Below are 56,737 nucleotides of genomic sequence, written 5' to 3'. Positions count from 1 at the left end.
TCTTCTTTTCCGCTGTGGCGGACACCGGTACCACCCCCAGCCCGGTCAGAGTTGAGCGTCACACCACTTGGATGACGTCGTTGAGGGTGACCAGTTGGAGGTTGCGGTCGCGGACTATGTCCAGGAGCTGGTCGAGGATGTTGTTGACGGTGGTGCGGTTGGCGTGGCCGATGACGATGGATTGCGCCTTGAACCATTGGCGGGCGCTGTCGAGGAGCAGGCCCTCGGTGATGACGGGGGCGGTGTCGTTCAGGGTTCCGTACCACATGGTTGGGACGGTGTAGCCGGTGTCGGCGGCGACCTGGTCGACCTGGCCGTTGTGGCGGCCGAAGGGCGGGCGGTAGTAGGGGGTGCCGTCGACGCCGAAGTTGTTCCACAGGAAGGACTTCGCGCGATCCAGTTGGTCGGCTACGGCACCGGCGGAGATCTTGGTGAGGTCGGGGTGGTCCCAGGTGTGGTTGCCGAGTTGGATCTGACCCGAATCGACCAAGGGGCGCAGGGTATCCCGGTGGATCATCCAGGAGTCGTAGTAGGCGGTGACGAAGAAGGTCAGGCGAATTCCGGTGCGGCGGGCCAGATCTATGAACGCGCCTACCGCCGCGGGGTTGGCGCCGTCGTCGATGGTGAGCGCCATGTTGTTGCCTTCACCGGGCAGCGCTTGGATGGTGCCGGGGCCGATCTGTATCCGGGGTACGGCGGGCGCGGTTCCGTTCCCGCCGGTCGAACCTGTCTCCCAAGGGAATTCGCCCCGCGCGTCGCCCACCCCGGCGAGCATCGCGGCGGCGCCCGCCGCCAAGATCGTCAGCAGCCGCCGTCTATCCATGTCGAACCTCGATCAACTAACTCCACGGGTCAGCGCGGAGGCAACAAAACATCGTTGAGCGTCACCATGGACAGGTTGCGCTCGCGGATGATCTCGACCAACTGGTCGTAGCAGTGCGTCACGGCCGGTGCGTTGGCGTGGCCGATGACGATGGTCTGGGGATTGAAATACTTGTGCGCGCACTCGATCAGGTACTGCTCGGTGATCACGCCGGAGTCCGACAGCGAACCGAACCACATGGTCGGCACCGTGTATCCGAGATCGGCGGCCACCCGGTCCACCGTACCGTTGTGCCGACCGAACGGGGGCCGGTAATAGGGAGCGCCGTCCACGCCGAAGTTGTTGCGCAGGAAGGTCTTCGCCCGGTCCAGCTGCGAGGAGATCGCGCTCGCGGAGAGCGTGGTCAGGTCGGGGTGATCCCAGGTGTGATTGGCCAGCTGGATCTGCCCGGAATCCACCAGCGGGCGCAGCGCGTCGCGATGGATGGTCCAGGAGTCGTAGTAGGCGGTCACGAAGAAGGTGAAGCGCGCACCGGTGTCCTTGGCGAACTTGATGTACGCGCCGACCACCTCGGGGCTCGCGCCGTCGTCGACGGTGAGCGCCATGCTGCTGCCCTGACCGGGCAGCGCGGTGATCGTCCCACCTTGCAGCTGCGTCTTCGGCCCGCCGGGCGGGGCGGGCAGGGTACGCGGCGCGGTCGGGATGTTCGGCAGGGTGAAGGTCCCGTTCCCCGCCGATCCGGTATCGACCACGTCGTCGCCCTGGGCCTGGTTACAGGCGGCCAGGGCGCCCACGGTCCCCGCGGCGAGCAGCGTCAGCAGCCGTCGTCTATCCACCGTGCCGTTATATCCGGCATCGATGAACAGGTCACGAAATCCACGCGAAACGAATGAAATTCGGATGAAACGTAATGCATCGTCAGCGTGGGATGGGCCGCAGCACGATTTCGGTGGGGTGCGCGTCCCGCGGGGTCTCGACGGCCTGCCGCACGGCGCGCGCCACCGTCTCGGCCTTCAGGAAGTCGTCCGCCCGGTACTGCTTGCCCTCGTCGGCGACGATCGCCTGCTGCATATCGGTGTCGATGCGCCCCGGATGCACCGAGGTCACCCGCAGCTCGGGCTCCTCCAGCCGCAGCGCGTCCCCGAAGGCGCGCAGCCCGAACTTGCTCGCCGCGTACACCCCCCACCCGGCATTGGCGCGCAGCCCGGCGCCGGAATTGATCAACACCACGTGCCCGCGCGCCGCGCGCAACGCCGGGAGCGTCAGGCGTGTCAGCTCCGACACCGCTATCAGGTTGGCTTCCAACGTGTTCCGCCATTGCTCGACGGACGAATCGGCTAAAGTTCCCAGGTCGGCGATCCCGGCATTGTGCACAAGTACATCAAGCCGGTCGAAGGGCTCCACTGCCGCAGCCACCGCCGGATAGTCCGTCAGCTCCACCGGGAAACCCGTGGCATCGGGCAGTTCATCCAGGATCGGGCCGAGGGCCTCCGGCGTGCGCGCACCCAGCAGCAGCCGATGCGTCGGCGCGAGCTCGCGCGCGATCGCCGCGCCGAGCCCGCGGCTGGCCCCGGTGATCAGCGCCACGGGACGAGGGTCGCCGCTCTTTACGGAATTCGCCATGCGATCACCGTAACCGGGCGTGGATGTGCGGCGATGCTCCGGGCGAGGCTCATGGAAAGTAGGCGAACAGAGTGCAATCTGGCGATCAAGAGTCGTCCGTCGGTACCGCCGTCATTCATGCCCCGCGCGCATACCTGCGGGTACCGGCGCAGAATAGGGCGATGACGAACCCGGGGTTCACGCCCACCCAGCTCGCGGCCCGCGCCGCTTACTTGCTGCGCGGCAATGACCTGGGCACCATGACCAGCGCCGCGCCCAGACTGTATCCGCACATGTGGAGCTGGGACGCGGCATTCGTAGCGGTCGGTCTAGCTCCGCTGAGTGTGGAGCGCGCCGCCCTCGAACTGGACACGCTCTTATCCGCGCAATGGCGCAACGGCATGATCCCGCACATCGTGTTCGCCAACGGTGTGGACGGCTACTTCCCGGGGCCCTCGCGCTGGGAATGCCGGCGGCTGGCGGCCGACGCGCCGGACGGGCCGGACACCTCCGGCATCACCCAGCCGCCCGTGCATGCCATTGCGGTGCAACGGATTCTGGATCACTCCCGGCGGCACGGACGTTCCACCCGCGCGGTGGCGGAGGAGTTCCTGCAACGCCGCTGGCCGGATCTGATGCGCTGGCATCGCTGGATGGCGTATGCGCGAGATCCCAAGCAGCACGGGCGAATCACGCTCTATCACGGCTGGGAATCCGGGATGGACAATTCGCCGCGCTGGGATCGCGCCTACGAGAACGTGATTCCGGGCCCGGACCTGCCGCCGTATCAGCGCGAGGATCTGCACGTGGTCGGGGATCCGACGCAGCGGCCCTCGGATCGCGAATACGACCGGTACATGTGGCTGGTCGAGCAGATGCGCCGCTGCGGCTACGACGACTACCAGCTGGCCTCCACCATGAGCTTCGCGGTGGAGGACGTGTTCGTCACCGCCATCTTCGCGCTGGCCTGCGATGTGCTGGCCAATATCGGCGAGGACTACAAGCAGCCGCACGCCGATGTGCGGGAACTGCACGAATGGGCCGATTACTTCCGGGCGGGCGTGGTCGCGACGACCGATGCCCGCACCGGGGTGGCCCGCGATTTCGATGTGCGCGCGGACCGCTGGATCGAGACCGAGACGCTGTCCTGTTTCGCGCCGCTGCTGTGCGGCGGGCTGACCCGCGATGCCGAGCGGCGGCTGCTGCGCCTGTTCGAGGGCCCGCGCTGGTGCGGGCATCCGGATCTGCGCTATGCGCTGCCGCCGTCGACCTCGCCGGTGTCCAAGGACTTCCGGTCGCGCGAATACTGGCGCGGCCCGGTCTGGCCGGTGATGAGCTGGTTGTTCTCCTGGGTTTTCGCTCGCCGCGGCTGGGCCGAGCGCTCCTTCATGCTGCGTGCGGAAGGTCTGCGCCAGGCCAGCGACGGGAGTTTCGCGGAGTACTACGAGCCCTTCACCGGCGAACCGCTCGGGAGCATGCAGCAATCCTGGACGGCCGCATCGGTTTTGGACTGGCTGGGCTGAGGATCAGAACAGATCCCAGTGCAGCACACGGGAAGTGAGCAGCACCAGGCCGAGCGAGACGCTCGCCACCACGACCAGGCCCGCGATGGCGACCAGCAGTGGCCGCCAGCCCGCGCGGGCCAGTTCGCGCAGATCGGTGTTGAGGCCGACGCCGGCGAAGGTGAGCAGGAACGCCCAGCGGGAGACGTTCGCCAGATTCGTCAACTGCGCCTTGCTGATCCAGTGCAGGGTCGCCAGCGCCGACACCGCGAGGAAACCGAGCACGAACTTGGGGAACTTGGCCCAGACGAAGGCCGCCTTGGCGCGCACGCCGGTGGCGATCCGATCGGCCTCGCCGCGCGACGCCCAGTACGCGGCGAAACCGAGCACCACGAAACCGATGAGCGCATTGCGGGTGGACTTGACCAGCACCGCGACCTTGCCCGCGGCATCGGAGTAGGCGTAACCGGTGGCGGTGGTCTCGGCGGTATTGTCCACCGCCAGACCCGCCCACAGCCCGAACTCGTTGTCGGTCAGGCCGATCGCGTGACCGATGGCGGGCAGCGCGAACAGCGACACCGCGCCCAGCGCCAGAATCGCGGCGATGGCGTAGCTGACCTCGGAGTTCTTGGCCCGGATGGAACCGCGCGTCGCCACGATGGCGGAGACGCCGCAGATCGAAGTGCCCACGGCCAGTAGCGATCCCAGCTTGCCGGAGAGCCCGAGCAGCCGCGCCACCAGCAGGATGATCGCGCCCGCCGCCGTCATATCGATGAGGATCAGGATGAAGCTGCTCCCGCCCAGCTTCGCCACGTCGCCGAGGACGAACCGCGACCCCAGCGCGACGATGCCGACCTTGAGCCAGAATTCGTAGCTGCCGACGCCGGGTTTGAAAATCCGGTGCACACCAATGGTATTGGCGATGATGAGCCCGAAAATAATGGCCCACAGGACGTATTCGATATCCGGGAACCGCCAGCCCTCGTGATGGGCCAGCTTGTTCACATAGATCTGGGTGTACTTGGCCGCCACGCCGACCGCGGCGAGCAGCAGGATGCCGGGCAGCAGTTCGAGCAGCTTGCGCGGTCCGCTCGTCACCGCCGTAACGCCGGCAGGTCGGTCCTTCGAGATATCCACAGTGCTCACAGGGTCACCACGGAATCTTGGGGAGAACACCGGCCACGGCGGCCAGCACGATGGCTCCGGCGAACAACACCGATCCCCAATCGGCATCGATGCGGGTGAGCCAACTCGACGGCTCGGATTGCGATTCAGAACTCATGGGCAGCATGGTCTGCGGCGGGGGCGGACCGCGGAAGCAATGGACTCAGCCTGATTCGAGTCCGCAGAATGGCAAATTTATAGCGAATGTCACAGGCGTGGCTCCCGTCGAATCAAAGGCATTCGACCTAGCGTTTTTGTGCATGACGCGACATAGCCTGATGAAAGCAGTCGTTTTCGCGGCTACCGGCATCTTCTCGGCAACGTCAATGGGTGTGGCTTCGGCCGACGTCACCGGGCCGGATGTGGCGTCCTGGCAGCATCCGGGCGGGCAGCCCATCAACTGGTTCGCGGTGCGGAACGCGGGCCACACCTTCGCGATGGTGAAGGCCACCGAGGGATTGAACTACGTCAATCCGCACTTCATCCCGGACAGCCTGGCCATGCGGGCGGCCGGAGTCGCCCGGGGCACTTATCATTTCGCGCGGCCGGCGCTGCCGCCCGAACCGCAGGCGGCGCTGTACGCCGCGATCGTGCTGGGACAGAACGGTCTGCTCGACCTGCCACCGGTGCTCGATATGGAGGACTCCGGCGGGCTGCCCCCGGACGCGCTCATCGACTGGACGCATCGGTACCTGAATACCGTGCAGGCGCTGACCGGCCGCGTGCCGATCATCTACACCTATCCGCGCTTCTGGCAGACGGCGATGGCCGACAGCAATCAATTCACCCGGTACCCGCTGTGGATCGCGGATTACCGCGGCAATGACGAACCGGAGGTGCCCGGAGGCTGGCCTGCCTGGACCTTCTGGCAGACCAGCGACTCCGGTCAGATCCCGGGCATCGCGGCAGGCGTCGACCTCAACGTCTACAGCGGCGCCCAAGGCGATTTCGGCGCCTACGCCAACATGCCGTTCAGCGGCAGCGGACGCGGCAGCAGCTAGCCCCCTCGGGTCAGACCCCGATCTGGCCGTTGCCCGACTTCCAGACGACGACCACGGCCGGGCGCGGCTGCGAGGTGCCGCCGTCCGGCCAGTGCGAACCCGGCTTGTCGGCGCTCGCGCCCTCCAGCTCACCCGGATGCTGCACGCAGACCATGACCCGATCCTTGGTGACGATCGGCCCACAGGTCTCCGCACCGATCGGCACGGTGAGGAACTGCTTGGTCTCGCCGCGCTTCTCACCCTCGAGGGTCACCGAGAACAGGCCGTCGTTCGACTTGAGCGCGTTGCCGTCGGTGGAGATCCACAGGTTGCCGTGCGGATCGAAGGCCAGATTGTCCGGGCAGGAGATGGCGCTGACCTTGTTCTTGTCGAAGCCCGCGAAATAGGTGTCGGCGGTCTTCGGATCACCACAGACCAGCAGCAGCGACCAGGTGAAGTCGGTGCCCGCGTGGTTGTCCACCAGCTCCAGGATCTGCCCGTTCTTGTTGGTGTTGCGCGGGTTCGCCTCGTCCACGCCGGGCTTGCCCTCGGCGCCGCGGTTGCTGTTGTTGGTCAGCGCCACGTACACCTTTCCGGTGAGCGGGTTGGGCTCGAAGTCCTCGGGGCGGTCCATCTTGGTGGCCCCGACCTTGTCGCCGGCGAGCCGGGTGAAGACCGCGACCTCTTCGGCGGTCATGCCCTCGACCAGCGACTTGCCCTTGCCGTCGGCGCCGGTCTGGAGCAGCGGAATCCACTGGCCCTTACCGGTGAAGCCCTTGTCGGACGGGACCTTTCCGCTGCCGTCGATCTGGCCCGCGTGATCGCCGGTCAGCTTGGCGACATACAGCGTGCCCTCGTCCAGGATGGTCATGTTCGCCTTGCGCGAGGCGGCGGTATTGCCCGACTGGATCTTCTTGGCGGACACGAACTTGTACATGTACTCGAACCGCTCGTCATCGCCCGAGTAGGCGACGACGGTGCCGTCCTTGGTGACGTAGATGTTCGCCGACTCGTGCTTGAACCGGCCCATGGCCGAATGCTTGACCGGGGTGGCGGTGGGATCCCACGGATCCACCTCGATCACGTAGCCGAAGCGGTTGGCCTCGTTGGGCTCCTGCGCGGTATCGAAGCGCTTGTCGAAAGTCTCCCAGCGGCGCGGCATTTCACCCTGGCCCGCACCCGGGTGGCCGAGACCGTAGCGCTTGCCGCGGGCCTGGCCGGTCGGGTCGGCGATGACGCCGCCGAAGTACTGGTTGAAGTTCTCCTCGCCGGAAAGTACGGTGCCCCACGGGGTCACACCGCCGGAGCAGTTGTTGAAGGTGCCCAGCACCTTGGTGCCGGTCGGATCGACCGAGGTCTTGAGGAAGTCGCTGCCCGCGGCCGGACCGGTCACCTTGAACTCGGTGGTGCCGGTGATGCGGCGGTTGTACTGGCCCATGACCGGGGTGAGCTTGCCGCTGCCGGATTCGCCCTTGACCTCGACCACCGAAAGCCCGTGCGCGGCAATGGCGATCTCGAACTGCTCGCGGGTCGGCGCGTCCGGGTTGTAGCCCAGGAACATGGCCGGTTCGGTGGTGTACTCGTGGTTCACGACCAGCAGGAACGAATTGTCCTTGCCCTCGATGGGCAGCAGCGCCGCGTAGTCGTTGTTGAAGCCGAACTGCTTGGCCTGCGCGGCGGCGGTCTGCTTGGCGAAGTCGAACTTGGGCGCGTCGGCGACCACCGGGTCGCCCCAGCGGATGACCACGCTCTGCTCGTAGCCCTTGGCGGTGACCAGGGCGTCTTCCTTGTTGGGCGCGACGGCTTCGAAGTCGGTGCCGATACCCGTGCCCGGGTTGGCCTCGGCGGCGTCGGCCTTGTCGTCACCGCAGGCGGCGAGCAGGCTGCCGGTGCCGGCGGCCAGCACCAGCGCGGCACCGCCCTGGAAGACGCGGCGGCGCGAGATCGCGGCGACGATATCTCCGAAGTAATCACCGGCGGAGGTGTTGGGGACCTCGTGGAAGCACGCGTTGCCGCACTTGTACTGGCAGGTCACGCTGGAACGCGACGAGGCGCCGTCGTGCTTCACGAAGAGACTGAGGGGTTTGAGGCTCACTGCATGCTCCCGGTTCGGTCGGTCGGGCGCACCGTAACCAGGCCAGGAGAGACGCAGGGGACGAGAAGGTGAACAACCGACCAATTAGGTAGCCCTAAGTTAGCCGGTCGTGCGCTCGTCTACAGCACTTGCGAAAGGAACTGGCGCAGGCGCGGGGTCTCGGCATTGTCGAAAAGCTGATCCGGCGTGCCGGTTTCGACCACCTGACCATGATCCATGAACACCACCCGGTCGGAAACCGAACGGGCGAAACCCATCTCGTGGGTGACCACGATCATCGACATACCGCCGCCGGCCAGCTCCGACATCAGCGCCAGCACGCCCTTCACCAACTCCGGGTCCAGCGCCGAGGTGGCCTCGTCGAAGAACATCACGTCCGGTTTCATGGCGAGGGCGCGGGCGATCGCCACCCGCTGCTGCTGGCCGCCCGACAGATTCGCCGGGCGCGCATCGGCTTTGCCCGCGAGCCCGACCGTCTCCAGTTGCTGCACGGCTAACATGCGGGCCTGCTCCTTGGACAACCCGTGCAGTTTGCGCGGGCCGATCGCGATATTGTCGGCCACCGTCATATGCGGGAACAGATTGAAATGCTGGAACACCATGCCGATGCGCTGACGCAGGCGATCCGGGTTGTCCTTCAGCACCGATTCGCCATCGAGCAAAATGTCGCCCCTGTCGGGCTCGTGCAGGCGGTTGAGCACCCGCAGCAGCGTCGACTTGCCCGAACCCGACGGCCCGATGACCGTGGTGGTCTTGCCCGCGTCGACCTGGATGTCCACGCCGCGCAGAATCTGATTGCCGCCCAGCGTCAGGTGCAGATCGGTAGCGGTGAGGGAGGCACTCATGCTCCACGCCCTTCCGTGACGACCGCCTGCTCGATGGGTTCGGCGGGATTCTCGGGACGGCCGGTGCGCAGCCGCTTGTCGATGTAATTGACCAGGTGCGTCAGCGGCACGGTCAGCAGCAGGTACACCAGACCGGCCGCCACCAGCGGAGACAGATTTCCGGTCTGCGCGTTCAGGTCCCGGCCCACCGCGAACAGTTCGCGCTGCGAGGCCAGCAGACCCAGGAAGTAGATGAGCGAGGAATCCTTGATGAGCGCGATGAACTGGTTCATCAGCGCGGGCAGCACCCGGCGCACACCCTGCGGGATGATCACCAAGGTCATGGCCTGGCGGTAGCCGAAGCCGATGGCGCGGGCCGCCTCCATCTGACCGGCCTCCACGGACTGGATGCCGGAGCGGAAGATCTCACCGATATAGGCCGAGGCCAGCAGGGCCAGGGCGACCGCGCCCAGCCAGTACGGGTTGTTGCCGGTGACGCCCTTGACCACCGGGCCGATGCCCAGGCCGATCAAGAGGATGATCACCACGGCGGGCAGGCCGCGGAAGATATCGGTGTAAATCCGTGCGGGCCAGCGCAACCAGCGGGTGCGGGAGATGCCCGCCACCGCGAGCAGCATGCCCAGCACCGTGCCCAGCGCACCCGAAACCAACGCCAGGATCAGGGTATTCGGCAGGCCGGTCTTGATCAGGTCGGGAAAAGCCTTGCGGTACAACGACCAGTCGAAGAACGTGTCCTTCAGCTGCTGGAGCGTGGACTTCGGCTGGACGGCGGCGCTGTCCGGCTTGTCGCCCGCGTGCTCGGCGGCGATCTTCGCGAAGTCCGGGAGCTGTGGGGCGGCAACCGCTTTCGAGCCCGGTTTCCAGCCCGGCGGCAGTTCGCGCGGGACCCAGTCCTCGTACAGCTTGGCGTAGGTGCCGTCGGCGATCACCGCGTCCAGGCCGGAGTTCAGCGCGTCGATCAGCGGCTGATTGTCCTTGCGCACCGCGTAACCGACGAAATTGTTGACGCTGAAGGTGTTCTCGATGATCGAGGTCGGATCGCCCGGCTTGATCGCGCCGATGGCCTGCTGCGACGGGGCGACCCAGGCATCGATCTGACCGGACTTCAGGTTCGCGTAGGCGGTGTTGTAGTCGGGGAACTTCACCGGATCCAGGTGCAGTTCATTGACCACGTACTCGTCCTGCACGGTGCCCTGCACCACGCCGATCCGGCTGCCCGGCTTCAGATCCGCGAAGCCCTTGATGGCCGAGCCGTTCGGCACCACCAGCGAGAAGTAGCCGAAGTCGTAGCCGTTGGTGAAGCCGACCAGCTTGCGGCGGGCATCGGTGGTGGTGATGCTCGACGAGCCCGCGTCGAACCGGTTGTTGGCGACCTGGGCCAGCAGACCCGCGAACTCGGTGCCGGTGAACTCCACCTGCAAACCCAGCTTCGCGCCGATGGCCTTCAGCAGTTCGTTGTCGAAACCGGTGAACGCGCCCTTGGAATTGACGCAGATGCTCGGCGGGGCATCGGAGAGGGTGCCGACGCTGAGCTTGCCCGGGGTCAGCAAGCCCAGCTTGCTCACGTCGATCTGGTTCAGCGGCACCGTGGACGCGGTCGTGAACCGATCCGCGCCCGCGGCTTGCTGACCCGTAGCCAGATTGGTGGGCGCGGCACTGGCGGCGGCCACGCCCGGAGGTGAGCAAAGATCACCACTGGTGGGCGCGGCGCTGCTCACCCCCGCGCCCAGCGTCATCGTGCCGAGCAAGGTGGTCAGCAGCACTCCCGCGACCGCCAGGATGCGGGGCTGCCGCCGGGATCGCCGGGGCGCTGCCGAGCGCAAGGAAACCATGACAAATCACCCTAGTGGGGGTGAGCTGCGATTCCAGTGTTGCGGTCAGCGGGATTCGGTGAGAATCACATTCGATTCAGAGCGAGTCGCGCCAGTGCACGGCTTCGGCGACCTTGGTCAGGTCGTAGTCCGGGCCGCCGGTCCCCACCGTGAACAGGGTCGCACCCGCAGCCACGAAATCGGGCGCGTCCGCCACGCCCGGCCAGGCCACCGACTTCTCGATGGCGGCGACATCGGTGCCGACCTCGTCGCAGTGTGCCGACAGGATGCTCGACTTGGCCTTCAACGCGTCCAGGTCGGCGAAGCTGTGCCAGATCGAGGCGTACTGGGCGACCAGGCGCAGCGTCTTCTTCTCGCCACCGCCACCGATCAGGATGGGGATATCGCGCACGGGCTGCGGGTTCAGTTTGGCCAGCCGGTCGGTGAGCCGGGCCATCGAGTCCTTGAGCAGCGCGAGACGGCTTCCCGCCGTACCGAATTCGTAGCCGTACTGGTCGTAGTCCTTCTTGAACCAGCCCGCGCCGATGCCGAGGATCAGGCGGCCGTCGCTGATGTGGTCGACGGTGCGGGCCATATCGGCCAGCAGATCCGGATTGCGGTAGCCACCGCCGGTGACCAGCGCACCCAGCTGCACCCGCTCGGTCTGCTCGGCGATCGCGCCCAGCATGGTCCAGCACTCGAAGTGCGCGCCCTCCGGATCGCCGTACAGCGGATAGAAGTGATCCCAGTTGAAGACGATGTCCACGCCCAGATCCTCGGCGCGACGCACCGCATCGCGAATCAATCCGTAATTGGGGGCGTGCTGGGGCTGCAACTGCACACCGATGCGGATCGGATGGCTCATGCGCACTCCTTTATCGACTGAAAGCAACGGGCGATCGACACCCCGCCCATTCTGCCCCTCGGCTAGTCTCTTCGCCGACCCTCGAACTCGGATCGTCCGGCACGTTCCTGCCGGTGAAGGGATGTGATCCACCGTGGCTACGGTGACATTCGACCAGGCCACCCGGCTGTACCCGGGCTCCGACAAACCCGCCGTCGACGCATTGAACCTGGAGATCGCCGATGGTGAATTCCTGGTACTCGTCGGGCCTTCCGGCTGCGGCAAGTCCACCTCGCTGCGCATGCTCGCGGGCTTGGAGGAGGTGAGCGGCGGGCGGATCCTGATCGGGACCAACGACGTCACGCACGCCGAACCCAAGGAACGCGATATCGCCATGGTGTTCCAGAACTACGCGCTGTACCCGCACATGAGCGTGGCCGAGAACATGGGCTTCGCCCTGAAGATGGCGAAGGTGTCCAAAGCCGAACGGCAGGAACGGGTCCTGGAGGCGGCGAAGCTGCTGGACCTCGAGCAGTACCTGGACCGCAAGCCCAAGGCGCTCTCCGGCGGTCAGCGCCAGCGCGTCGCCATGGGGCGCGCCATCGTGCGGCAGCCGCAGGTGTTCCTGATGGACGAACCGCTCTCCAACCTCGACGCCAAACTGCGCGTGCAGACCCGCACCCAGATCGCGCAGTTGCAGCGCCGGCTCGGCACCACCACCGTGTACGTCACCCACGACCAGGTCGAGGCCATGACCATGGGTGATCGCGTCGCGGTGCTGAAGGACGGGCTGTTGCAGCAGTGCGCCTCGCCGCGCGACCTGTACCGGAATCCGGCCAATCTGTTCGTGGCCGGGTTCATGGGATCGCCCGCCATGAACCTGTTCACGCTGCCGGTCAGCAACGGGACCGTGACGCTGGGCGGGTGCCCATTGCAGCTGCCGCGTTCGGTGGCGGCGGCGACCGGGCCCGAGGTCGTGGTCGGCGTGCGGCCCGAGCATCTGGAGATCACCGGGCAGGGCACCGGGATCGCCATGGAGGTGGACGTGGTGGAGGAGCTCGGCTCCGACGCCTACGTGTACGGGCGCACGCTCGGTGACGGGGAAACGATTGTGGCGCGGGCGGATTGGCGGAACCCGCCGGCCAAGGGCGCGCAGCTCACCCTGGTCGCCGATGGGGAGCACGTGTACTTCTTCGCGCCCGAGGACGGGCGCCGGCTGAACTGAGTGACGCCGGGGGCGTGGCCATCGGACTACTTCCGGTGGGCGCGCCCCCGCTTCCGCCACCAGCTCGGGTTCACCCGCACGCGCAGGTTCTCCAGGGCGACTTCGTTTCCCGAGGCGCTGCGCAGTTCGACCTGGACCGGTTCGCCGGTCGCATCCTCCAGGCGTTGCAGGGGCGGTTCACCGTCCTGGAGGTATTTGTCGCCCCATTGCCAGAGGGCGACCACGGCGGGCAATAGATCCGCACCCATCGGGGTGAGCACGTATTCGTGCCGGGTGCGCTTGCCCTCCTCCTGGTAGGGGCGCTTCTCGAAAAGCCCCGCCTGCACCAGCTTCTTCAACGCGTTCGACGCCGCCGCATCGGTGATGCCGATCCGTGCCGCGAACCCGTCGAACCTGGTCGTGCCGTAGTACGCCTCGCGCAGCAGCAGAATCGCCGAGCGCGTCCCGACCAGGTCCATCGCCTTCGCGATCGAGCAGTCCTCGGGCTTCCACGCGCTCAGATCACCGAGCTTTCCTTCCAATACGGCAGGCATGAGGCACATCATACCCAAGCTGACTTGCCTCGACTATTGCCAGCTCCTACCCTGGCTTTAGAGCGACAAAGTCAGCCGCCAGCAGGCGGCTTCCGGAAGGAATCGCAATGAGAGACGCAGTCATCGTCGAAGCGGTCCGCACACCGATCGGCAAGGGCAAGGCGAACGGTGCGTTGCACGGCGTGCATCCCGCCGATCTGTTCGCGCACAGCCTGCGAGAAGTGGTGCGGCGCAGCGAGATCGACCCCGCATTGATCGACGATGTGATCGGCGGCGTGGTGACCGCGGTCGGTGAGCAGGGCTCCAACCTCACCCGGCGGGCGGTCCTCGCCGCCGGATATCCGGAATCGGTGCCCGCGACCACCGTCGACCGGCAGTGCGGCAGCAGCCAGCAGGCGATTCACTTCGCGGCACAGGGCGTGATCGCCGGGGCCTACGACATCGTGGTGGCCGGTGGCGTGGAGTCGATGAGCCGGGTTCCCATGGGCGCCAACCTGATCGGCGCGGACGACATCGCGGGCGTCGGCTTCGCCGAACGCTACCCCGAGGGCCTGGTCCCCCAGGGCATCAGCGCCGAACTGATCGCCGCCAAGTGGGGCCTCACCCGCACCCAGCTCGACGAATTCGCACTGAGCAGCCACGAAAAAGCCGCCGCCGCAACCAAGAACGGCCTCTTCGACGCCGAACTCGCCCCCTTGAACGGGCTGACCGCCGACGAAGGTATTCGCACCGGCAGCACCCTCGACAGCCTCGCCGCCCTCCGTCCCGCCTTCTACAGCGAGGACATGGCCGCCCGATTCCCCCAGATCGGCTGGAACATCACCGCCGCCAACGCATCCCAGATCAACGACGGCAGCTCGGCCACCCTCATCATGACCAGCGAACGCGCCGCCCAACTCGGCCTGCGCCCCCTCGCCCGCCTGCACAGCTTCGCGGTAGCCGGCGACGACCCGCTGTTGATGCTGACGGCCGTCATCCCCGCCACCCGCAAAGTCCTGCAACGAGCCGGCCTCGACCTCTCCGACATCGACCTGTTCGAAGTCAACGAGGCGTTCTCCTCCGTGGTCCTGGCCTGGGCGCAAGACACCGGCGCCGACCTGTCCAAGGTGAACGTGAACGGCGGCGCCATCGCCCTCGGCCACCCCCTGGGCGCATCAGGCTCCCGCCTCGCCACCACCCTCGTTCACGCCATGCAGGACCGAGGCGCCCGCTTCGCCCTCCAAACGATGTGCGAGGCAGGCGGCCTGGCCAACGCCACCATCTACGAACGGCTCTGAAGTCGAGTGGCACACCAGTGCGAAGATTCGTCCGAATCCGCCGCGCTGGTGTGCCACTCAACCGGGTTTCCCTGCGGCGAGGAGCGCTACGAGGAGGCCCAGCACCCACGAGAGGGCTACCAGGGGGAAGACGAGTAGCGCTGTGGGCCACGAGCGCTGGCGGAATTGGACTTCGCGCAGGATCCACAGGGGGACGACCATCAGGGTGATGGCGATGCCCGCCCAGCCGATGGCGTAGGCGAGCGGCAGGTGACGGGAATCGGCCGGCGCGTGCAGCAGTACCGCGTACTGCGGTACGAGAAGCGCTGCGAACCAGCCGAATCCAGCACCCAGTAGGTAGATCAGCACGGCAACGGTCAGGTCGATCGGCCGGATCGGCGGCCGTCCATACTCCGCCATACCTCCGGGATGCCCAGCGCGAGGCGATTCAGTCCGCGATCGCGCTGGTCACCAGCACATGGCCCGCCGCGCCCGCGACGAGGATCACCGGTACCGCGATCGCCAGCGCCAGCCAGGGCCGCTTACGACCGGTCAGCGCCGCCACCGAGGTGATCACCAGGCCGGTGATCAACGCCAAAGACATGCCGCCACCGGCGATCACCAGACCCCATAAGGCCGAGCTCGGCGGCCGCACCAGAACACACTGCACCGAGAAGTCCTTCTTCGCGGTGCACCGGTTGTGCACCAGGTCGAAAATCTTCCCGAACAGGTCGTATCCGAATCCGAACATGGCGACCACCGCCACGAGGAACACCCCACCGCCGATCCCCAGATCGACCATGCTCAGTCCCCGCTTCGACGCGGCGGCCCCACTCGCCGCGCCCCCGTCGTACTCGCTCATGCTCCCCTTGCTCCCCGAACCGGTAGCACTCGCAACCGATCCCGCGTCCCCGTCGAGCCCACGTCCGGTCCCGGCCGCCGCCCACTCGCCGGTATTCGGCCCGGCCGGATGCGACCGATTCCCAACCGCGCCTGCCGGATTCGACCGATTCCCAGCCAAACCCCCTGGATTCGACCGATCACCGGTCACACCCGGCTGCTTCGGCCACTCGCCCGTCGACGGACCCGCCTGCTTCGGCCAATCACCGGTCGGCGGACCGGCCGGCGATGGCCATTCCCCGCTCGGCGGCCCGGACGGTGGCGGCCATGCGCCGCTGTTCGGCCCGGAGGGCGACTGCGCGCGCCCCGAATCGCGTGGCCCCTGCCCATACGGGCCCGACACCGAGCCCGGATTGTCACCAAACCTATTGGTCGGTCCCTCGTTTCCGAGTCCCGTCCCCGCCCGCCGCCCGCTCTGATCAATCGGCGTCTGCCAGCTACCACCCGGCGCGGAGCCGGCCATCGGCTCGCCGCCGAGCTTGTTCGTCGGCCGACTATCCGGTGAACGATCCACTCCCCCACCGGTATTGCCATCCGGTCCCGAACCTCCAGCAACCCCACCCTGGTTCCGGGCGGGTGCGACATCGGTCGGATCATTACGCCCGATCTCCCCGCGCGGTCGTGATACCGGCTGCCGCGGCCCCCCGCCACCTTGCGCGCCACCGGTCTGCCCCGGCCCAACGGCATGTCCCGGGCCACCGGCATGACCGGATCCACCCGCACCTCCGGGCGCGGGCCGCCAACCCGGTTGATTCGCACCGGGCTGTCCCGGCGCACCGAACGGTTGCCCACCGCCGGGTTGTGCGGAGCCGCCCGGATACTGCGCACCTCCGGGCTGCTGCGACCCGCTGGTCTGACCGGACCCACCCGGTTGTCCCACCCCACCGGGCTGATTGGAACCACCAGCTTGTCCGGGACCACCGGTCCGTAGGGGCCCACCGCCTAGTCCGGAACCTCCCGCCTGCCCAAGGCCCCCGGGTTGGCCTGGGCCTCCCGCCTGCCCAGCGCCCCCGAGCTGACCTGGGCCCCCAAGCTGACCTGGGCCTCCCGGCTGTCCGGGGCCGGCGGGCTGTCCGGGGCCGCCAGGCTGACCTGGGCCGCCAGGCTGACCTGGGCCGCCAGGCTGACCTGGGCCGCCAGGCTGACCTGGGCCGCCAGGCTGACCTGGGCCGCCGGGAAATTGCGGTGCATTCGGTTGGCCGAAGGGCTGGGGTTGCAGACCAGGTTCGGGGCGCGGTCCACGCTGGGGACCGACCGGCGGGTTGTTTTCCGGCCTTGACGGACGGGACAGGTGCGGGCCGAAATCGGCTGCCGCACCACGAGACTGCGGGCCCGGACCAGTGGCGGTCGGGGGATAGGGACGGGCGGGTGGTGGTGTGCCGGGCGGGCCGGGCGGGGTGTGCTGCGGGCCGCCAATGGAATTCGGTCCTTCGTCGGGTCCCCAGGCCGGTGGTGCCGGCGGTTCGGGGGTGCGGGCTTCCGATGATCGATTCGATCGGAGGGTCTCCACGTCTTCCTGACGAGATTCCTCTGGCGGCTTCATGATGTGCGGGCTCCCCCCGGGTCGTTCGACACTCTGACCGCATTTTGAACGGCTCACCGCGCCACCGCCACCCCATAACCAGGCACGCTACGGCGATCGATCCCGCGCACCGCTGGTTCACCAGGCGTGACGGGCGATATCCGACTACTTCGAGTAGCCGGTGCCGTGGTTCACCGCGCGGACCCCGGCCGCCGCACTCGTAGTGCTCAGCGCGGCTGGGTTCGAGATCTTGCCTGCGGCAGCAGATCGCGGCAGAGAGCGCACCGGATGAACGGTGCGCCCGGATCATTGGCGCGATTCCGTCCGTTCGATACGGCACTCGAGCGGACGCCATCTGTCGCGAAACCGATCGCCGGGGGCGGTGAGCTGGGCGAGTAGGGTTCGGGCAGTGAGCGAGAACGGTGGTGGGGCGGAGTTCGGGGCGGCCGTGGTTTACGCGATCCCGTTGCGGACGCGGTTTCGGGGGATCACGGTGCGGGAGGGGATGTTGATTCCCGGGCCGGTCGGGTGGGGCGAGTTCTGTGCGTTTCCCGAGTACGACGATCGGGAGGCGGCGGCCTGGCTGGCTACCGCGGTCGAGCAGGCGACGGTGGGGTGGCCGGAGCCGGTGCGTGATCGGGTGCCGGTGAATTGCATTGTGCCCGCCGTGGGGGCGGAGCGGGCGCGGGAGATCGTGCGCGAATCCGGGTGCCGGACAGCGAAAGTCAAGGTCGCGGATCATCCGGAGTCGCTGGGCGAGGATTTGGAGCGGGTCGCGGCGGTGCGGGAGGCGCTCGGGCCGGGCGGGGCGGTCCGGGTCGATGCCAATGCGGTGTGGGATGTGGATACCGCTGTGGAACGGATCAAGTTGATCGATCAGGCCGCGGGCGGGCTGGAATATGTGGAGCAGCCGTGCCGGACCGTCGAGGAGTTGGCGGCGGTGCGGCGGCGGGTGGATGTGCGGATCGCGGCCGATGAATCGATTCGGCGGGCCGAGGATCCGCTGCGGGTCGCCGTCGCCGGGGCCGCGGATGTGGCGGTGCTGAAGTGCACGCCGTTGGGCGGGGTGCGGCGAGCGCTGGCGGTGGCCGAGGCGGCGGGGCTGCCTTGCCTCGTGTCCTCGGCGCTGGAGACCAGCGTGGGGCTGGCGGCGCAGATCAGGCTGGCGGCCACGCTGCCGGCGCTCGAATTCGCCTGCGGGCTCGATACTTTGTCGCTGTTCACCGGCGATCTGGTCGCCACGCCGCTGCGTCCGGTCGATGGATTCCTGTCCGTGCCGGAGACCGCGCCCGAGCCGGATTTAGAACTGCTGGAGCGGTACCGGCATCCGGATCCGGAACGCGAGCGGTGGTGGCGGGAGCGGCTGGATCGCGTTCGGCAGCTGCTGCCCTGATCACGTCATCCCGGTACATCAGGCGATGCGAACTCCGCAGGAATACAGCGTAGTTCGCAGAAGCAGTGCGGCCTCGGGGCCGATGACGCCGTCGACCAATTCCAGGTAGCGGGCACAGAATTCCGGACCGTGCGGCGCGGTTTCACCGGGGCCGGGATCCACGTGATGGGCCAATTCGTGCAGGATCACCAATTCCCGTAGCGCCCAGGCTGTTCCACCGGCATGCAGCGGAACCGCGAGCACCGAACCGTCGGCTTCGTAATGCGCGGCTTTGGTCCCGGCGCGGGAGCGGACGGTCACCGCCACACCGGCACGATCCCATTGCGCCCGCACCCAATTCAACGCCAGCACCTTGTCCACATAACTCTGCACCGATTCCACCGAAGCGAACCGCCGCTCCACCGGCAGCGTCAACTGCGAACCATGCATTTCCACCGTGCGCGCCCCGAATTCGTCGGCGCGGTCGAACATCCCCCGGACCAGCATCTCCGCGTCGTAGACCCGGCTGCGCTGGGAATCGCGGAGCGTCACCTCTCGCCGCTCGGCAATTGTCCACGCGGCCCGCCCAATTCGCCCGAATCGCCGAGCCGGGCATTACGTCCGGCACGATCCCCGGCCCGCCGCGCCGCCGCCGAATAACCCGCCGAAGCCTGCGGCCCGCGCCAGGTCCCGCGCGCCTCCGAGGTGCGCCCGTAGAAGTCGGTCAGCTCCAATTCCTTGTTGCGCAACGCCAAAGCAGTACCGGCCGCCACGGATTCGGTGATTTCGGCCCGCACCGCCTCGGCCTCCACATCCGCTTTCACCTCGGCCAGCCGTTTGCCGATCCGCGCCGCGAAAGCCATCTGGAAATTCAGCCGCGCGGTCACGCCCGCCACCGGCGTCTGCACCTTGCGCTGCACCTTTCGACCCCAGCGATTCTCGATCACCACCTTCTCGGTGGTCGCCGATTTATAGGACCCCGACTTGATGTACTGATCCGAGGCCCGCACCATCTGGATCAGCAGGCTCGTGTACAGCGCCTCACAGGTATCGATATCGGTGTCGAATCCGTAGGCGTACACGGTGGTCGAAGTCCGGGCCACATCGCAGCGCACATCATTGGCCGCCGCGATCGCCACGAACAGCTGCACGTAGGTACGCAATCCGCGCTTGCCGGGCTCGCCGATCGGAATCACCCGCTGCACGGGCGTGGGCCGCCGCTCCCGGGTCGCGATATGCGCCCGCGCCACCGCCAGATCGATCGACGATCGGGTGGCCAGTTTCTGCGCCGCCGCCAGAAAGGCTTCCGCCTCATGGTCGTTGTCGGTCGATTCCGCTTGCCGCAGCAAACCGCCGATCCGCGTGAGCATCTTGTCCTGAGCCGACATCGCCATCAGCCTAGCGACCTGCGCTACCTGCGCGAACGTGAGGTAGTCCGGGCGTCTCGAACCGCCACCATGTATCTTCCCTTGTGCACCCGGCCCAGTGTGCTGCCGCTCACGTCTCGACCCTGGAGTATCCGCGATGGCTTTGAAGCAGGTCCTACGAACGTCACTGGTCCCACGCGCCGCCGTGGTCATGACCGGAGCCGCGCTGCTGACGGCGACCTTCGTCAGCGCCTGCTCCAGTGACAGTGGGAGCAGCCCCACCTCGCAGAACCTGACGGGCCGCGGGCCGATCACCTACGTCGAGGGCAAGGACACCACCGAAACCGGTGCGGTCAAGCAGCTCGTCGAGCGCTGGAACGCCGCGCACCCGGACGAGAAGGTGACGTTCAAGGAGCAGTCCAACGACGCCAGCCAGCAGTACGACGACCTCAAGCAGCATCTGAACGCCAAGAGCTCCGACTACGACGTGGTCGCGCTCGACGTGCCGTGGACCGCCGAGTTCGCCGCCAAGGGCTGGATCCAGCCGTTGAAGGACCAGTTCGGCATCGACACCTCGACGCTGCTGTCGCCGCCGGTCGCCTCGGCCACCTACAACGGCACCCTGTACGCCGCGCCGCGCAACACCAACGGCGGCCTGCTGTACTACCGCAAGGACCTGGTGCAGGAAGCCCCCAAGACCTGGACCGAGCTGCTGAACAGCTGCCCGAAGGCGCGCGAGGCCGGAATCGGTTGCTACGCGGGCCAGTTCGCCCCCTACGAGGGTCTGACCGTGAACACCGCCGAGGTAATCAACGCCTTCGGCGGCAGCTTCGTCGGCGCGGACGGCAAGACCCCGACGGTGAACTCGCCGCAGGCGCGCGCCGGACTGTCGGTCCTGGTCGAGGCGTACAAGAACGGTGACATCCCGCCGCAGGCGCTCTCGTTCAAGGAGCCGGAGTCGCAGAACGCCTTCGTCACCGGCAAGCTCATGTACATGCGCGGCTGGCCGTCCAGCTTCGGTGACGCCGGCTCCGACGCCTCCGCGGTGAAGGACAAGTTCGGGGTCGCCCCGCTGCCCGGCAAGGACGGCATCGGCGCGTCCACCCTCGGTGGCTACAACGCCGCCATCAGCGCCTTCTCCAAGAACAAGGCCACCGCGCTGGACTTCCTGCGCTACCTGATCAGCGAGGACGCGCAGCACATCGTCGCCCAGGGCGCGCTGCCGTCGGTGCGCGCTTCGGTCTACGACGACCCGGCCCTGATCGCCAAGATGCCGTACCTGCCCGCGCTCAAGGACTCCATCGCCTCCGCGGTGCCGCGTCCGGTGACCCCGTACTACTCGGCGGTGTCGAAGGCCGTGCAGGAGAACGCCTACAAGGCGATCGAGGGCAAGCAATCGGTCGACGACGCGATTATCGGTATGCAGAAGGGCATCGAGACCGCCGGGTCGTAGGATTCTCCCGTCTTGACGAGTCCGTCCCGCAGGAGAAGAGAACCGGTGTCACGTCCTTCGGGAGCGACCGAGGTCGCGCCGCCCGATCTGCCCGACATGTCCACGAAACCCACTGCGTCCCAGCCGAAGCGCCGTACCGGCATGTCCGGTACGGCGAAAGCCTGGCTGTTCGTGACGCCGGTGCTGCTCGCGCTGGCGGTGGTGATCGGCTATCCGGTGGTCCGGGCGCTGATCATGTCGTTCCAGAAGGATTCCGGGCTCGATCCCGCCACCGGCATGTTCGTCGAAGGCGGCAACGCGGGCTTCGACAACTACACGCACTGGCTGATGCAGCAGTGCACCAACAGCTTCGGTGAGACGGTCAGCTGCCCCACCGGCAATCTGGGCTCGCAGTTCTGGCTGGCCATCGGGGTCACGCTGTTCTTCACGGTGATCACGGTGACGCTCGAGGCCACCATCGGGCTCGGCATGGCCATGATCATGGGCAAGACCTTCAAGGGCCGGGCGCTGCTGCGCGCGGCCGTGCTGATTCCGTGGGCCATCCCGACCGCCGTCACGGCGCGGTTGTGGGAGTTCATGTTCCAGTACGACGGCGTGGTGAACCGGGTGCTCGGCACCCACATCCTGTGGACCGTCGACGAATGGCCGTCGCGGTTCGCGGTGATCGCCGCGGACGTGTGGAAGACCACGCCGTTCATGGCATTGCTGATTCTGGCCGGGCTGCAAGTCATTCCGGAGGACGTGTACGAGGCCGCGAAGGTCGACGGTGCGACAGCGTGGCAGCGGTTCCGGCACATCACGATGCCGCTGCTGAAGCCGGCGCTGTTGGTGGCGGTGCTGTTCCGCACCATGGACGCGCTGCGCATGTACGACCTGCCGGCCATCATGACGCAGTCGAATGCCAATACCCGGACCATCTCCATGCTGGTGGTGGATCAGGTGCGGCAGGGGCCCAACAGCGCTTCGGCACTGTCGATCATCACCTTCCTGCTCATCTTCACGGTGGCGTTCCTGCTGGTGAAGGTGCTGGGGGCCAATGCGGTTCGCACCCAGGAAGCACAGCGGGAGGCGCACTGATGAGCAGCAATATGACGAAGGAACCGGCCGCCGCGCCGAAGCAGCCGGTCGCACAGGCGGTTCCGTGGACCAAGAAGCTGGCGTCGGGGCGCGTCTATCTGGGCGCGCTGATCGTGCTGGTGTGGGGGCTCGGGCCGTTCTACTGGATGGTCGTGACCGCGCTGCGCGATCCGGACTACCAGTTCGACAACACGCCGTGGCCCACCCACGTGACGTTCGAGAACTTCAGCAATGCCTTCGATACCAGCCGCGGCAACGACTTCGGGCGGGCGCTGGGCAACAGCGTGATCATCGGATTGTTCACCACGGTGGTCGCGCTGGTCATCGGTGTGATGGCGGCGTACGCGCTGGCGCGGCTGACCTTCAAGGGGCAGTACGTGGTGTCGGGGCTGATTCTCTCGGCGTCCATGTTCCCGGTGGTGGTGCTGGTGACGCCGCTGTTCCAGCTGTTCACCGATATCGGGTGGATCGGGCACTACCAGGCCATGATCATTCCGAATATCTCGTTCGTGCTGCCGATGACGGTGTACATCCTGGCGTCGTTCTTCACCGAATTGCCTTGGGAGCTGGAGGAAGCGGCGCGCATCGACGGAGCGTCGCGGTTCCAGGCGTTCCGGTTGATCATGCTGCCGCTGGCGGCTCCGGCCGTATTCACCACTGCCATCCTGGCTTTCATCGCGGCGGTCAACGAATATCTGCTGGCGCGGCTGCTCTCGTCCGACAAGACCGAGCCGGTGACGGTGGCGGTTGCTCGCTTCTCGGGTAACAACCCGCTGGTCCAGCCCTATGCGGCGATCATGGCGGCGGGCACGATCGTCACCATTCCCCTGGTGATCATGGTGCTGCTCTTCCAGCGGCGGATCATCTCCGGTCTGACCGCTGGTGGTGTGAAGAGCTGAGCCTTCGACTCAGCAAGAGATAGGGATTTCGGGGGCTTCGCCCCCGAACCCCCTACCAGGGCGACAGGTTCCGCCTAGCCCCGAACCCCCTGCCTGGGCGACAGGGTTCCGCCTAGCCCCGAACCCCTTACTGGGGCGGGGTACCGCGTGGGCCCCCGACCCGATTTCCTTTCTGCGGGCGGCGCGCCCAATAGCCCCGACCGGTCGGGTGTGTCCACTAGCATGGGTCGCGCCGCACAGCGCTGTCTGCGGCGTCCCGTACGCAAGCTTTTTCGACGCTCCAGTGAGGAGATGTTCGTGAGCTCGTCCCGTAAACGGCGTCGCAGTGATCCGGCACCGTACGCCACCATGGCTGGCTGGAATGAGCTCGCTACCGCCAATTCCAGGCGTCAACCTTCGCACAGCCGGCCGCGCAAACGGTCGAAACCGCCAGAAGAGCCGTCGAACTCGCAGCGGCCCAAGCGGTCACGCGGGTACCGGGTGTTCCGGGTGCTGGTCATGCTGTTCGCGATCCTGGTGGTGCTGCCCGCCGCGCTGTTCGGACTCGCCTACTGGAGTGCGGAGATTCCGGACCCGGCCTCGGTGCAGACCAATCAGATCGCCACCATCCTCACCTCCGACGGCAATACCGTGATCGCGAAGGTCGTTCCGCCGGAGGGCAATCGGGTCCCGGTGCCGCTCACCGATGTCCCGCAACCGGTGCGGCTGGCCATGCTCTCGGCGGAGGACCGCAACTTCTACACCAATCCCGGCTACTCCACCTCGGCATTCGTGCGCGCGGCCCGCGACAACTTCGCCGGTAAGGAAGACGCGGGCGGCGGCTCCACCATCACCCAGCAATACGTGAAGAACGCCTTCCTCAGTTCCGAACGGACCTTGAGCCGCAAGATGCGCGAGCTCATCATCTCCGCCAAGATGGCCCGCGAATGGAGCAAGGACGACATTCTCGCCGCCTACCTGAACACCATCTACTACGGTCGCGGCGCGTACGGCATCCAGGCGGCGGCCAAGGCGTACTTCGCCAAACCCGTTCCGGAGCTGACCCTCGCCGAAGGCGCGGTGCTGGCGGCCGTGGTGCGCACCCCGTCCGCGCTCGATCCGGAGACGCATCTCGAGCAGCTGAAGGCGCGCTGGGCGTATGTGCTCGACGGCATGGTGGAGATGGGCGCGCTGAACCGCCAGGCGCGCACCGCCACCGTGTTCCCGAACATCGTGCCGGTCACCGAACTCGACGACAGCATTCCGCGCGGCCCGGAGGGTTTGATCCGGGCGCAGGTGCTGCGGGAGCTGCGCGCCTCCGGGATCAGCGAGCAGGAATTGAATACCGGTGCGCTCCAGATCATCACGACCATCGACGCGCGGGCGCAGCAGGCGGCGCTGAACGCGGTGAGCGGGTCGCTGGGCGGGCAGCCCGGTGAATTGCGCACGGCCGTGGTGTCGATCGATCCGCGCACGGGTGCGGTGCGCGCCTATTACGGCGGACCGGACGGTATCGGATTCGATTTCGCGCAAGCCCCCTTGCAAACCGGTTCCGCCTTCAAGACCTTCGCGGTGCTGGCCGCCCTGCAACAGGGCATCACCATGAGCTACAAGATCGACAGCAGTCCGGTCACCGTGAACGGCGAGAAGATCCAGAACGTGGGCGGCGAGACCTGCGGCACCTGCCCGCTCTCCGAAGCGTTCAAGCGCTCGCTCAACACCAGCTTCTACCGGCTCACCCAATCGCTGTTCGAAGGCCCGAAAGCCATTGCCAACGCGGCACATCAGGCGGGCATCCCGGAATCGATTCCGGGCGTGGCGGGTAAGACGCTCACCGAGGACGGCGGCCCGCCGCTGCCCTCGATCGTGCTGGGCGCGTACTCGGTCCGGCCCATCGACATGGCTTCGGCGTACGCCACCCTCGCCGCGTCGGGGGCCTATCGCGCCCCCTACTTCGTACAGAAGGTGACCACCGCGGACGGCCGGGTGCTGCTCGATCGCGCCGCCGACCCGCAGCGGACCGAACAGCGCATCACCCCGGCCGTGGCCGATACCGTCACCCAGGCCATGCTGCCCATCGCCGCCTACTCCAACGGGCACAATCTGGCGGGCCGTCCCTCGGCCGCCAAGACCGGCACCACCCAACTCGGCGACAGCGGCCAGAACAAGGACGCCTGGATGGTCGGTTTCACGCCGTCGCTGGCGACCGCGGTGTGGGTGGGAACCGAACAGTCCCAACCCATCCGGACCCGGGGCGGGGCCGCCATCTACGGTTCCGGCTTGCCGTCCGATATCTGGAAGCAGACCATGGACGGCGCGCTGGAGGGCACACCCGTCGAACAGTTCCCCAATCCCGATCCGCTGCCCGGTTCGCCGCCCGCCAACGCGAACTGGGACATCCTGAATCCCGGCCCCGCCCAGCAGCAGGATCCGGTGGTGATCATTCCGCCGGCCGAACCGCCGCGGCAGGTCGAGATCTTCCCCGGGCTCAGCATTCCGGTCCCCGGCTAGCCCGGATGCCCCCGCGACGCGCCGATTCGTTATGCGCCACCCCCATTCGGGGGTGTGAAGGCGCGCCCGCCACCGCTACTCTTCACCGTGATCCGGTGTTGATCATGTTTGCGCGGCTACCGCGCCCCATCCATGGGCAGCCGCGGATATGGTGGAACCGGCTACCGATGCCAGCGACTCCGGCGAATGGTGGCAGGATGCGGGTGGGAGCAGGGTGGGGTCGGACACAGCACGAGACTTAGGGGCGACGCCGGTGGAATTCAATGTCGTTGAACGCCACGAGACGCTGGTAGCCGGAACGGTGCTACGCAGCCCGGCTCTCGCGGTCGAAGGACCGCGCCGCGCGAAGGTCGAAGAGGCGTGGAAGCGCACCATGGCGCGCGACCTGCCGGGCCCGCCGGCCACCGCATACGTGGATCACGCGCCGGAGATCGGCTCGTACCTGACCCATATCGTCGGCTACGAGTGCAAATCCCTCGACGACCTGTTGCCCGGCGATGTGCTGGCTCGCGTCCCCGCCGGCACCTTCGCGCGCTTCGTCCGCAACGGTGACAACCTCGGCGACACCGTGGTGTCGATCTGGCGCACCGTCTGGGATCTGGAGGCGACGGGCCAGCTGACCCGCGCGTACACCGGGGATTTCGAGCACTATCCGGATTCCCGGACGGTGGAGATTTTCGTCGCGCTCGATACGAGCGTGGAGGGGTAGGGGCCGTGGACTTCGAAATCGTCACCCTGGATCCGTTCCTGGTCGGCGGGCTCACCATTCCCCTGGCGGGGCGCGAGGTCACCGCACGCGACCTGGACCTGGTCAACTTCACCTGGGACCGCTACCTGGCACGCGAGAAGAAGATCGAGCGCGTGGCGGCCTACATCGGCCAGAACGACCACGCCGTAGCGGTTTTGGGCTACGAGCTATCGGACCTGGGTGATCTCGACACCGGAGATGTGGTGACCCGCATCCCGTCCGGCCGCTACGCGAAATTCGTTGTCTCCGACAAGCCTTACGACCTGCTCCGCACCGCCTGGGCCAAGGTCGCCAAGGCCGAGAACGCGGGCACCATCACCCGCTCTCACTCCGCCGAGATCGAGCGCTACACCGGCCCGACCTCCGTAGAGGTCTACGTCTCCCTCGACTGAGTACCAAAAACGAAGGGCGGGGCCGCGATTGGATCGCGGCCCCGCCTTGTTCGTGAGCGAGTACCAGCCCCACCCTCGGGGTTTCAGGGCTTGCCCCTGAGAGTTGCGAGAGTTGTCTAACCCTCGATGATGAAGGCTTCGAGCTGGGCGCGCGCGACGTCGTCGGCGAGCTGCTTCGGCGGGGACTTCATCAGGTAGGCCGAGGCCGGGATGACGGGTCCGCCGATGCCGCGGTCCTTGGCGATCTTCGCGGCGCGCACGGCGTCGATGATGATGCCGGCCGAGTTCGGCGAGTCCCACACCTCGAGCTTGTACTCCAGGTTCAGCGGCACATCACCGAAGGCACGACCCTCGAGGCGGACGTACGCCCACTTGCGGTCGTCGAGCCACTCGACGTAGTCCGACGGGCCGATGTGCACATTGCGGTCGTGCACCTTGCCCGCCAGCGGACCCTCGAGGTTCGAGGTCACGGCCTGGGTCTTGGAGACCTTCTTGGACTCCAGGCGCTCCCGCTCGAGCATGTTCTTGAAGTCCATATTGCCGCCGACGTTCAGCTGGTACGTGCGATCCAGCACCACGCCGCGGTCCTCGAACAGCTTGGCCATCACGCGGTGCGTGATGGTCGCGCCGACCTGGGACTTGATGTCGTCACCGACGATCGGCACGCCGGCGTCGACGAACTTCTGCGCCCAGACCGGGTCGGAAGCGATGAACACGGGCAGCGCGTTGACGAACGCCACGCCGGCGTCCAGGGCGCACTGCGCGTAGAACTTGTCCGCCTCTTCAGAACCGACCGGCAGGTAGGAGACGAGGACGTCGACCTTGTTGTCCTTCAGCACCTTCACCACGTCGACCGGCTCGGCCTCGGAGAGTTCGATGGTCTGCGCGTAGTACTTGCCGATGCCGTCGAGGGTCGGACCACGCTGCACGGTGACGTCGCTCGGCGGCACGTCGGAGATCTTGATGGTGTTGTTCTCGCTGGCGAAGATCGCGTCGGAGAGGTCGAACCCGACCTTCTTGGCGTCGACGTCGAACGCGGCGACGAACTTCACATCGCGGACGTGGTAGGCCCCGAACTTGACGTGCATGAGACCGGGGACGGTCGCGTTCTCGTCGGCGTCCTTGTAGAAGTGCACGCCCTGGACCAGGGAAGACGCGCAGTTTCCTACGCCGACGATGGCCACCCGTACTTCGGTGTTGATGTCACTCATGGCCGATATTTCCCTCTTTCTGTGGTGCCGCCTTCGTCGATTGCTCCGCAGCAATCAACTCGTTGAGCCAGCGCACTTCACGCTCGCTTGATTCGAGACCGAGTTGATGGAGCTGGCGGGTGTAGCGATCCAGTTGCCCGCTGGCTCGCTTGATGGCCTCCCGCAGTCCTTCTCGGCGCTCCTCGACCTGCCTCCGCCGCCCCTCCAGGATCCGCATCCGCGCTTCCGCGGGGGTGCGGCTGAAGAAGGCCAGATGAACGCCGAAGCCGTCGTCGGTGTAGTTCTGGGGCCCGGTGTCCGCGAGTAGTTCCGCGAACCGCACCCGCCCCGTTTCAGTCAGTTGGTAAACCCGCCGCGCACGTCGCGTGGTCAAACCTTGCGGGCTCTCCTCAGCGATAAGACCGTCCAGTTGCATTCGCTTCAGGGTCGGATACAGCGACCCGTAGGAGAAGGCGCGGAACGGTCCGAGCAGGCCGGTGAGCCGCTTGCGCAGTTCATAGCCGTGCATCGGCGATTCGAGGAGCAGCCCGAGGATTGCCAACTCGAGCACCGGGCCTCACCCCCTGACTGGTTCGTTTCAGATCTAACCGATGGATGCAGTTCCAAACTATATCGCGCCGATATATTACGCGCGCACTGAACCGCCTCTCCGACACTTCAGCGGACGGCTGGGAGGCCGTCGGAGTCATGCATCCGTGCCCGCGGTCAGGAGCGAGCCGATTTCGGGGGTGCCCGACGAGTTACCCGGACCGGCGCGAGATCAGTCGTTACCTTGGGATACGCCAAGAGTCTCTCTGGGGAGTGCGGGCTGCCGGTCACCGCAAGTACTCTGGGTGCCGTGCGAATTCAGCGGCAGGTAGTGGACTATGCGCTCCGGCGCCGGTCGCTGCTGGCCGACGTCTACGCGGGGCGGGTGGCCGTGGCGGAAGTCTGTGATGCGAACCCGTACCTGTTGCGTGCGGCCAAGTTCCACGGGCGGGGGAGCGAGGTCACATGCCCGATTTGCAGGAAAGAGCAGTTGACTCTCGTATCGTGGGTCTACGGCGACGGGCTCGGGCAGATGGCCGGCTCGGCTCGCGCACCGGAGGAACTGCTCCGGATGGCCGAGGGTCGCGAAGAGTTCACGGTGCATGTGGTCGAGGTGTGCCGGACCTGTAGCTGGAACCATTTGGTGCAGTCCTATGTGCTGGGCCGCGCGCCCGCGCCGACGGGCCGCCGCCGTTCCGGCACGCGCCGCACCGCCGCCGAGTGAAAGGCGACGAGAACTGCTGATTCGCGGGCGGTGATCGCCCGCGGCGGCACGGCCAGGCCGCCACCACGGGGAACCAGGAACGTATCGAGTAGCTATTGGAGATCCACGCTGTGAATTCGCCCTATGACGACGGACCGCGCGGCGGCCGCCCCCGTGGCGGTTCGCAATCCGGACCCGGTGGTTACCCGCCACCCCGCCCGAGCGCTCCGCCTCCGGGCGCACGGCAGCCGCAGGGCCGTCCCGGTCAAGGACCGAACGGTCCGGTACAGCGTGGCCCGCAGCCGGGCGGCGCGGTGCCGCCGCGCGGTCCGCAACCGCCGCGGGGCCCGCAACCCCCGCGCGGTCCACAGCCCCAGGGCGGGCAGCCGCGCGGCGGCGAGGCGCCGCGGCGTCCGGCCCCCGATCACATTCAGCGGGCCGCGACCTCCGATCGCACCCAGCGCGGCGGCACCGACACCCGGCCGCGTCCGGCGAACGACCGCACCCGGCCGCCGTCGGGTGCGCAGCCCGCGTCCCGGCGGCCCGCCCCGGCCGGCAACGGCAACGGCACTCCCCCGGGTGCGCCGCCGCGTCGCCCGGGTGGCGGCGGTGGCGGTTCGGGCAGCGGCCGGGGCGCGGCCGCTCCCCGCAAGCGCTCGATCTGGCGGACGCTGCGCCGCATCGCCTACACCGGTAGCGGGCTGCTTATCATCGGCCTCTGCGCGGTCTTCCTGATCGCCTACTCGGCGGCCGACGTGCCGCGCCCGGGTGACCTGAAGACCAATCAGGTGGCGACCATCTACATGTCGGACGGCTCCTCGGTGCTGTCCAAAGTGGTTCCGCCGGAAGGCAACCGCACCGACGTCACCATCGATCAGATCCCGCCGCACGTGCGCAATGCCGTGATCGCGGCCGAGGACCGTGACTTCTACACCAATCCGGGCTTCTCGATCGGCGGCTTCGTGCGCGCTTTGCGCGACAATGTGCTCGGCAAGGAGAGCGCCGGCGGTGGTTCGACCATTACGCAGCAGTACGTGAAGAACGCCATGGTCGGCAATGAGCGCTCGCTGACCCGTAAGCTGCGCGAGCTGGTGATCTCGGCCAAGATGGCCAAGCAGTGGTCCAAGGACGACATTCTCACCGCGTACCTGAACACCATCTACTTCGGTCGTGGCGCGTACGGCATCAATGCCGCCGCCAAGGCGTACTTCGGCAAGCCGGTGTCCGAGCTGACCGTGGCCGAGGGCGCGGTGCTGGCGGCGACGATTCAGCAGCCGTCCAATCTGGATCCGGAGAAGAATCCGAAGGGCGCGCAGGAGCGCTGGAAGTACGTGCTCGAGGGCATGGAGAAGGCCGGGGCGGTCACCGCCGCCGATCGCGCGAATATGCAGTATCCGCAGGTGATTCCGGCCGCCGACGCGCAGGCCGACAAGACCCTGGACTCCGGCGCCGAGGGCCTGATCAAGACCCAGGTGCTCAAGGAGCTGACCGATGCCGGCATCTCCGAGCACGAGCTCAATACCGAGGGCTTGCAGATCTACACCACCATCGATCCGAAGGCGCAGCAGGCGGCCATCGACGCGGTGACCAAGAACATGCAGGGTGAGCCGGAGAAGCTGCGCACGGCGGTGGTTTCGGTGGATCCGAAGACCGGTGCGGTGCGCGCCTACTACGGCGGTTCCGACGGCCAGGGCTACGACTTCGCGAATGCCGGTCTGCCGCCGGGCTCTTCGTTCAAGGTGTTCGGTCTGGCCGAGAACCTGGAGCTGGGCAAGCCGCTTTCGACGCTGTACGACTCCTCGCCGGTGACGGTGAACGGCATCAAGATCACCAACGTCGAGGGTGAGCAGTGCGGGATGTGCACCATCTCCGAGGCGCTCAAGCGCTCGCTGAACACCAGCTTCTACCGCATGATGCTGGACATGCCGGGCAACGGCCCGCAGAAGATCGCCGATATGGCGCACAAGCTCGGTATCCCGGAAACCATTCCGGGCGTGGGCAAAACGCTCACCGAACCGGACGGCAGCGGCCCCAACAACGGCGTCGTGCTGGGTCAGTACCAGGTGCGGCCGCTGGACATGGCCTCCGCGTACGCCACGCTGGCCGCCTCGGGCGTCTATCACAAGCCGCACTTCGTGACCAAGGTCGTCACCTCCGACGGCACCGTGCTGCTGGATCGCGGCGAGGTCGCCGGTGAGCAGCGGGTCTCGGCCGCGATCGCCGACAATGTCACCGACGCCATGAAACCCATTGCGGCGTGGTCGCGTAACCATCAGCTGGCCGGGGGCCGCCTCTCCGCCACCAAGACCGGCACCAACCAGCTTGGCGATACCGGCGAGAACCGCGACTCGTGGATGGTCGGCTACACCCCGTCGCTGTCCACCGCGGTGTGGATCGGTACCGAGCAGGGCGAGAAGCTGCGCAATGCCAGCGGCGGCATGATCTACGGTTCCGGCCTGCCGGCCGATATCTGGAAGGACACCATGGACGGCGCGCTCAAGGGCACGCCGAACGAGAACTTCCCGAAGCCGGGCGCGATCGCCGGTCAGGCCGGTGTGCCGTCCTGGTCGGCGCCGTACACCGCGCCCTCCACCACCGAGCAGGCGGTGGCGCCGCCGGTGTTCACCACCAGCCAGATGCCGATTCCGGGCCTGCCCGGCTTCTCCATCCCGATTCCGGGGGTGGCGCCGAATCCGCAGAACCAGAGCCAGCCCAATCAGGGCGGCCAGAACGGTGGTCGCAGCGGTCAGACCCAGGAGGGCGACAGCGGCGGTACCGGTGGCGGTACCGGTGGCGGCACCGGCCCGCTGCCCGGTCAGCCGGTCGCACCGGCCGACGGTGGCGCGGCGACCACCACCGCGCCCAGTGGCGGCACCGGTGGCGGCAACGGGAACGGTGGCGGCAACGGAGGAACGCGCAGTCGGTAGCCTCAGGCCGTGATCGAGCAGGAACTCGTGCCGCAGCCGCCGGCCAGTGACGGGCCGGCCGGCGATACGGAGACGGGTGGGCCCGCCCCCGGTGCCACCGGGGGCGGGCCCGCGCCCGACAATGCTGGGGGGCAGCACATTTCAACGCAGGGCTACGAATCGCCGGCGCCGCTCGCGCGGGATCTGCGCTCGGCCGACGATCGCGACAAACCGAGCCGCACCGATGCGATGGGCGCGCAGCTGGCCGATCTGATCGGCGGCCCGGTGGGCGATCACGCGCTGATCGGCCGCGCTCGTTTCTGGACGCCGGTGCGCGTCATGCTCGCTTTCGCGGTGCTCTTCCTGGCGTTCGGCTGGTTCGGCAAGGCGGGCTGTATTCAGCAGCGGCCGGACGAGAACGGGCTGCTCGGCCTGGATTGGGACAACGGCCGCCAATACGTGGCCATGTGCTATTCGGACACGGTGCCGCTGTACGGCGCGGAGCGCCTGAACGAGGGCGCGTTCCCGTACAAGAAGCAGTGGACCGACATCGACGGCGCCGGCCGGCCGCAGACGCGGTACATGGAGTATCCGGTGCTGTCGGGGCTCTATCAGTACGCGTCGATGGGGGTCGCCAAGGCGTGGAAGGCCGCATCGCATCCGGGCCAGGTGACCGCCGACGGCGAGCGCAAATACTCGGGTCCGCGCCTGCCCGACGCCCTCGAGGTCGTCATCTACTTCAATGTGGTCGCCGTCGGCCTGTCGATGGCGTGGCTGGTGACGGTGTGGGCATCGGCGCGCTTGGCGGGCGCCCGCCGGGTGTGGGATGCCGCGCTGGTGGCATTGTCGCCGCTGGTGCTGGTGCACGCCTTCACCAATTTCGATGCCCTGGCAACGGCTTTCGCGGCCTGCGGGTTACTGGCCTGGGCCAGGCGACGCCCCGTGCTGGCGGGTGTGCTGCTCGGTTTGGGCGGTGCGGCGAAGCTGTACCCGCTGCTGCTGCTCGGCCCGATCCTGATCCTGTGCATGCGTGCCGAACACCATGGCGAGGACGAGGATCCGGCCTGGGGTGGCCTGCGGCCGCTGCGCGCGGCGTGGTCGGCCATCGCGGCGGCGGCGATCACCTGGCTGGCGGTGAACGCGCCCATCGCGTGGCTGTACGCGCGCGGCTGGCGAGAGTTCTTCCGGCTCAACACCGAACGCCACGCCGACCCCGATTCGATCTACAACGTGATCACCTCGTTCACCGGCTGGACCGGTTTCGACGGCGTGCTCGCGCCGGGGGAAGCGCCCAACATCTTGAATGTGGTTTCGCTGCTGCTGTTCCTGACCTGCTGCGCCGCGATCGGCTGGATCGGCCTGACCGCCGCCCGCCGCCCCCGCCTGGCCCAGTTGACCTTCCTGGTGGTGGCCGCCTTCCTGCTCACCAACAAGGTCTGGAGCCCGCAGTATTCGCTGTGGCTGGTGCCATTGGCAGTGCTGGCACTACCGCAGCGCCGAATCCTGTTGGCGTGGATGACGATCGACGCCCTGGTCTGGGTCCCCCGCATGTATTACTACCTGGGCACCGATCACAAGGGCCTGCCGGAGCAATGGTTCACCGGCACGGTAGTGCTCCGCGACATCGCGGTAATCGCACTGTGCGCCTTGGTAATCCGCCAAATCTACCGCCCCGAGCAGGACCCGGTACGCCGCGACGGCCTGGACGATCCGAGCGGCGGCCTGCTCGATCGCACCCGCGACCCGTCCGATCCGTGGCTGCCACCGTTCTGGCAGCCACGAACCCCGGTCACCGCGGGAAGCGCCGCAGGCCGGTGACCGACCGAACCTGAACCAGTGCGCGTACTTCTTCCGCGATCGCGTACAGCCGTTCGGTCTTGGTCACTGCCAGGGCAGGAAGAGCCGGTTCGCTTCGGCGGTCAGTGCACGCTGGAGGAACGGGCCGAAACTGACTCGGGCTACGCCCATTCCGGCGAACTGCACCTTGCTGCCCTGCTCGGGGAATCCGATCGCGTTGACCGGTAGCGGGAGTTCGTGGCAGAGGGTGCGCAGTACTTCGGGCTCGCGGACGCCTACCGGGTAGAGCACGTCCGCGCCGGCCGCTGCGGCCAGACGCAAACGGGTGAGCCCGCTTTCGAGTCGCTCCTGCGGCTCGCCGCCATCGGGCCGCAGGAAAACGTCGGTGCGGGCGTTGATCACGACGTGCACTTCGGTGGCGTCGGATGCCTGCCGTAATTCGCCCACCAGGTCGGCGTGCTCCTGCGGCTCCCGCAGGCGCCCGCCCTCCTTGTGCACGGTGTCCTCGAGATTGAAGCCCACCGCGCCGGCGCTCAGCAATCCTTCGATCAGCTCCGCGGGCTTCACCCCGTACCCGGACTCCAGATCCACCGATACCGGAATATCCACGGCCGCAGTGATTTCCCGGACCCTGGCGAGCACGTCGGTGAACGCCATCCCCTCGTGGTCCCCTTTGCCCATGGAGTCGGCGAGCGGATGACTGCCGATGGTGAGCCCCGAGAATCCGGCTTCCTGCACCATCTTCGCCGACCAGGCGTCCCATACGGTCGGCAGGATCACCGGATCGCCGGGCTTGTGAAGCTCGCGGAAACTGCTGGCTTTCGCACTAAGGCTGGTCATGCTCCGATCCTGCCCCCACCACCGGGGTGAGGGTAGGACCTACGGTGCTCGATTCGTCACAGACCCCGGTCAGGCGCCGAGGAAGCGGGCGAGTTGGGGGACGGCTTCGCCGGGGTGTTTGGCTTGGATGCCCTCGCCGATGGCTTCCAGTTTCCAGTCGGCGCCGCTGCGGTAGACCTTGGCCATGACCATGCCGGTGAAGGGCATGCCGCCGGCGAGGGTGTAGCGGGCCAGTTCGGAGCTGGATTGGCCGTCCACCAAGCGGCAGAAGGCGTTTGCGACCTGTTCGAAGGTGTGGCCTTTGTAGGAGGTGACGGTGAACAGGAGGGTGGTGATCTGAGGGGAGATGCGGGTCAGGTCGACCAGGATCACCTCGTCGTCGCCTTCGCCTTCACCGGTCAGGTTGTCGCCCTGGTGGCGGACCGAACCGTCCTTGGAGGCCAGCGAGCCGTAGTAGACGACGTCGACGGGGCTCATATCGGCGAACAGGACCACGGAGGCGTCGAGGTCGATGTCGACGGCGCGGCTGCCGAGCAGGCCGCCGCGTTTCACCGGATCCCAGCCGAGGCCCATCTTGACGTAGCTGAGGGCGGCGCCGCCCTCCTTGCGGAGGTTGACGCGCTGGCCCTTGACCAGGCTGACGGCATGGTTCCTGGGGAGGTCGCGATCGGGGAACGGTTCGGGGGCGGGCTGCTGGAAACCCTGGCCGCCGGGCGGGGGCGGGAAGCCTTGTCCGCCAGCGGGATTGCCCGGCGGGGGCGGATATCCCTGGCCGGGCGGCGGGTAACCGGAACCGGGCGGCGGCGGGTAACCGCCGGTGGGAGCGAACTGTTCGGTCTGGGCGGGCGGCGGGTAGCCGGGGCCGCCGGCCGGGGCGGGCTGCTGGTAGCTCGCGGGCGCCGGCTGGGGCGCGGGCTCGTTGACGTTCACGCCGTGATCGGTGACCAGGGCGGCGAATCCGCCCGCGTACCCTTGGCCGATGGCGCGCACCTTCCAGTCCGCGCCCCGCCGGTACAACTCCACCGCGATCACGATGGATTCGGTGGTGAGGCTCTCGATCCGGTACTCGTACAACGGGTTTCCGCCGCCGTCGGCGACCGTCACCACCGGCGGCGCGATGCGGCCGAAATTGGTGCTCGGATCGTCGAGGGTGATGACCGCGCGCAGCTGCGCGATATCGGCGGGCACCGCGCCCAGCGATACGGCGAGCACGCTCGACTGCCCGGCGCCGCCCGGCTGCAACTGCACACCGGGACCGGTGGGCTGGTTGAAGAAGACGAAATCCGCGTCGGAGCGCACCTTGCCGCTCTCGGTGACCAGCAGCGCGGACAGGTCCGCGGGGGCGGCGACCTGGATGCCGATCACCACATCGTTGACGTTCAAAGGGCCGTTCTGGCCCTTCACCAGTGCTGCGGACAAGACAGACCCTTCGCTTGTCGATGCTGACGCACGCCACTCTAGGTGAAAACTCGGGCACCAGCCGCTGACCTGATCGGTTAGGGTTGCGGCACGTTCGAGTACGAGGCAGTGATGGCGCAGCTGTTCGAGAAATCCAAGAAGGTGATCGAAGCCCATCTCGCGGGGGACAGCCTCCGCGCGATCGCGGGTTCCATGGTCGCCTATGAAGGCAATGTGCAGTTCAAGAGCGCTGGTTTCGGCGGCGGCGACGGGGTGATCGCGGGGCTGAAACGCCGCGCCACCGGCGAATCGCTGTCTCTGATGGAGTGCACCGGCAACGGGCGGGTGTTCTTCGCGGTCAACGGCCAGCACGTCACCGTGGTGAACCTGAACAACGAGACGCTCCAGGTGGAATCGCAGCAGCTGCTGGCCTTCGCCGGGCAGTTGCGCACCAATGTGGCCTTCGCCGGTTTGCGCGGAGCCTCCACCGGGGCGGGCCTTTTCACCACCACGGTCAGCGGCACCGGTCAGGTCGCGCTGCTGTCGGCGGGCGGCCCGCTCATCCACCTGGAGGTGTCGCCGCAGTTCCCGCTGGTGGTGGACCCGGACGCCTTCGTGGCCTCGCGCGGCAACCTGAACCAGTCCTTCGTCACCGACGTGTCGTGGCGTTCGGCGCTGGGACAGGGTGGCGGGGAGGCGTTCTCGTTGCGCTACGACGGGCAGGGCGTCGTGTTGATCCAGCCCGCGGAACGGTGAGGGACCGCTGATGTTCGAGCAGGTGAACGGCAAAGTCGTCAAGGTGCACGCCGGGCAGGGCGTGGTGGCCCGCACCGGGGCCATGCTCTTCTACACCGGCGACGTCTCCTTCGCGCCGCATCAGATTCCGGGCGCGGGCCAGATGGGCGGCATGGGCGGCCTGATGGGCATGGCCGGTCGCATGATGGCCGGGGAGCACGAACGCACCATGCTGGCCACCGGCAACGGCGAAGTCCATTACGGTTTCGCGGGGCTGGAGACCCACATCGTGCACATGCAGCCCGGCGCGGTGTTGCGTGTGGAAGCCTCACGGCTGCTTGCCAATACGGCGCAATTGCAGAGTTCGATCGTCTCGGTGACGAGTTCGGGCGGTGGTGGCGGCGGGCGCGGCGGCGGCCTGATGGGCGCGCTGCGCGGCGCGGCGGGCGGAATGCTCACCGGCGCGGGCATGTTCACCACCCAGTTGTCCGGCCAGGGCAGCGCGGTGCTGCTCGCGCACGGCGGTTTCCTGGAACTCCAGGTCGGCGGCCAGTACCCGGTGGTGGTGGACCCGCAGGCGTTCGTGGCCGCCTACGGCAATGTGCAGACCGAGTTGAAGACGGCCTTGAGCTGGCGCGACGCGGTCGGCCGCGGTTCCGGCGAGGCCATGCAGTTGCACTGCGTCGGCCAGGGTGTGGTGTACGTGCAGGCCAGCGAGGAGAAGCTGTGAGCCAGATTCTGAATCCGATGAATCTCGGTGAGAGCGACAATATTCCGGGCAACGACTACGCCTACTGCATCGACCTGCGCAAGCCGTGGTTCATGCGCAAGGGCGCGATGATCGCCCATTACGGCGAGATGCGTTTCCAATCGCTGACCCACGGGTTGCAGGGCGGCCTGCTGCACATGGTGGCGCAACAGTTCTCGGCCCCGCTCTTCGGCGGTGACTACGTGGTTGCCGAGGGCCAGGGCAAGCTGATAATCGGCGACCGCGGCTACAACATCAACAGCTTCGATCTGGACAACGGCAACCTCACGGTGCGCGCCGCGAACCTGCTCGCCTTCGAACCCGAACTGGCGCTGAAACAATCCATCGTCCCCGGCTTCCTGACCCTGATCGGCACCGGCAAGTTCCTGGCCTCCTCCAACGGCCCGGTCATGTTCGCCGAGCCGCCGCTGCGGGTGGATCCGGAGTCGCTGGTCGGCTGGGCGGACTGCCCCTCCCCCAGCCATCACTACGATCAGCGCTGGGTGAGCAGCTTCCTGGCGGCGGGCGCGGCCCGGTTCGGGGTGACCTCCGGCGAGGAGCGGCAGTTCGATTTCACCGGCGCGGGCACCGTGCTGATCCAGTCCAGCGAGAAGATCCTCGACGACGCGCACCTGGTGCGCACCATCGAGGGCCAGTTGCAGAGCGGCATCACCCCGACCGGATTGCAGCGACTCCAGGGAGTAATCCAGCAGCAATTGGGTACCCAGCAGAATTACCAGTAGTTAGCTGTCATTGCACCGGTGGGCCGCGAACGCGTGGCAGTATCGGGGATGTGAGTGACGGTGAGGTCGAATCCGCCCACGCGCACGAACAGTATCTGCGCGCCTTCCGGCACCCCGCCGTGTCCCGTAGCCAGTTGCAGGGACTGCTCGACGCGGTGAACGGCTTCCTCGACACCGTCACCCCGCGCGACGGCGAGTACGTCCCGCAGGGCGGCTGGGCGCCCGAATCCACCGCGATGGCCTTCCAGATCGGCCGCGCCGTCGAACAGGCCCTGGCCGAACGCGAGGACGCGGAACGGGAACTGGTGCGCCGCCGCGATATTCGCGACCGCCTGGTGGCCGCGCTGGACGCGGTGCTGGACTGCCTGCGCGGCCTGCCCGACCTCACCGAAGCCGAGATCTCGCTGGGCACCACCGCCGTCAACGAGGGCTTCCAGGTGTACGACGACGGTTCGGTGCGCACCACCCCCGCCCAGGAGGCGGAGGCGGATCCGGGCCTGCTGGAGGCACGCCGCGCCGAACTGGACGAACAGCTGATGACCCTGGTCACCCGCCGCAACGATCTCGTCGACGACACCACCGACCTGGTGCGCGAACGGCTGGGCGTGGCCGAAGTGGGCATCCCCTGGGTGATCCTGGCCGCCACCCGGGGCGGGCTCGACGTCTCCGAACCCTTCGAATTCGCCGCCGAACACCTACCCGACTGCGAACTGCGCGACCTCATGGTGCAGTTGGTCACCGATATCGAATTGGCCCGTTCGCTCGAGGACGGCGCACCCGAATAGCCCGAAATCGCACCGCGGCCCGGACTCGAGTGCCAGTCTGGCCCAAGGAATTCGAACCAGCCTGCCGAGGGAGCACCCGGTGAAGAAGCTGATCAACAAGCCCGCCGACGTGGTGGACGCCGCGCTCGCCGGGATGGCCGCCGCGCATCCGGAACTGCGGGTGGACGCGAAGCAGCGGGTGGTGGTCCGCGCCGACGCGCCCGTGCCCGGCAAGGTCGGGCTGGTCTCCGGCGGCGGCTCCGGACACGAACCCCTGCACGCCGGTTTCGTGGGCCCCGGCATGCTCGACGCCGCCTGCGCGGGCGAGATCTTCACCTCCCCGGTCCCCGATCAGATCCTGGCGGCCACCACCGCCGTCGACGCCGGGGCCGGGGTGCTGCACATCGTGAAGAACTACACCGGCGATGTGATGAATTTCGAGATGGCCGCCGAACTCGCCGAAGCCGATTCCGGCACGCAGGTGCGGGCCGTGGTGGTGAACGACGATGTGGCGGTGCAGGACAGCCTCTACACCGCCGGCCGGCGCGGCGTCGGCGCGACCGTGGTGCTGGAGAAGCTGGCGGGCGCGGCCGCCGAACAGGGCCGCCCGCTGGCCGAGGTGGCGCGCATCGCCGAACGCGTGAACGCCGAATCCCGCAGCATGGGAATGGCTTTGACCTCGGGCACGGTCCCGGCGGTCGGGCATCCCACCTTCGAGCTCGGCGACGACGAGATGGAGATCGGGATCGGCATTCACGGTGAGCCCGGACGCCGGCGGGTGCCGCTCGCCCCGGCCCGTGAGATCGCCGCCATGCTGGTCGAACCCGTCCGCGCCGACCTGCCCTTCCGATCCGGCGACCGGGTGCTGTGTTTCGTCAACGGCATGGGCGGCACCCCGCTGATCGAGCTGTACCTGATGTTCGACGAGGTGACGCGGATCCTGCGCGGGCAGGGCGTCCGGATCGCCCGCTCGCTGGTCGGCTCCTACATCACCTCCCTCGATATGGCGGGCTGCTCGGTCACCCTGACCCGCCTCGACGAGGAGCTGACCGCGCTCTGGGATGCCCCGGTCCGCACCCCGGCGCTGCGGTGGGGCCTGTGATGAGCGTCGATCCCGCGGCCTGGATCCGCGCCTTCGCGGCACTGGTGGACGCGCACGCCGACGAACTCACCGCGCTGGACGCCGCCGTCGGCGACGCCGACCACGGCACCAATATGCGGCGCGGGATGGCCGCAGCCGTTGCGGCCCTGAACGATTCGCATCCCGAGACGCCCACCGAGGTGTTCAAGCAGACCGCCATGGTGCTGATCCGCAGCATCGGCGGCGCCGCCGGCCCCCTCTACGGCACCTTCTTCCTGCGCTGCGCCCCGGCCATCGGATCCGGTACGGAGATAAGCGATTTCGCGCGCGCTTTCCGCGCCGGACTGGACGGCGTGCTCGCCCGCGGCAAGGCCGAACCCGGCGACAAGACCATGGTCGATGCCCTGGAGCCCGCCGCCGACGCCCTGGACAAGGCGGTCGCCGCGGAATCCGCACCGGAGGCGGCGCTGGACGCGGCCGTGCTGGCGGCCGAAACCGGCAGGGACGCAACCATTCCGCTGGTCGCCCGCAAGGGCCGCGCCTCCTACCTCGGCGAACGCAGTGCTGGACATCAGGACCCGGGTGCGACCAGCGCCGCCCTCCTCGTCCGCGCCGCACGGCAGGCGCTGCGATGATCGGCCTGGTGGTGGTCTCCCACAGCCGCCCGCTCGCGCGGGCGGCGGTCGCGCTGGCCACGGAACTGCTTCCCGCCCAGCCGGTTCGGATCGAGATCGCCGCCGGCCTCGACGAGCAGACCCTGGGCACCGACGCGGTAGCGGTGGCCGATGCCATCACCGCCGCCGACACCGGCGAGGGCGTGCTGCTCCTGATGGATCTCGGCAGCGCGATCCTGTCCGCCGAAACCGCCCTGGATCTGCTGGCCGACCCCCACGAGGTGCACCTGTGCGCCGCCCCGCTGGTCGAGGGCCTGGTGGCCGCCCTGGCGGCGGCCGGCGGCGGCGCGGACCTCGCCGCGACCGCCCGCGAAGCCGAATCCGCTCTCGATGCCAAGCGCACCCAGCTCGGCGACTCACCCAGGCACCCCCGCTCGGTCAGCGCGCCGACCGAAGACACCACCCAGATCGCCCGCCCGCAAGCCGACGCCGTCTTCGAGGTGACCAACGCGCACGGACTGCACGCCCGGCCCGCCGCCGAACTGGTCTCCGCTCTCAACGATCTGGACGCGGAGGTCCTGCTCCGCAATGCCACCACCGGCGCCGGCCCGGTCCCCGGCAACAGCCTGACCCGCGTCCTCACCCTCGGCGTCCTCCCCGGTCACCGCCTCGAAGTCGCCGCCACCGGTCCCGAGGCCGCCTTGGCGATCGAGCAGGTGCGGACGGTCACCTCCGGGCACTGAAGTGTTCACGACTGGCAGGATCGACCCTCGCCCACTATTGTAGTCGTCAAGACTAAAACAAGAAGGCGGGGGACCCTGTGACCATCATCGAAGAGCGATTCCCGGGCGTGCGGGTCGACGATCGCGTCGATCTCGGGGCCGAGCTGGTCCGGCACCGGATCGGCGGCATCGAACGAACATTCGCGCTGCCCTTGACCTTCACGCCCTTCGCCTCCGCGCAGCCCTGCTCCGCGCGCTGCGTGTTCTGCTCGGAGACCCTGCGCCATCGCGACGCCACGGTGCTCTCGGCCGGATTGCGCCCCGGCACCGGCTATTTCGAGGGCCTGGAGCGGGTCTTGGCGGAACTGCGCGGGCTGCCGTTCGGGCTCTCGCTCTCGGGACTGGAAGCGACCGACGACCCGGATTGGCTGGAAGCGGTGCTGGATCTGCTCGACGCACACGACGGGCCGATCACCGAGCGGGTCCTGTACACCAATACCGCCGGTCTGGCGCGGGAAACCCATGGGGCACGGTTGATTCCGCGGCTGGCGCGCTTCGGCCTGGACCGGGCCGAGGTGTCCCGGCACGCCCGGGACCAGGCGGCCAATGATCTGATCATGCGATTCCGGGACGGCAAACCCGTCTCGGACAACGCGGTGTTCGAACGCACCGTCCGCCAGCTGGGTGCGGCCGTGCCGGTGCGATTGGTCTGCGTCATCCAGCGGACCGGCGTACACGATCTGGCGGGGGTGGAGAGCTATCTCGCTTGGGCGCGTGACGAATTGGGCGTCACCGATGTGGTTTTCCGCGAGTTCTCCCGGCTGGGTGAGCTGTACAAGCCGAACGCGCCGCTGCGCACCATCGCCCGCGACCGGGTGCCGATCGAGGCGCTGCTCGACGAAATATGGCCCGCGGCAAGCGATCCGGTCGCCGGTTTCGCACCGCTGCGGCACACGCGCGGGTACTACTACTGGAACCTGCGCTGCCGCTGGCGGGACGCCGTCGACGTCACCTTCGAAACCTCCGACTACGAGCTCATGAAGGACCGCCATCACTCCGGCACCGTGCACAAACTGATCTACCACGCCAATGGAAACCTTTGTGCCGATTGGGATCCGGAGACCGCCGTGCTGCTGCGCACCGCCGCGTGATCGCCGCGTATCGGGATGCCCTGCGCGCCCTGCGGATGCGCGGGGTGCCCTACGCGGTGATCGGTGGCCTCGCCCTGCACCTGCGCTACGGCGCGGCCTTGGACCTGCCGATCCGCGACTGCGATCTGCTGCTGCCCTCACCGTCGATCGGACCGGACGCCTTCACCACCACCCTGCGTGCCCGTGGCTGGCGGGTGCGCTCGTGGCAGGACGAGGTCCGTACCCCACTCGATCCGGCGCTGCTGACCGGGCGTTTCTATCTGCGTGCCACCCGCGCGGCCGGGATCATCGACGCCACTTACGAATACGATGCCGTCACCTGGGACGAGGTGCGCGCCGGCATCGACTGGTACGACGGGATCCCGATCGCCGCGCCCGCTCACCTGATCGCGCTCATGGCGGCCCGTGATTCCGAGCAGGACCGGTCACGGATCGCCGCCGTCCGGAAACTGGCGGGTCTGTGACGGAACAGCTCAGTCCGGCAAGCCCATTCCCTGTGCCAGGACCGGCCAGGACTTGTGCAGGTCGTCTTCCCAGTACGGCCAGTAGTGGGTGCCGACCGGGTTGAACTGGTAGGTGGCGGGGATGGCGATGGAGTCCAGTTTGGATTTCAGGTTGGCGGTGCAGCCGTTGACGGCGGCTTCGATCGCCATGCCGAGGCCGAGGTTCACGCCGCCGGTGCTGCCGGGGGCATTGGAGAGGTAGTACTGGATGTCCTCGGGGCGCGGTATGCCGTTGCCGGTGGCGATGTAGAGGTTGGTGCCGCGCAGTTTCTCGGCATTGACCACCGGGTCGTTCTCGGCCCACAGGGGGCTGTCGTCGGGGCCGTACATGTTCTGGGTGCTACCGCCGGACCAGGTTTCGACCACGAACTTCACGAACTGGCGGCCGATGGGGTCGGCGATCTGGGCACAGCCGCTGTAGGCGGCGACGGATTTCCACAGGCCGGGTTTCGCTTCGGCCAGTTGCAGGACCGAAGTGCCGGACATGGAGACGCCGGCCAGGGCGTTCAGGCCGGTGGAGTTCAGTTGCCGGTCCAGCAGCGGGGGAAGCTCCTCGGTGAAGAAGGTCTTCCACTTGTTGACGCCGAGCTTGGGATCCGGGCGCAGCCAGTCGGTGTAGTAACTGCCGCGGCCGCCGATGGGCAGGACGACATTGACGGGCTTGTCGGCCAGCCATTCCAGGGCGGTGGTCTGGCCCTGCCAGCTCGCTTCGCCTTCACCGGCATCGAGACCGCTGAACATGTAGAGGTTCGGGGCGGGGCGGGATTCGTCGGCCGGACGCTGCACGTCGACCACGATCTCCTTGTCCATGGCCGCGGAGTACACCTTCAGATGCCAGGTGCGGCCGTCCTTTTCGACCGAGGTGATGGCCGAGGGCTTGGCGGGGTCCGCGGTGGCGGCGCTGCCGAGAGCTGTCACGGCGAGCGCGGCGGTGAACACGGCCGCGGTGACACGACGCATGGTGGATTTCATCAGGCGGCCACCTCCGGGGTCGCGTTGTGGAACCAGTCGAGGATCTCCTCCGCGGCGAGAATGCCGGCCGCACTGGTGATGGTCAGGTTGGGCGCGGTCCATTCGAGCTGTTCGAGTTCGCCGTGGCGCGGGCGGATGGCGGCGTCGGCGCTGCGCAGCATCTCGGCGTCCAGCGCGCCGTCACCGGCCGCCAGCACCCGCGAATCGGGTTCCAGCACACCGGAATCGATGAGACGGCGACGGACCTCGGCGACCGCGCGGCTCTTGCAGACCGCGTTCGGCATGGTGTAGATCTTGCGGCCCTGTTGGGAGGCGGACCAGCCGCGCGGGCGGCACCAGGCGTCCCATTCGGCGAGGAAATCGCCCGGGAGGGTGGCGGTCTCCACCACCAGGTAGTTGAAGAGGTGGTCGGCGACCCGGAACTTCTTGACGAAGGAATCGCTGATGCGGGCGCTCAGTGCCGCATTGATCTGGGAGAGGGTGGCGGCGGTGGTGCGGACTTCGCGATCGAGGTCGATGCGCCAGCGCAGATCGGGCCTGCCGTGGTGCAGGATATTGCCGCCGTTGGTGGTGATGGCGTAGGGCCACGGCGCGCCGGGTAGTCGAATCCGGTTGAACTGCTTCATGGTTCGGGTGGTGGTGGGGACCACCGCGGCGGGCGTGGTGAGCGCCCGCATGCGGTCCGCGGCGAGGCTGGTCATGTAGGAGAGCGGCGCGCCCTCCAGGTGCTCCACCACCACCGTGTTCAGCTCGGGCGTCGCGCCGAAGGCATTGCGGGAGTAGATCATGGTGCGATCCAGGTCCGTCGCCACCAGGACCGATCTGGGCGAGGGGCGTCTTCGGTGCGGCATTACTTCTTCACGTCCTTGATCAGGCCCATGCAGGCGTAGGCGAGATCGGGCACGACCTCGACCGGCACGCCGCGCGATTCGGCGAGCAAACGGATGTGCGCGTGCTCGGGAGCATCGGCCTCGCGGACCAACACCCGCCACGGCAGGCGGCGCAGCAGCACCCGGGTGGTCTCGCCGACACCGGGTTTCACGAAATTGACCGAGGCGATGCCGTACTGCGCGCGCACCTTCTCCACCGATGCCCAGCCCGCCCAGGTCGGGGTGCGATCCGTTGCCCGCACGGCCGCGACCTGCGCGTCCACCCGGGGACGCACGCTGTCGAAGGCGGCGCTCACCCGGTCCAGCAGGCGCGCGGAGACATCGTCGGGGACGAGGTCGCGGTAGTACTTGGCGCCGTGGAAGTCCCGGGGACCGATCAGGGCGTCGTTGAGTACGGTGCGCGAAACCAGTCCGGAGACAGTGGAATTGAGGCAGGCCGAGGCGATGAGGAAGTCGTCGCGGGTGCCGTAGGTGCGCACGCAGCTGCCCGGATCGGCGAGCACGACGAGTTCGTCGTCGAAGTGCGCACCGCCCGCGGCTTCGTAGGCTCGCAGGGCTTCGGTCAGTTCCCGGGTGATCGCGCCCTTGCCGGTCCAGCCGTCCACGAACACGATGGTGGACGGATCATGATGCTGGGCAAGGTAATCCAGCGCCACCGGGTCGATGCCGCGATCGCGGACGATCGAGACGGCGTAGTGCGGAACCTCCAGGCCCCGGGTCGCCAGCCAGCGCCGCATGAGAATGCCCACCGGCGTGCCCGCGCGCGCCAGCGAGACCAGGACGATGTCGGGCCCGCGCTGCGCGACGACGAGTTCGGAGACCGTGGCCACCGCCAGCGCGAGCCGGTCGGCGCTGTCCTCGAGCACCCGGTCGAAGAGTTCCCGGTAGGCCGCGTCCGGCTGATATTCGATGGGCAGCGATTCGGCGTAGTGCGCGTCCCCGGACTGGATGCGCTGCTCGCGCTCGGCCACCTCGGCTTCCAGGTCCACCGCCGAGAGATCCTTGAGCAGCCAGGTCACCTCGTCGGCCGCATAGGACCCGAATTCCGGCCCCCGCAAGGGTTTCGGCAGTTCGCTGCGGACCGCCGTCAGCGCGCGCGGGTCGGCCTCGGGCAGCACGGCCAGCACCACATCCGCGCCGGACGCGGTGAGCACGTCGATCAGCCCGCCGGCGGCGGTGAGCCGGTCGGTGTCTGCCGGTTCGTCGATGACCACCAGCAGTATCGGCGCCTCGGCCGCCGGTTCCGGCCAGGCCGCGTTGTACACGTAGCGCGCCGCGTCCTCACCGGATTCCGGTGCGGTGAACCGGAATCCGCGCCGCAGCGGATACCCCGGCTCGTCCAGCACGTAGGCGGGCGAGCGGGTGGTGGTCTGGTAGCGGGTGGGGATACCGCTGTCGGCGAGGCTCTCGGCCAGCCGCAGCGGCAGGTACATGAGCTCCTCGTGGCCCAGCACGATGACCGGCCGGGGGCGGTCACCGACCGCGCCGCCCCAGGGCAGGGCGTCCAGTCCGCGCCGCAGCGTCGCCGCCGCATCGGTGAGCGCGGCCTCGAAGCCGGTGCCGTCGGTGCGCAGGATGCCGTGCCGTCCGCCTTCGGGAACGGCGGCGGGCCAGGGCAATTCGATCCGTTCGAACCGCCCGCGGACCGCCGCGACCGGGTTCAGCTCCGGTTCGGGCAACGCCTGTACGGAATCGACCAGGTTCGCCGGCAGCAGCGTCTCCCCGGCGGCCAGGCAGACGGTGTCGATGCGCGCGCCCAGGTCGGCGGCGGCCGCTTCGAAGGCCGCCTGGTCGGCCTCGGTGCGCATATCCACCAGCGAGGCCAGCACATAGTGGGTGCGCGGGGTGAATTCGTGCAGCGCCCGGATGGCGTCCAGTGCCGTTGCGCCGGTGGAGATCTCGTCGTCGACCAGCACCATGGGCAGCGAGTTCAGGAAGATCCGCGCCGGCGCCGGCTGCAACAGGTGCGAGGTGGCGTGCGAATGCCCTTCCTCGAACCCGGTGAGCGTCACCGCGGTCGGCACCTCGCGCCGCGTCGAGTGCAGATAGCACTCCGCCCGCATCCGCGCCGCCACGCAATGTCCGAGTCCCGTTGCGGTTTCGGCGAATCCGAGCACCACCACGGGCCCGTCCACCACTTCGCGCACCAGATCGCCCAGCCGGTTCCCGGCCTCGATCACCCGATGCGGATCGGTCGGCAGATGCTTGCCCAGCACCGTGGAGACCAGCAGATGCGCCCGGCGCGGATTGCGCCGCAGCCCGGGTTCGACCAGCGCGGGGATCTCCCACTCCGCGACGTACGAATTGCCGTGCCGCAGTCCGAGTCCCAGCTCCCGGGTGGCCCAGGGTGAGTTCACGACGCCAGCGCCTTCAGCAGATCCACGAACGAAACCCCTTTGTCGGTGACTCCGAATACCTTGGCCCGCAGCAGCGTTTGCCGTGCCCAGCTGCGATGCGGCTTCATCTCGTTCATCTTGTTGCGATACTCCGAGGCCGCGACCCCGCCGGCGTCCCGCTCCAGGATGTCGAGCGCGTCGGAGTACTCCTCATGGGTGACCACCGACAGCGCGTGCACCACCGGCACGTGCGAGGGGTGGATGACGGTCTTGCCCTGGATGCCGTTGGAGCGATCGAGGGCGATCTCGCGCAGCAGCCCGTCCAGGTCCCGGCTGACCAGGTACTCCCGGAACGGCACCGCGTCCACCTCGGCGAACGGCGAGGTGCGCAGCATGGGCCGGAACATGCGCTCGTGGTCGGCGAAGTACTCCCACACCGGCCCGGTGATGGTGAACCCGGTGCCGTCGGTGCGGCCCAGGTAGTTGACGATGTCGGCGATCACGTCCGCGACCACCCGCACGTCGTAGATGGTGAGGTCACGGTCGCGCCGGATGCCGAAGGTGGAGCACATATCGGTGGCTCCGATGCGCACGGCCAGCACCTTGTCCCGGTGCGCGGTGAGCATGTCCTGGATGCGATGCAATTCCGGATCGCGGGTCTGACGGTGCACCAGCGCGGGCGATTCCAGCACCGGCATCCCGAACACGGTGCGCCCCAGCCGTTCCGATGCCGCTTCGATGGCCGCGAGGTACTTCTCGCCGGATCTGCTGTCGAACTTGGGGAAGATGAATCCGGTCAAAACCTTTGCGCCGGGCCCGATCCAGTCGATGATCTCGCCGATGGTGTCGGCGTCGCGCACCCGCACGAACAGCAGCGGATACAGGTCCACGCCCGCGCCGATCTCGTCCAAGGTGGCTGCGGCCTGGCGCTTTCCGTACTCCAGGTCGTGGTCGGCGACGGCGTCCTCGAGGTCGATGACCATGGAGCAGACCCCGCGTTGCGCGCGCTTGATGATGGCGGCGGTGAGGTCCGCACGGGTGGCGGGCACATACAGCGTCGCGCCCAGCGCCATGGCCAGGGTCTCGCGGTCCATGCAGTCGGTGAACGGCTCCGGCGGGCGATGGAACAGCAGGCGTAGTTCGGGTCCCGGCACCTGCCGGTGATGTCTCATGGGTATGCGCTTGTGCAGCGATACGGGAGCGACGTCCGGCCTGGTGGTGATAATCGCGGTCATCGTCCCCCATTTCTCCTACAAAGCGGTCGGTTCTATCTATCGGTATTTCGCATGCGTTCGACAACACCCGCGATGAACGCCGTGATGGCGTCGAGCTCGGAGACGTAGGCCCAGTAGTCGGGATGCCGGCCGGTCAATCCGGCGGCGGCCCGATCCAGGCGGTCGGACTGGGCATCCAGTACCGATCCCCATTGCGGGACGAGACCGCTGTTGACCGCCAGCATCTGCGCGTCGCGCAGTTTGAACCGGACGGCCTTGGCCTTGTCCTGCGGCTTGTCGCGGACCTCTCGCAAGAGGGTGAGCCGGTCGGTAACCGCGTCGGCTTTCTCCTCGGCGATGGCGAGCTGTCCGCGGGCGGATGTGGTCAGGTCAAGCGTTTGCTCCGGGTCGTTGTTCTGCAATGCCGCCCGGGCACGAGTCAGTTCCGCGTCGGCGGCGTCGATGGCGCGCAGGGCTTCGCGTTCATTGTTGGTCAAATCGGACGAACTCGCAGCGTTGAACTCCCGGAACAGGGCCGACAGCGCCGGGGTGATCCGCTCGATCCGATGGCGCGCGGCCGCCAGCCGGGTGCCCGCCGAAGCCAGTGCGGTGGTAGCCGAATGCTGTTTGCCCGGTGCATCTTCCAGGGCCCTTGACAAGGTTCTGGTGCAGGTCTCCAGATGGGTTGCGGCATCGCGCGCGGCCCCCGCACCGGACCCCGCCAGCACCCCCTCGAGGGTGATCAATCCCTCATCCACCGCCGCTGCGGCGGACCGCACCGACGGGTATCCCGCGTACGCGGAAGCGTCGGCCGCCTGCCGCGCCGCCTGCGCCGCCGACCGCACCTGGTTCACCAATTGCGGCACCGTCCCGTACACCGCGACCGCGTGCTCGAGATGCGCCTGATTGCCCCGATAGAAATCGTCCACCGCCCGCGCGGCATCCCCGAGCCGCCGGATCTGAGTGTCGATCTCCGGCTGCGCCACCGTGCCGCCGTCCCGTTCCACCTGGTCCAAGCGTTCGGTCAAGGCCAGATAGGCGCCCGCCGCGTCGTAGCAGCGCGCCCGCACCGGCTCCCAGACCGCCGCCATCCCGCGTTCGGGGAACACCGCCGCCGAGGCCGCCACCGCCTGCTCGGCGATGCTCTGCCGCTTATCCATGTCCAGGAAGGCCGCGGTCAGCGTCGTCCGCGCCTGCTGCACCCATTCGGTGTTCCGGGAGGATCCGCGGAACCACCCGCGTCTACGGCCTGCCACGACCCGATCGTAGGTGACAACTGATTTCGTAAGGATGGGGTAACTCACCGGGGACGTCCAAAATCGGATCGGGTCCTGACCGCAGGCACGCGTGCGAGACTGGCAACGGAACTCTGCCGCGCGCTGAAGTCGCGGAGAGGCGGAAGAGTTCCTGCGAAGGGGTCGCCATTGCTACTAGTGTCGTAGTGGCGGACCCGGCAATTCGGACATGCCGCGAACCAAGAACGCTAGAACGCTTTCCTACGAAAGGGATTCCCGCATGGGTGTCAGTTTGTCCAAGGGCGGCAACGTTTCGCTGACGAAGCAGGCGCCGAACCTGACCCAGGTCGCCGTCGGCCTGGGCTGGGATGTGCGCACCACCACGGGGACCGACTTCGACCTGGACGCGAGCGCCATCGCGACCGGCGCCGACAAGAAGGTCGTGTCCGACAAGCACTTCGTCTTCTTCAACAACCTGTCTTCGCCCGAAGGCGCCATCGTGCACGCCGGTGACAACCGCACCGGTGAGGGCGAGGGCGACGACGAGGTCATCAACGTCGACCTGTCCGCCACCCCGCCGACCATCGAGTCCATCTTCTTCCCGGTCTCGATCTACGAGGCGGACGGCCGCGGCCAGAGCTTCGGCCAGGTCCGCAATGCCTACATCCGCGTGGTGGACCGCGCCAACGGCACCGAGCTGGCCCGCTACGACCTGTCCGAGGACGCCTCCACCGAGACCGCCATGGTCTTCGGCGAGCTGTACCGCAACGGCGCCGAGTGGAAGTTCCGCGCCGTCGGCCAGGGGTACGCTTCCGGACTGGCCGGTATCGCCCGCGATTACGGCGTCACCGTCTAAAGACGGAGCAACACGCACCAGGGGGGCTCGGGCGTCGGGCCCCTCTACGTGCAAGCATGAACCGAACCCGGCACTACGAAAGGCCCCATTGCGGTGCGTATTTTCGGCCTCTCCATAGTCGTCACGATCGCATCGCTGATCGCGGCGTTCATTTACGGCGGACCAACAGCCTTGGCGCTCTGCGCGATCCTGGGCATCCTCGAGGTGTCGCTCTCCTTCGACAACGCTGTCATCAACGCCTCCATCTTGCAGAAGATGAGCGACTGGTGGCAGAAGATCTTCCTCACCGTCGGCGTGCTGATCGCCGTCTTCGGTATGCGCCTGGTGTTCCCGCTGGCCATCGTGTGGGTCACCGCGGGCCTCAACCCCGGTAAAGCCTTCGACCTGGCGATGAACCCGCCCGCCGACGGCGCGCTCGAATTCCCGGACGGCAGCCCCAGTTACGAGAAGCTGCTGACCGACGCGCACCCGCAGATCGCGGCCTTCGGTGGCGCGTTCCTGCTGCTGCTGTTCCTGAACTTCATCCTCGAAGAGCACGAGATCACCTGGCTGGGCTGGCTGGAGCGCCCGCTCGCCAAGCTCGGCAAGCTGGACATGCTCTCGGTGGTCATCACCCTGGTCGGCATCGTGCTCGCCGCCGAATTCCTGGCCAAGGACAAGGACATCAGCACCGTGCTGCTGGCCGGCATCCTGGGCGTGGTCACCTACATCGTGGTCGACGGCCTCGGCTCCATGTTCCACACCGAGGAGTTCGACGAGGAGAACGCCTCCGGGCCTTCGGAATTGGTGAAGGCCACCGGTAAGGCCGGCTTCTTCCTGTTCCTGTACCTGGAAGTGCTCGACGCCTCGTTCTCCTTCGACGGCGTCATCGGCGCGTTCGCCATCACCTCCGACCCGATCCTGATCGCGCTGGGCCTGGGCCTGATCGGCGCCATGTTCGTCCGCTCCATCACCGTGTACCTGGTGCGTAAGGGCACGCTCTCGGAGTACGTGTACCTGGAGCACGGCGCGCACTGGGCCATCGGCGCGCTGGCGGTCATCCTGCTGGTCTCGATCGGCGTGCACATCAACGAGGTCATCACCGGTCTGGTCGGCGTCGCGTTCATCGGCGCGGCCTTCATCACCAGCATCATCCGCAATCGTCGCGAAGGCGACGAGGACGGCGGTGCGAAAAGCCTGAGCGAGCAGGAAGTCACGCCGGTAGGCTGAGTTCCGTCGCGACCCGCGCCCGTCCCACGCATTCGCGAGGTGGCGGGCGCGGGTTTTTTGCTATCCGATTCCCTGAGGGGGGAGTACGCATGAACCAGCCCAACCCCGGTGGCGTCAACCTGGGCAAGGTCACGCTGTCCAAGGCCACACCGTCGGTGAACCTCACCAAACCCGGTGACAGCCAAGGGGCGATGCGGGTCAACCTGAACTGGTCGCAGGGCAAACGCGGGCTGTTCCGGCGCTCCAATGCCGTCGACCTCGACCTGGGATGCCTCTACGAACTGACCGACGGGCGCAAGGGCGTGGTGCAGGCGCTCGGAAACGCCTTCGGCTCTTTGCAATCCGCGCCCTACATCCAGCTCGACGGCGACGACCGCACCGGCGCGGCCACCGGCGGCGAGAACATGCACATCAACCTGGAGAAGCCGGATACGTTCCGGCGCATCCTGATCTACGCGTTCATCTACGAGGGCGTGCCGAACTGGGCGGCCGCCGACGGGGTGGTGACGCTGTTCCCGACGCACGGCCCGCAGATCGAAGTACGGCTGGATTCGCCGGTGGACGGGTCGCGCTCGTGCGCCATCGCGCTGTTGCAGAACACCGGCGGCGGGCTCACCGTGCACCGGGAAGTGCAGTACATCAACGGTTCTCAGAGCGCCATCGACAAGGCGTACAACTGGGGTCTCAACTGGACGCCGGGGCGCAAGTAACCCGCTAGAGCATGCGGCGCGGCGTGGACATGTGCCGGGCGCGCCGCACCGAAATCCGCGACCAGACCCGTTCCTGCACAGCCAAGGTGAACCAGCCGGCGAGCGCCATCCCGGCGATGTTCAGCAGCAGCTGGGCGACACTGCCCCAGACGGTCTTACCGTCACCGAAGGCCACGCCCATAGCGATATTGGCCGCGGCGGGCACGGTGGTCACCGAGATGAAAACACCCGCCATACCGAGGGATTTGGCCGAGGTGATGGAGAGCACCCCGGCCGCCCCCGCGATCACCGCGACGATGAACGACCACTTGTCCGGGGTGTAGATGAAGGCGGTGCCGGGGCGCGGGCCGTCCACATCGGCGAGGGTTATCCAGCCCAGGCCGCGCGCCGCCAAAGCGGCCGCGATGGTGATTCCGATGGCCACCACGAAGCCGAGCACCAGGGTGCGAATCGCCAACTGCAACAGGACGAACCGGCGCCGGATGAGCGCCACCCCCAGCGCCGCGATGGGACCGAACTCCGGCCCCAGCACCATGGCGCCGACCACCAGGATCTGGGAATCGAGCACGATCGCGATGCTCGCGATGACCGTCGCCAAGGTGAGGAAACTCAGGTAGGTCCAATTCAATTCGGTGTCCTCGTAGGCGCGCTGCCCGACCTCCGCCCACACCACGGCATCGGCGCTGCTACCGGGTGTGCGCAACTCGGCCTGGAAACCCTTGCGCGACAGCCAGGTATCGATCCGCTCGAGTTCGATACTGCCCACCTGATGCACCCGCATGGCGCGCAGCTGCTGGACGATATCGTTCGCGCCCTCGCGCGCGACCTGGGCCATGATCAGGTCTCCGGCCGGGCGGACCGCCGCGCCGCGGAAGACGGCGAGACCGCTCACGGCGCAATCGTCGTCGAACAGGGCGAGGATGTCGTCGGTCATCGTGGCGGGAGCCATGATTCGCAGGTGCAGCATGGGGGATAGTGTGCCGTGCCGCCGCCGGAGCGGCCGGCTATCTACCGGCCGCGACCGCCGGTGTCGCCGGCGCCGGGGCGACCGGGGGCTGCCCGGCTGATTGCGGGGCGGTGCGACGGGCGGCCAGCACCATGCCGAGGATGCCGAGCGCGAGGCCGGCGACGGTCACCGGGCCAACCGGCTGATCGATGATCAACCACGCCATGATGGCGGTGACCACGGGAGTGGCGAAGAACAGGCGGCCGACCCGGGTGGTGTCCCAGCGCTGCAACATGGTGTTGAGCAGCAGGAACGCGGCCATGGAATTGATCAGCACCATCCACACCATGGAACCGGCGAAGCGGCCCGGATCCGAGACGTGGAACGCGCCGGTCGCCAGCGCCAGCGCACCGGCGAAGGGCGCGCTGATCGCCACGTGCACCGCGGTGCCCACCTTGGGATCGACGCCCGGGGTGAAGCGCTTCTGGTAGACCGTGCCGAGGCTGAGTCCGGCCAGGCCGACCAGGCACAGCAGCAAACCGGTGAGCGAGAAGCTGGATTGGTCGACCACCGCCAAACCGACTCCGAGACCGCCGATTCCGAAGCCGAGCCACTGCCGGTGCGTCACCGCTTCGCCGAGCAAGCCCGCGAACACGGCGATCACCAGCGGGCTCAGGCCCTGTACGAGCGAGATGACGGCGGCGCTGACCTGCTCGCCCATCGCGGTGTAGAAGGCGCCGAACTGCACCATCTGCATGAGCAGGCCCGCGATCACGGTGTGGCCCAGCAGTTTTCCGCGCGGCCAGACCGCGCCGGTGGCCAGCGCCAGCAGGATGAGCAGCGTGCCCGCGATGGCGAAGCGGCCGAAGAGCACCAGCATGGGCGGGGCCGCGCCGACGCCGATGATGCCGGCGATGAAGGCGCTGCTCCACATGAGGATCAGCGCGGGCGGTCCCGCTACTTCGAAGAGCCGGTTGTTCATGATTCCTCCCGCGCTAACCATCTTGACCGGTTACTACCGTGGCATCGCGGCGCATAACCTGTCAAGGTGGTTACTATGGCGAGGTGTTCACCTTCGTCAGCGGAAACCGCACGCTGGACTTCATCGGCACCGTGAAGGCCCGGCGCGCCGAATTCAACGACCTCCTCACCACCCCGGCCGACCTGGGGCAATGGCTGATCGAGGCCGGAGTACTGGATACCGCGCCCGAAGTCGGCGCGGAGACGCTGCGCCGCGCCACCCGGCTGCGCGAAGCCGCCTGGCACCTGGCGCTCGCCGAAACCGGTGGGACCGCGATGCCCGCCGCCGACCTACGGGTGCTGAACGAACTCGCACACGGCGAACCGACACGGCTGACCCTGCACGCCGACGGGAGCGTGCGGCGCTCCGGCACGGCGGAACAGGCGCTCACCGACATCGCCAGGGACGCCATCGAACTGTTCGGCGGCGAGGACCACGCGCGGATCAGGGAATGCGGGCGACCGGAGTGCACCCGGCTCTACATCGACACCTCACGCGGCGGTTCGCGCCGCTGGTGCGATATGACCATCTGCGGAAACCGGGCCAAGAGCGCGGCTTTCCGCGCCCGGCAGAGCTAACAGGCCACCGCGGCGCGGATGCGCCCAGACGAACATGAAGAAGAACATCACCAGCAGCGCCGCGCGACCCCACACGCCGAACTGCACGATGCTCTCCTGCATATCGGCATCGTGGCCCTGACCCAGCGCATAGAAGTACCGGAAGACGCCGATCCCGATCGCCGCATCGGCCAGCAGATACACCCCGATCAGCGTCCACGGGATCTCCAGCAGCACCAGGAACGGGATCAGCCACAGCGTGTACTGCGGCGAATGCACCTTGTGGAACAACAGGAATCCACACAGCATGGCGGCGCTGACACCGATCCACGGATAGCGGCCGTTGATGGCATAGCGCTTCCAGCCGATCCACGCGGCCAGCGCGAACGAGGCCAGCACCAGCGCCGGCGAGGCCACCGACACCACGTTCTGGAAGCTGTTCTCGGCATCGGGGCCATTGCCGAACAGCGGCCGAAGTCCCCAGTACCAAATGGAATTGGTGGTGATATCGGCCTGGCGCAACTGCTGGAAGGTGATGGAGGCGCGCCAGCCCTCGTAACCGGCGAAGGCGAACGGCAGATTGATCGCCACCACCGTGCCGATCGCCGCCCCGGCCACCGCCAGCGCACCGCGCACGTCGTAATCCCGCCGCTCCCGGCCGTTCTCGCCGACCAGCACGTAGAGCAGCAAGGGCAGCACGAAGATTCCGGGATACAGCTTCAAACAGAAACCGATGCCCAGCAGGATCGCGGCGACAATTCCCCTGGTGCGCAACGAATATCGCGGCAGGGCGGCCATCACATAAACCGCGGCCACCGAAGTGCACACCACCGGCAATTCCCAATTGTGGAAGGCGTACAGCACCAGCGGCGGCCCGGCCGCCCACAACAGCACCGACCAGCCCGACAGTTTCCCCAGCATGAAAGCGGTCAGCAGCGCGAACGGCACCAGCAGCCAGGCGCTGTGCAGCAGGAACTGCGCGTCATTGTGCGCACCCAGCCCGCCCAGCCACATGAAAAGCCCACTCAGCACCGGGTATTCGACCACTCCCCCGGTCAGCGTCCCATCCGGGGTGATCCCGCCGTTCACATACGGAAACACATGTTCGTTGATATCCCGCCCCAGCCAAAGGAACTGGATATCCGAATAACAAACGTCCGAATCCTTGATCCGATCGAAGATCAGGCTCCGCCCGCTCCCGTCGAACGGCGACCCGGCACACCGCGCCTTGTTGAAATACGCGAACAGCAGCGTGACCCAGCACACCAGAACAGCGACGACTCCGATAGTTCCCGGATCCCGCGGCAGGCGACGGCCGGTGACCGGTGCGCTGGCGACGGGTCGGTTCGACATGGGGACCAATGTAAGCGGACCTCCCGCGTGTCGGCTTCCTTTGGTCTCATCGCGCCCCGAACCCCGCACGTCAACACCGGCGCCGTGTGGCTTT

At 67.6% G+C, this 56,737-nt stretch carries 55 protein-coding genes; 28 read left to right on the top strand and 27 right to left on the bottom strand.

What is annotated here, in order from left to right; translation table 11 throughout:
* Window positions 1-58: 58 nt before the first annotated feature.
* The 3 genes from NI1_RS28090 to NI1_RS28080 form a co-directional block, all read right to left on the bottom strand.
* Window positions 59-823 (bottom strand): polysaccharide deacetylase family protein, encoded by a 765-nt coding sequence (locus NI1_RS28090; protein WP_067826380.1) that lies wholly within the window; start codon window positions 821-823, stop codon window positions 59-61.
* A 29-nt stretch (window positions 824-852) separates the two neighbouring features.
* Complete coding sequence (locus tag NI1_RS28085) at window positions 853-1,659, bottom strand: polysaccharide deacetylase family protein (protein ID WP_067826379.1); 807 nt, start codon at window positions 1,657-1,659, stop codon at window positions 853-855.
* A gap of 82 nt (window positions 1,660-1,741) precedes the next feature.
* The gene (locus tag NI1_RS28080; RefSeq protein WP_067826378.1) at window positions 1,742-2,446 is read right to left on the bottom strand and encodes an SDR family oxidoreductase; all 705 of its coding nucleotides are present in this window, start codon (window positions 2,444-2,446) and stop codon (window positions 1,742-1,744) included.
* A 161-nt stretch (window positions 2,447-2,607) separates the two neighbouring features.
* On the opposite strand from NI1_RS28080, the gene ggh reads away from it, so the two are divergent.
* A complete protein-coding gene (gene ggh, locus NI1_RS28075) occupies window positions 2,608-3,948 on the top strand; it encodes a glucosylglycerate hydrolase (protein WP_067826376.1) in 1,341 nt (446 codons plus the stop codon).
* 3 nt (window positions 3,949-3,951) lie between these two features.
* On the opposite strand, the gene NI1_RS28070 is transcribed toward ggh, so the two are convergent.
* Window positions 3,952-5,058, bottom strand: a complete 1,107-nt coding sequence (locus NI1_RS28070) for a YeiH family protein (RefSeq protein WP_439957307.1) — start codon at window positions 5,056-5,058, stop codon at window positions 3,952-3,954.
* A 19-nt stretch (window positions 5,059-5,077) separates the two neighbouring features.
* The gene (locus NI1_RS39960) at window positions 5,078-5,209 is read right to left on the bottom strand and encodes a hypothetical protein (protein WP_281179515.1); all 132 of its coding nucleotides are present in this window, start codon (window positions 5,207-5,209) and stop codon (window positions 5,078-5,080) included.
* Between the two features lie 142 nt (window positions 5,210-5,351).
* Between NI1_RS39960 and NI1_RS28065 the strand changes: the two genes are divergently transcribed.
* Window positions 5,352-6,092, top strand: coding sequence for a glycoside hydrolase family 25 protein (locus tag NI1_RS28065; protein ID WP_067826372.1), 741 nt, complete (start codon window positions 5,352-5,354; stop codon window positions 6,090-6,092).
* A 10-nt stretch (window positions 6,093-6,102) separates the two neighbouring features.
* Here the strand turns inward: NI1_RS28065 and NI1_RS28060 are convergent, their stop codons facing one another.
* From NI1_RS28060 to NI1_RS28045, 4 genes are all read right to left on the bottom strand, one after another.
* A complete protein-coding gene (locus tag NI1_RS28060) occupies window positions 6,103-8,166 on the bottom strand; it encodes a PhoX family protein (RefSeq protein ID WP_067826370.1) in 2,064 nt (687 codons plus the stop codon).
* A gap of 119 nt (window positions 8,167-8,285) precedes the next feature.
* The gene (locus NI1_RS28055) at window positions 8,286-9,011 is read right to left on the bottom strand and encodes an amino acid ABC transporter ATP-binding protein (RefSeq protein ID WP_067826368.1); all 726 of its coding nucleotides are present in this window, start codon (window positions 9,009-9,011) and stop codon (window positions 8,286-8,288) included.
* On the bottom strand, window positions 9,008-10,747 hold the full coding sequence (locus NI1_RS28050; RefSeq protein WP_245663436.1) for an ABC transporter substrate-binding protein/permease: 1,740 nt from the start codon (window positions 10,745-10,747) through the stop codon (window positions 9,008-9,010). Before NI1_RS28050 ends, NI1_RS28055 begins: the two co-directional genes overlap by 4 nt.
* Before the next feature lie 172 nt (window positions 10,748-10,919).
* Window positions 10,920-11,687 (bottom strand): LLM class F420-dependent oxidoreductase, encoded by a 768-nt coding sequence (locus tag NI1_RS28045; RefSeq protein WP_067826364.1) that lies wholly within the window; start codon window positions 11,685-11,687, stop codon window positions 10,920-10,922.
* Window positions 11,688-11,820: 133 nt separating this feature from the next.
* Here NI1_RS28045 and NI1_RS28040 point away from each other — a divergent pair, with 133 nt between their 5' ends.
* On the top strand, window positions 11,821-12,891 hold the full coding sequence (locus tag NI1_RS28040) for an ABC transporter ATP-binding protein (RefSeq protein WP_067826362.1): 1,071 nt from the start codon (window positions 11,821-11,823) through the stop codon (window positions 12,889-12,891).
* A 26-nt stretch (window positions 12,892-12,917) separates the two neighbouring features.
* On the opposite strand, the gene NI1_RS28035 is transcribed toward NI1_RS28040, so the two are convergent.
* Window positions 12,918-13,424 carry a winged helix-turn-helix transcriptional regulator gene (locus NI1_RS28035; protein ID WP_067826485.1) on the bottom strand — a complete coding sequence of 169 codons (507 nt, stop codon included), beginning with the start codon at window positions 13,422-13,424 and terminating at the stop codon, window positions 12,918-12,920.
* A gap of 107 nt (window positions 13,425-13,531) precedes the next feature.
* Here NI1_RS28035 and NI1_RS28030 point away from each other — a divergent pair, with 107 nt between their 5' ends.
* Entirely contained in the window at window positions 13,532-14,701 is a 1,170-nt protein-coding gene (locus tag NI1_RS28030) for a thiolase family protein (protein WP_067826360.1), read from the top strand.
* Window positions 14,702-14,758: 57 nt separating this feature from the next.
* Here the strand turns inward: NI1_RS28030 and NI1_RS28025 are convergent, their stop codons facing one another.
* Both NI1_RS28025 and NI1_RS28020 read right to left on the bottom strand, forming a co-directional pair.
* Window positions 14,759-15,100, bottom strand: coding sequence for a hypothetical protein (locus NI1_RS28025; protein ID WP_067826358.1), 342 nt, complete (start codon window positions 15,098-15,100; stop codon window positions 14,759-14,761).
* Between the two features lie 28 nt (window positions 15,101-15,128).
* Window positions 15,129-15,542, bottom strand: coding sequence for a hypothetical protein (locus NI1_RS28020; protein ID WP_067826356.1), 414 nt, complete (start codon window positions 15,540-15,542; stop codon window positions 15,129-15,131).
* Window positions 15,543-16,232: 690 nt separating this feature from the next.
* Here NI1_RS28020 and NI1_RS28015 point away from each other — a divergent pair.
* Window positions 16,233-16,511 carry a hypothetical protein gene (locus tag NI1_RS28015; protein ID WP_067826354.1) on the top strand — a complete coding sequence of 93 codons (279 nt, stop codon included), beginning with the start codon at window positions 16,233-16,235 and terminating at the stop codon, window positions 16,509-16,511.
* Between the two features lie 11 nt (window positions 16,512-16,522).
* Here the strand turns inward: NI1_RS28015 and NI1_RS39955 are convergent, their stop codons facing one another.
* A complete protein-coding gene (locus tag NI1_RS39955) occupies window positions 16,523-16,822 on the bottom strand; it encodes a hypothetical protein (RefSeq protein ID WP_157535375.1) in 300 nt (99 codons plus the stop codon).
* 689 nt (window positions 16,823-17,511) lie between these two features.
* Between NI1_RS39955 and NI1_RS28005 the strand changes: the two genes are divergently transcribed.
* On the top strand, window positions 17,512-18,495 hold the full coding sequence (locus NI1_RS28005; protein WP_067826350.1) for an o-succinylbenzoate synthase: 984 nt from the start codon (window positions 17,512-17,514) through the stop codon (window positions 18,493-18,495).
* Window positions 18,496-18,513: 18 nt separating this feature from the next.
* Here NI1_RS28005 and NI1_RS28000 read toward each other — a convergent pair whose 3' ends face one another.
* Entirely contained in the window at window positions 18,514-18,981 is a 468-nt protein-coding gene (locus NI1_RS28000; RefSeq protein ID WP_067826482.1) for a TIGR04338 family metallohydrolase, read from the bottom strand.
* A gap of 41 nt (window positions 18,982-19,022) precedes the next feature.
* Window positions 19,023-19,862 carry a DUF2786 domain-containing protein gene (locus NI1_RS27995; protein ID WP_067826479.1) on the bottom strand — a complete coding sequence of 280 codons (840 nt, stop codon included), beginning with the start codon at window positions 19,860-19,862 and terminating at the stop codon, window positions 19,023-19,025.
* 136 nt (window positions 19,863-19,998) lie between these two features.
* Here NI1_RS27995 and NI1_RS27990 point away from each other — a divergent pair, with 136 nt between their 5' ends.
* The 6 genes from NI1_RS27990 to NI1_RS27965 all read left to right on the top strand — a co-directional run bounded on the left by NI1_RS27990 (window position 19,999) and on the right by NI1_RS27965 (window position 26,900).
* Window positions 19,999-21,294, top strand: a complete 1,296-nt coding sequence (locus NI1_RS27990) for an ABC transporter substrate-binding protein (protein ID WP_067826348.1) — start codon at window positions 19,999-20,001, stop codon at window positions 21,292-21,294.
* A gap of 96 nt (window positions 21,295-21,390) precedes the next feature.
* Window positions 21,391-22,371, top strand: coding sequence for a carbohydrate ABC transporter permease (locus tag NI1_RS27985; RefSeq protein WP_067826465.1), 981 nt, complete (start codon window positions 21,391-21,393; stop codon window positions 22,369-22,371).
* On the top strand, window positions 22,371-23,270 hold the full coding sequence (locus NI1_RS27980; RefSeq protein ID WP_174564530.1) for a carbohydrate ABC transporter permease: 900 nt from the start codon (window positions 22,371-22,373) through the stop codon (window positions 23,268-23,270). Before NI1_RS27985 ends, NI1_RS27980 begins: the two co-directional genes overlap by 1 nt.
* A gap of 348 nt (window positions 23,271-23,618) precedes the next feature.
* On the top strand, window positions 23,619-25,760 hold the full coding sequence (locus NI1_RS27975) for a transglycosylase domain-containing protein (RefSeq protein WP_084523840.1): 2,142 nt from the start codon (window positions 23,619-23,621) through the stop codon (window positions 25,758-25,760).
* A gap of 253 nt (window positions 25,761-26,013) precedes the next feature.
* The gene (locus NI1_RS27970; RefSeq protein WP_067826344.1) at window positions 26,014-26,469 is read left to right on the top strand and encodes a GyrI-like domain-containing protein; all 456 of its coding nucleotides are present in this window, start codon (window positions 26,014-26,016) and stop codon (window positions 26,467-26,469) included.
* Between the two features lie 5 nt (window positions 26,470-26,474).
* Entirely contained in the window at window positions 26,475-26,900 is a 426-nt protein-coding gene (locus tag NI1_RS27965) for a GyrI-like domain-containing protein (protein WP_067826342.1), read from the top strand.
* Between the two features lie 116 nt (window positions 26,901-27,016).
* Here NI1_RS27965 and NI1_RS27960 read toward each other — a convergent pair whose 3' ends face one another.
* Window positions 27,017-28,111: an inositol-3-phosphate synthase gene (locus NI1_RS27960; protein ID WP_067826340.1), complete on the bottom strand. Its 1,095-nt coding sequence runs from the start codon at window positions 28,109-28,111 to the stop codon at window positions 27,017-27,019.
* Window positions 28,104-28,661 (bottom strand): PadR family transcriptional regulator, encoded by a 558-nt coding sequence (locus tag NI1_RS27955; protein ID WP_067720701.1) that lies wholly within the window; start codon window positions 28,659-28,661, stop codon window positions 28,104-28,106. Before NI1_RS27955 ends, NI1_RS27960 begins: the two co-directional genes overlap by 8 nt.
* Window positions 28,662-28,949: 288 nt before the next feature.
* On the opposite strand from NI1_RS27955, the gene NI1_RS27950 reads away from it, so the two are divergent.
* The 3 genes from NI1_RS27950 to NI1_RS27940 all read left to right on the top strand — a co-directional run bounded on the left by NI1_RS27950 (window position 28,950) and on the right by NI1_RS27940 (window position 34,066).
* Window positions 28,950-29,363, top strand: coding sequence for a DUF5318 domain-containing protein (locus tag NI1_RS27950; RefSeq protein ID WP_084523838.1), 414 nt, complete (start codon window positions 28,950-28,952; stop codon window positions 29,361-29,363).
* 638 nt (window positions 29,364-30,001) lie between these two features.
* Window positions 30,002-32,269, top strand: coding sequence for a transglycosylase domain-containing protein (locus NI1_RS27945; protein ID WP_245663434.1), 2,268 nt, complete (start codon window positions 30,002-30,004; stop codon window positions 32,267-32,269).
* Between the two features lie 138 nt (window positions 32,270-32,407).
* Entirely contained in the window at window positions 32,408-34,066 is a 1,659-nt protein-coding gene (locus NI1_RS27940; protein ID WP_067826454.1) for a glycosyltransferase family 87 protein, read from the top strand.
* Window positions 34,067-34,129: 63 nt separating this feature from the next.
* On the opposite strand, the gene NI1_RS27935 is transcribed toward NI1_RS27940, so the two are convergent.
* Window positions 34,130-34,885, bottom strand: coding sequence for an isocitrate lyase/PEP mutase family protein (locus NI1_RS27935; RefSeq protein WP_067826338.1), 756 nt, complete (start codon window positions 34,883-34,885; stop codon window positions 34,130-34,132).
* A 69-nt stretch (window positions 34,886-34,954) separates the two neighbouring features.
* On the bottom strand, window positions 34,955-36,304 hold the full coding sequence (locus NI1_RS27930; protein WP_067826336.1) for a TerD family protein: 1,350 nt from the start codon (window positions 36,302-36,304) through the stop codon (window positions 34,955-34,957).
* A 111-nt stretch (window positions 36,305-36,415) separates the two neighbouring features.
* Between NI1_RS27930 and NI1_RS27925 the strand changes: the two genes are divergently transcribed.
* The 9 genes from NI1_RS27925 to NI1_RS27885 all read left to right on the top strand — a co-directional run bounded on the left by NI1_RS27925 (window position 36,416) and on the right by NI1_RS27885 (window position 43,305).
* The gene (locus NI1_RS27925) at window positions 36,416-37,039 is read left to right on the top strand and encodes an AIM24 family protein (protein ID WP_067826453.1); all 624 of its coding nucleotides are present in this window, start codon (window positions 36,416-36,418) and stop codon (window positions 37,037-37,039) included.
* A gap of 10 nt (window positions 37,040-37,049) precedes the next feature.
* Window positions 37,050-37,748 (top strand): AIM24 family protein, encoded by a 699-nt coding sequence (locus NI1_RS27920; RefSeq protein ID WP_067826334.1) that lies wholly within the window; start codon window positions 37,050-37,052, stop codon window positions 37,746-37,748.
* Window positions 37,745-38,509, top strand: a complete 765-nt coding sequence (locus NI1_RS27915) for an AIM24 family protein (protein WP_067826332.1) — start codon at window positions 37,745-37,747, stop codon at window positions 38,507-38,509. Before NI1_RS27920 ends, NI1_RS27915 begins: the two co-directional genes overlap by 4 nt.
* A 50-nt stretch (window positions 38,510-38,559) precedes the next feature.
* Complete coding sequence (locus tag NI1_RS27910; RefSeq protein WP_067826330.1) at window positions 38,560-39,294, top strand: hypothetical protein; 735 nt, start codon at window positions 38,560-38,562, stop codon at window positions 39,292-39,294.
* A gap of 79 nt (window positions 39,295-39,373) precedes the next feature.
* Window positions 39,374-40,375, top strand: coding sequence for a dihydroxyacetone kinase subunit DhaK (gene dhaK, locus NI1_RS27905; RefSeq protein WP_067826328.1), 1,002 nt, complete (start codon window positions 39,374-39,376; stop codon window positions 40,373-40,375).
* The gene (gene dhaL / locus NI1_RS27900; protein WP_067826327.1) at window positions 40,375-40,989 is read left to right on the top strand and encodes a dihydroxyacetone kinase subunit DhaL; all 615 of its coding nucleotides are present in this window, start codon (window positions 40,375-40,377) and stop codon (window positions 40,987-40,989) included. The genes dhaK and dhaL overlap by 1 nt, the downstream gene beginning before the upstream one ends.
* A complete protein-coding gene (gene dhaM, locus NI1_RS27895; RefSeq protein ID WP_067826326.1) occupies window positions 40,986-41,711 on the top strand; it encodes a dihydroxyacetone kinase phosphoryl donor subunit DhaM in 726 nt (241 codons plus the stop codon). Before dhaL ends, dhaM begins: the two co-directional genes overlap by 4 nt.
* A 77-nt stretch (window positions 41,712-41,788) precedes the next feature.
* Window positions 41,789-42,841 (top strand): radical SAM family protein, encoded by a 1,053-nt coding sequence (locus NI1_RS27890; RefSeq protein ID WP_067826325.1) that lies wholly within the window; start codon window positions 41,789-41,791, stop codon window positions 42,839-42,841.
* Window positions 42,838-43,305: a hypothetical protein gene (locus NI1_RS27885; RefSeq protein ID WP_067826324.1), complete on the top strand. Its 468-nt coding sequence runs from the start codon at window positions 42,838-42,840 to the stop codon at window positions 43,303-43,305. The genes NI1_RS27890 and NI1_RS27885 overlap by 4 nt, the downstream gene beginning before the upstream one ends.
* 9 nt (window positions 43,306-43,314) lie before the next feature.
* Here NI1_RS27885 and NI1_RS27880 read toward each other — a convergent pair whose 3' ends face one another.
* The 5 genes from NI1_RS27880 to NI1_RS27860 form a co-directional block, all read right to left on the bottom strand.
* Window positions 43,315-44,316 carry an alpha/beta hydrolase gene (locus tag NI1_RS27880; protein WP_067826323.1) on the bottom strand — a complete coding sequence of 334 codons (1,002 nt, stop codon included), beginning with the start codon at window positions 44,314-44,316 and terminating at the stop codon, window positions 43,315-43,317.
* Window positions 44,316-45,167: an HAD family hydrolase gene (locus tag NI1_RS27875; protein ID WP_067826322.1), complete on the bottom strand. Its 852-nt coding sequence runs from the start codon at window positions 45,165-45,167 to the stop codon at window positions 44,316-44,318. The genes NI1_RS27880 and NI1_RS27875 overlap by 1 nt, the downstream gene beginning before the upstream one ends.
* Complete coding sequence (locus NI1_RS27870; RefSeq protein ID WP_084523818.1) at window positions 45,167-47,563, bottom strand: phosphoribosyltransferase; 2,397 nt, start codon at window positions 47,561-47,563, stop codon at window positions 45,167-45,169. Before NI1_RS27870 ends, NI1_RS27875 begins: the two co-directional genes overlap by 1 nt.
* Complete coding sequence (locus tag NI1_RS27865; protein WP_067826321.1) at window positions 47,560-48,714, bottom strand: HpcH/HpaI aldolase/citrate lyase family protein; 1,155 nt, start codon at window positions 48,712-48,714, stop codon at window positions 47,560-47,562. The genes NI1_RS27870 and NI1_RS27865 overlap by 4 nt, the downstream gene beginning before the upstream one ends.
* A 95-nt stretch (window positions 48,715-48,809) precedes the next feature.
* Entirely contained in the window at window positions 48,810-50,012 is a 1,203-nt protein-coding gene (locus NI1_RS27860; RefSeq protein ID WP_084523816.1) for a hypothetical protein, read from the bottom strand.
* Between the two features lie 259 nt (window positions 50,013-50,271).
* On the opposite strand from NI1_RS27860, the gene NI1_RS27855 reads away from it, so the two are divergent.
* The 3 genes from NI1_RS27855 (at window position 50,272) to NI1_RS27845 (ending at window position 52,766) form a co-directional block, all read left to right on the top strand.
* Complete coding sequence (locus NI1_RS27855) at window positions 50,272-50,847, top strand: TerD family protein (RefSeq protein WP_067826320.1); 576 nt, start codon at window positions 50,272-50,274, stop codon at window positions 50,845-50,847.
* Between the two features lie 87 nt (window positions 50,848-50,934).
* Window positions 50,935-52,056: a DUF475 domain-containing protein gene (locus NI1_RS27850; RefSeq protein ID WP_067826319.1), complete on the top strand. Its 1,122-nt coding sequence runs from the start codon at window positions 50,935-50,937 to the stop codon at window positions 52,054-52,056.
* Window positions 52,057-52,145: 89 nt separating this feature from the next.
* A complete protein-coding gene (locus NI1_RS27845) occupies window positions 52,146-52,766 on the top strand; it encodes a TerD family protein (RefSeq protein WP_067826317.1) in 621 nt (206 codons plus the stop codon).
* A 4-nt stretch (window positions 52,767-52,770) separates the two neighbouring features.
* Here the strand turns inward: NI1_RS27845 and NI1_RS27840 are convergent, their stop codons facing one another.
* Both NI1_RS27840 and NI1_RS27835 read right to left on the bottom strand, forming a co-directional pair.
* On the bottom strand, window positions 52,771-53,733 hold the full coding sequence (locus tag NI1_RS27840) for a DUF389 domain-containing protein (RefSeq protein WP_067826315.1): 963 nt from the start codon (window positions 53,731-53,733) through the stop codon (window positions 52,771-52,773).
* A gap of 37 nt (window positions 53,734-53,770) precedes the next feature.
* Window positions 53,771-54,694 (bottom strand): DMT family transporter, encoded by a 924-nt coding sequence (locus tag NI1_RS27835; protein ID WP_067826313.1) that lies wholly within the window; start codon window positions 54,692-54,694, stop codon window positions 53,771-53,773.
* Window positions 54,695-54,777: 83 nt separating this feature from the next.
* On the opposite strand from NI1_RS27835, the gene NI1_RS27830 reads away from it, so the two are divergent.
* Window positions 54,778-55,311 carry a CGNR zinc finger domain-containing protein gene (locus NI1_RS27830; protein ID WP_067826311.1) on the top strand — a complete coding sequence of 178 codons (534 nt, stop codon included), beginning with the start codon at window positions 54,778-54,780 and terminating at the stop codon, window positions 55,309-55,311.
* Here the strand turns inward: NI1_RS27830 and NI1_RS27825 are convergent.
* Complete coding sequence (locus NI1_RS27825; protein WP_084523814.1) at window positions 55,225-56,643, bottom strand: glycosyltransferase family 87 protein; 1,419 nt, start codon at window positions 56,641-56,643, stop codon at window positions 55,225-55,227. The genes NI1_RS27830 and NI1_RS27825 overlap by 87 nt on opposite strands.
* Window positions 56,644-56,737 lie beyond the last annotated feature (94 nt).

Source organism: Nocardia inohanensis NBRC 100128 (assembly GCF_001612945.1).
GTDB classification, from domain to species: Bacteria; Actinomycetota; Actinomycetes; order Mycobacteriales; family Mycobacteriaceae; genus Nocardia; species Nocardia inohanensis.
This window is presented reverse-complemented; position numbering and strand designations above follow the sequence as displayed.

Coding starts and splice junctions, on each gene's coding strand:
- NI1_RS28000 (WP_067826482.1), bottom strand. CDS start 18,981: ATGCTGGTCCGGGGGATGTTCGACCGCGCCGACGAATTCGGGGCGCGC.
- NI1_RS27880 (WP_067826323.1), bottom strand. CDS start 44,316: ATGAAATCCACCATGCGTCGTGTCACCGCGGCCGTGTTCACCGCCGCG.
- NI1_RS27865 (WP_067826321.1), bottom strand. CDS start 48,714: ATGAGACATCACCGGCAGGTGCCGGGACCCGAACTACGCCTGCTGTTC.
- NI1_RS28035 (WP_067826485.1), bottom strand. CDS start 13,424: ATGCCTGCCGTATTGGAAGGAAAGCTCGGTGATCTGAGCGCGTGGAAG.
- ggh (WP_067826376.1), top strand. CDS start 2,608: ATGACGAACCCGGGGTTCACGCCCACCCAGCTCGCGGCCCGCGCCGCT.
- NI1_RS27920 (WP_067826334.1), top strand. CDS start 37,050: ATGTTCGAGCAGGTGAACGGCAAAGTCGTCAAGGTGCACGCCGGGCAG.
- NI1_RS27985 (WP_067826465.1), top strand. CDS start 21,391: ATGTCCACGAAACCCACTGCGTCCCAGCCGAAGCGCCGTACCGGCATG.
- NI1_RS27835 (WP_067826313.1), bottom strand. CDS start 54,694: ATGAACAACCGGCTCTTCGAAGTAGCGGGACCGCCCGCGCTGATCCTC.
- NI1_RS27935 (WP_067826338.1), bottom strand. CDS start 34,885: ATGACCAGCCTTAGTGCGAAAGCCAGCAGTTTCCGCGAGCTTCACAAG.
- NI1_RS28050 (WP_245663436.1), bottom strand. CDS start 10,747: ATGACGCTGGGCGCGGGGGTGAGCAGCGCCGCGCCCACCAGTGGTGAT.
- dhaL (WP_067826327.1), top strand. CDS start 40,375: ATGAGCGTCGATCCCGCGGCCTGGATCCGCGCCTTCGCGGCACTGGTG.
- NI1_RS27840 (WP_067826315.1), bottom strand. CDS start 53,733: ATGCTGCACCTGCGAATCATGGCTCCCGCCACGATGACCGACGACATC.
- NI1_RS39960 (WP_281179515.1), bottom strand. CDS start 5,209: ATGAGTTCTGAATCGCAATCCGAGCCGTCGAGTTGGCTCACCCGCATC.
- NI1_RS27845 (WP_067826317.1), top strand. CDS start 52,146: ATGAACCAGCCCAACCCCGGTGGCGTCAACCTGGGCAAGGTCACGCTG.
- NI1_RS27855 (WP_067826320.1), top strand. CDS start 50,272: ATGGGTGTCAGTTTGTCCAAGGGCGGCAACGTTTCGCTGACGAAGCAG.
- dhaM (WP_067826326.1), top strand. CDS start 40,986: ATGATCGGCCTGGTGGTGGTCTCCCACAGCCGCCCGCTCGCGCGGGCG.
- NI1_RS27990 (WP_067826348.1), top strand. CDS start 19,999: ATGGCTTTGAAGCAGGTCCTACGAACGTCACTGGTCCCACGCGCCGCC.
- NI1_RS28045 (WP_067826364.1), bottom strand. CDS start 11,687: ATGAGCCATCCGATCCGCATCGGTGTGCAGTTGCAGCCCCAGCACGCC.
- NI1_RS28055 (WP_067826368.1), bottom strand. CDS start 9,011: ATGAGTGCCTCCCTCACCGCTACCGATCTGCACCTGACGCTGGGCGGC.
- NI1_RS27875 (WP_067826322.1), bottom strand. CDS start 45,167: ATGCCGCACCGAAGACGCCCCTCGCCCAGATCGGTCCTGGTGGCGACG.
- NI1_RS27980 (WP_174564530.1), top strand. CDS start 22,371: ATGAGCAGCAATATGACGAAGGAACCGGCCGCCGCGCCGAAGCAGCCG.
- NI1_RS27995 (WP_067826479.1), bottom strand. CDS start 19,862: ATGTCGGCTCAGGACAAGATGCTCACGCGGATCGGCGGTTTGCTGCGG.
- NI1_RS28020 (WP_067826356.1), bottom strand. CDS start 15,542: ATGAGCGAGTACGACGGGGGCGCGGCGAGTGGGGCCGCCGCGTCGAAG.
- NI1_RS28025 (WP_067826358.1), bottom strand. CDS start 15,100: ATGGCGGAGTATGGACGGCCGCCGATCCGGCCGATCGACCTGACCGTT.
- NI1_RS28030 (WP_067826360.1), top strand. CDS start 13,532: ATGAGAGACGCAGTCATCGTCGAAGCGGTCCGCACACCGATCGGCAAG.
- NI1_RS27825 (WP_084523814.1), bottom strand. CDS start 56,643: ATGTCGAACCGACCCGTCGCCAGCGCACCGGTCACCGGCCGTCGCCTG.
- NI1_RS27975 (WP_084523840.1), top strand. CDS start 23,619: ATGGCTGGCTGGAATGAGCTCGCTACCGCCAATTCCAGGCGTCAACCT.
- NI1_RS27960 (WP_067826340.1), bottom strand. CDS start 28,111: ATGAGTGACATCAACACCGAAGTACGGGTGGCCATCGTCGGCGTAGGA.
- NI1_RS28090 (WP_067826380.1), bottom strand. CDS start 823: ATGGATAGACGGCGGCTGCTGACGATCTTGGCGGCGGGCGCCGCCGCG.
- NI1_RS28080 (WP_067826378.1), bottom strand. CDS start 2,446: ATGGCGAATTCCGTAAAGAGCGGCGACCCTCGTCCCGTGGCGCTGATC.
- NI1_RS27925 (WP_067826453.1), top strand. CDS start 36,416: ATGGCGCAGCTGTTCGAGAAATCCAAGAAGGTGATCGAAGCCCATCTC.
- NI1_RS28065 (WP_067826372.1), top strand. CDS start 5,352: ATGACGCGACATAGCCTGATGAAAGCAGTCGTTTTCGCGGCTACCGGC.